Below are 57,671 nucleotides of genomic sequence, written 5' to 3' on the forward strand. Positions count from 1 at the left end.
AAATCCATGGAGGGAGCGGATCGGTTTGCCATTCTAAGATCTATCACCGATACTGCAATCAAAAATGGGCAGAATGTATTAAATTCGCTGCGATGTCTTGCTATTCAAGTAGGTGCTGATTAGTTACTTTTAATCAAATATTGATACAGCTCGACTTTTACTCCCCTACCTCAAAAACAGGCAATCGCTTATGCGTAATCTCGTAATTCTCTGAATTCACATAAATATACTCCAACTGCGCCCTCGCATTTTGGCTAAAGTCGAAATCTGCTTGTCGCTTCGCTTCAAAAGCACGCCTCAGACTTGGATTTCTTTCAAGAATCATTCGCGCCGTTTCATCATACACATAGCTCGAAAAGTATTCTTTTTGTCCGAGTGAAGAATCAAAAAATCCCCAGTTGAAAAAGCTGTCTTCAGCTTCCGGAGTGAGTACTTGAGCCAGATAGCGTCTACTTTCTTGCCCTTTTGTTTTTATGAAATAGTCGCCGGCGTAGAATTGTACTTTTTGCTTCCGCTTTATTACGCTTGTATTGTAATGCAAACAATGGCCTTCGTAAGGGTAATCAACTGTTTTAAAGCTGTCTATATAAGTTGAAGTGACTTCGATAAGCGTATCTTGCTTTAGTTTATCGACTTTTATCTGATTCATTTTTAAACGGGTAATTACATCGTCGTAAGCCTGTGGAATAAGAAAAGATTCTGGAAGCTTTGCAACGTCTTGGCCTTCGTGGGTGTGGTAGTAAGGAATATTTTTTCGGTAAGGCTCGTCACGCAGATAAACCAATTGGTAAAGCCCTGTAACTTCGCTCAAAACAGAATCTGCTTTAAAGCCGGGAAACTCAATAGAATCGGACGAAGAAGTCAATTTCCAGTTGTATTTGAATGATTTCATTTCGGCAGTTCGCGCATCAGCAACCTTTTTCATTTCTACCAGAATATCTCCGCGCGACACCAAAAAAGTGCTCATGGCATTGAGAAAATTAAGCGTTGAAGCTACCCGCTGATCAAATGGTTTGAGCATGTGCGCTTCAGTAGTAAACGAGATAGTGTTGAATAGCGATGTATAGCCCATGCTGTAACGCGGCAAGTCGGTAAAGGCCTCAATTCCACCATCGGGAGATTTTCCAAAAACATTTACATAAGGTATCATTTCGTCGCCTTTCTCTTTCATGTTGTTATAGAGAAACGGTTCAAATTCCATTTCCAGAAACTTGGCTTGCATCGGGATAAGCTTTTCTGGAAATGAAGAGATCAGAGTAATGTTTGGTTGATAATCGGCTCCATTTGAGGTGTGGGTGTCAATAAAAACTTCGGGTCTCCATTCCTGAAAAAGGGCCGTAAATGAAAGTGCATTTTTGGAATCACATTTAATAAAGTCGCGGTTTAAGTCCAGATTTTTTGCGTTTCCGCGAAAGCCATAAGATTCAGGGCCATTCTGATTGGCACGGCTGTGGCTGTTTCTATTTAATGCGCCACCAATATTGTAAACCGGAATAATGCAGTATACCACATTCTTGTCGGGATTTGCTACTTTTTCTCTCGCGAAAGCAATACTCGCATTTATGCCACAAGGCTCTCCCGGATGTATGCCATTCATAATCAGGCAAACCGGCATGTTGCGCTTATCTTTTTCGGTTGGTTTAAAATAGCCGGTGGGGTCTATCACAAACAGGTGTAGCGGTTTTCCCGAATCTGTTGCGCCACCGGTAAGCAGCTTGCAGACTTTTGGATACGCCGCAGCCAATTCCTGATAGGCGGTAATAACTTCTTTGTATTCGGGAGTAGTGTTTGACTGACCTGAAGCATACAAGCTTATCAGGCAAAGAATGAAAAAGGATAGATATGTGCGCACTTTTTTTCGTAAAGATAGCCGTCACAAATTGGAATTCTGAAATTAACGAAAACATAACATTAGCGGCCAATTGTTAATAACGAATTAATATTTAATAAATACGCCGGCCTTACTTTTGCCACCATGATAAAAACGTTGGTATTGGCTTTTTCACTTTTGGTTTCTTTAGCTGTGTTGGGCAGCGACCCTGTAAAAGGAACACCGCTTGATACGAGATGCAACTTTTCTGGAAAGGTCTTAGATAAAACCAATCTTGAAGCCCTTACCGGAGCAATCATCGAAATTAAGGAATTGGGAACATCTACTTACGCCTCTTTTGATGGTTCTTTTACTTTTCAAAATACACCGGTAGGAAGATATACCGTAGTAGTAAAGTATGTTGGATATATTGATCAAACATTTACAGATGTTGCGATATCTGGTTCCGCTATAAGCGAAAAGTTTCGACTCACTTCTTACTAATCTTTACTTTTTACCAGCCTGATTTTTTTACTTACGGGAAATTCACATTTTATTTATTGACTTCTTGAATGCTTCCAATGTTAAGTTTTGGAATAAATGGTGTTTTTTTATCGTACTAATGTTACGAAATAGTTAAGAAAAGCTTATCTTCGTATTAACAAAGACCACGATATAATTTACACATATGAAAAAGTTAATATTAATAGCCATCACAATAATATCTGCTGCTGTAGTTAATGCGCAGACAAATAGTTCGTTACAGTCTATTGACGAAATGGACTTAATCAGTATGAATGATGGTGAATCTAAGTATTACTCAAATAATGGAGATTTTTCAGTAGATGAGGCAGGAAGAGTTTCTGGTCAGGTGCTGACATTTCATGAAAATGGAAATCTTGAAGAACAAGGAGCTTTGTTGTTGGGCAAAAAGCAGGGGGGGTGGACAAAGTATTCTGCAGACGGCATTAAAATGAACGAAGCGCATTATTCCAATGGGCAAAAGGATGGCGATTGGAAAGTGTGGGACGCTAACGGAATTCTACGAATGGAGCTGAGCTATTACGATGGGAAACGCGTGGGTACATGGAAATTCTACGATGAATCAGGAAAATTACAATCATCAAAAGATTACAATTAATTAAGAACTTTAACGAGAAATAAAAAAAGACCAATCAATTGATTGGTCTTTTTTTATGAATAATAAATAGTACTCTTTCGCTTAGAAGGTATAACTGTATCCCAGAGTAAAGGACTGTCCCGGATCAAATCGTGTAAATATTTGATCGTTTGCCTCGTAAGATTTAAACACCTCTTCTCTTTCTGACCCCAGTATATTTGAGACTTTTAGAGAGATTTGCATCCGCTCATCCTTGCCAAATTTCTTGCTCGTATTCATGTTTAAGCTGTGAAACGGAACGCTGAAAATATCAGGTCTGTCAACAATACCTACGTAAATTAGGGTTGAAGATTGTACATTGTAGTATAAGCCGACTTGTAAGTTTTTTGCAAACCCTTCATCGGCACCATTGTAGGCTATTCCGGCATTCACAATAAGTGGAGCCTGACCTGCCATTGCGCGATAGTCTCCTATTGATTGTCCGGTACGGGCATTAGCATCCCTGCTTTCTTTTTCAGTAGAACTATATTTTATCCGCGATACAGTACCGGTAATATTGGTGTTGAAACTAAATTTCTCCAGCGTTTCGCTTATAAAACTTAAAGGTGAACGAAATTCCAATTCTAAACCGTAAACCTGGCCATCGCCCACATTGCGCGGTTGAAAAGCACCAGCCTGAGTTGCAAATTGTATGATTTCTATGGGGTTGATAAAGTATTTATAGAAAACTCCAAATGAAACTGTACTGGATAGCGTAGGGAAGGTTTCCCACCGAAGGTCAAGGTTATGTACGTCCGTGCTCTCTAGATTTCCATCCCAGTACTCCACGCCTTCTCCATCATTTGCTGCGTCGTTAGCATCGCGGTGGAGCCCTCCTATAAAAGTTCTTCCGGTTAGAGGGTCATATATTTCTGCGTAAGATAATTCCTTTAAGGATGGTCTGGCAATGGTTTGTGTATAGCTGAATCTAAGGTTTTGATTTTCTGTTATCGCGTAGGCCATATTTAAAGACGGGAATAGGTTTACCGACTTCAGCACTTCATCATCATCTAGCACATTGGTTCCAAGTTGATCCTGTCCTGTATAGCGTTGTACATAGTTTTCGAAACGAAGGCCGGCAGTAGCTTTAAGCACGCCAAATAGTTTGAAGTCGAGTGAAGCATATCCGGCTGAGTTAAATACTCTTGCGTTAAACAGGTTTGGATTGGTTGGGAGGAATATGGCATCAATTGTTGTACCTCTACTCACATCATCGCCGTAAGGCCAGAGGTTTTCTTCAGCAAAAAGTTCGTCTGGATCACCTGTTAGTTCCAGGTTTCTTACGTTAACGTTAAAGCTGCGAATATTATAGTCGCGCTCTTTATAGGTATAGCTTCCGCCAAAACTTATTTTTGCGTCATCACCAAAAAGTTGAATCTCTTTGCTGGCTCCCGCTTTGGAGGCGACATTTAATTCCTCTAAGTCTCGCCAAATACGTTGTGGAAAACCAGCTTCGGTGCCAATAACAAAGTCATTATTACGGAGTTCATATCGCGTAAAGCGAATATCGGGATCGTCCATTTTTGATATGGTCGGAGAAATTCCCCAATCTACACTCCACTTTGAGTCAGTAAAGTAATGCTCACCGCCTATTAGAAAGTTGGTCATGGAGCGCTGGCTGTATTCTAGATTGTGCTGATATCCATTAAAGATTGCTCCCTGATCTGAGTTGAGATAATCAAAAATACCCGCTTTTGACTCTCCGTTTTGTATGTGAAGAAGGTTAAGCTTAATTTTTGATTTGGCTGTTTTTATCGCAAAACCGGCCATTCCGCTTAGCAACACGTTATTCACTCCATAGCTACCTGTTTGGAGCTCACGCACCTCCATTTCATTAATATCGGGGTTGGCTAGCAAGCCATACCTTCCGTATTCTACATCTTCAAAATAAGACGTTTCGTTTTTATATGACAGAATGAAATTATATCCCATCGTATATTTTTCGCCTAGCTTTTTCTGATTTCCATAATTAAAGCCAAAACCATAATCCATAAAGCTTTGCTTTTGAAAAGCGGCTAGATCTGGAGTGAAGGAGGCTAGAATTTCTTTGTACCGTGTTCCTGTTGCTCCACTAGGGTTTCTTAAAGCATCTGTAAATTGGGGGATGTTATCGGTTGCAGGAATTTCCCGAAGGCCATCATCGAATCCGAGGATATCAGTGCTGCTTCCATTGTAGGTCAAATAATTATCATTGAAGTGAAAGCTCGGGTTGTAACCCAGGCTCACCGAAACATTCCCTTGCTCTTCTTCGGGAAATTCTTTCGTTGAAATGTTGATTGCCCCTCCGGTAAAGTCTGCAGGCAGCGACGCAATAAAAGTCTTATTTACCACGATGTTGTCAAGAACACTTGTAGGAAATAAATCCATTTGAATGGTATTTCTGTCCGGATCAAGACCCGGAATATCAAATCCATTCAAGAGGGTTTTCGTATATCTGTCGCTAAGACCTCGCACATAGATATATTTTCCACCTTCGACAGATACTCCCGGTACGCGTTTTACAGAAGCGGCAGCATCCGAATCGCCTATTTTTTTGAAGTTGGCAGAAGAAATAGCATCTATCATATTTGCCGATTTCTTCTTCAACGTCATCATGGCCGTTTCGTTGTCTCGTGCCATCGTGGCAGATATCACAACTTCCTGAAGCTCTTCAGAGTCAGTTTCCATCTGAACACTGCCAAGGTTCGTAACCTCTCCTGAATTTACCTCAATACCCTGTATGAGTTGTGATTCAAAAGAAATGAAAGAAAACCTAATATTATAGCTACCTGATTCCAGGCTGAGGTCGAATTTTCCGTCAAGGTCAGAAACGGTACCTATGGTGGTTCCATCAATAAAAACATTTACTCCTGGCAGGGTTTCTCCTGTCTCTCCATCTATGACGGTACCTCTTACATTCCCCGTCTGCGCTGCTGCTGCTGCTAATGATATACAAGCTACCATTAAAGTGAGTAAGTATTGAAATTTTCTCATTTGGCTTTATGAAAAGTTATAAAAATTGAAGAAACTCGCACTCCTCTTGTGAGGTGTGCGAGTTTAAAAAATATTAAATGTGTTTTTATTTATTACAATCCTAAATCTGAAAGACTACCAGATGCTGAAGCCCAAGTCCATCCTGTAAATTCGGTAGCATTAGCTCCTACAGTGTTTTGTAGTTCAGGCACATTCGTAACAAATACATGGCTTCCACCTACAAAGAAATCTGTAATATTCTGATCTACTGGGATTGTAGCTTCAATGTCAGCAAATACTCCATATCCACCTTCAGCTTCAACGGGTAGTTGATCGAAATCCTGATTTTCAGATAATCCAAAGAAATAGATATTGTTCATTGTTACTCTTGAGTTGTCGTCAAGATCTACAAGTCCGTCAGCGCCACCGGCGTATACTGTACCATTAATGATTGTGTGCTCGTCTTCAAAGGTTCCCTCAGGTCCGTCAAGCTCAAAGCATTCATCACCAGCATTTATAACGATGAAGTTATCTAGTGTACCACCCCAGCTTTGGTCAGTATCAATGGCATCGTCACCAGCATTCCATACAAGCGCGTTAGTTACATTTACGTTTCCGCCAAACCATTCGATCCCATCATCTTGATTGGCAACAATTTCGATATATTCAATGATTGTTCCGTTTCCAACACCACCAAGGGTTAAACCGTTTATCTCATTTCCTTCTCCGATGTTCGAACCTCCGTGACGGATAGAAACATAACGGAGAATACCACTATTGTCAGCCGGATTATTACCTCCATAAAGACCATTTTGGTCTGAAGGTGGAATACCTTCAATCTGCACCGCATCAGCATCAGCTGAAATTGGCGCATTTCCAAGAATAATAACACCACCCCAAAGGCCGTTTAGGTCTGGGTCAAGATTTGGACTTGCGATTTCACCGGGTTCAATTTCATCAGCAATAGTCGTAAAAATAATTGGCTGTGTTTCTGTACCTTGAGCATCAATTTTTGCTCCTCGCGCTATTAAAAGAGCAGTTGCATTTGCTCCAGTCCCAGCCTCACCTTTTATTACAACACCGGGCTGAATAATTAATGTATTACCAGATGTAACAGCAATACGGTTTGTGAGGATGTAAGTATTACCCGTTTCCCAAGTTGTATTTGTCGTGATGTTTTCTGAAACTTCAAACTGACTTGTTGGAGTTGGCGTGGGTGTTGGTGTTTCTTCATCGTCGGTACATGAAGTCAATGTAACAGCTCCAATAGCTAAGATAAAAGTCGCATTTCTAATTTTGTTGATTGTGTTCATTTTCGTGCAATGTTTTTTGTTCTTGTTCTTAAATTTTATTTTCTGAATTGCGGTGCAAAGAAATGGCCATTAAGTGATGTTGATGTAAACTTGTTTTTATGGTTGTGTTATTATGTGGTAAGGTATATGTTAAGCAATCTTGAAATTCGCTAAGCTTTGGTATATTTGACTTTATTTAGAGTTAACCGTTAAGTAACATCCCATTAGTATTTAAGGCATAATTTTGTGCCGGACAAAACAATAGATAGTTGAGAAAAGAAAAAATATTACTCGTGGATGACGAGCCGGACATTATCGATTTGATTTCGTACAATCTCGAAAAAGAAGGGTATGCCATTGAAACGGCTACAAACGGTCGCGATGCGATTGCTATTGCCAAAGAATTTTTGCCCGATTTAATCTTGCTCGACGTAATGATGCCCGAAATGGATGGGATGGAAACTTGCGTTGAAATGCGCACTACAGATTCGCTAAAGCACACAATAATCGCTTTTCTAACTGCAAGGGGCGAAGATTATTCGCAAATAGCCGGATTTGATGCGGGTGCCGATGATTATATTCCAAAACCTATTAAGCCGCGGGTACTCATTTCACGTATTCAGGCACTCCTTCGCCGTAAAGGCAATGCTGCTGCTGATGAGGCAGCCACTGAAATTAATGGGTTGAAAATCGACAAGGAAAAATATTTGGTTACACTCAATGGCAATGATATGAGCTTGCCGAAAAAGGAATTTGAATTACTTGCACTCCTATTGAGTAAACCCGGTCGTGTTTTTACCCGAGAAGAGATTTTTACCGCGGTGTGGGGCGACGATGTAGTTGGCGACAGAACCATTGATGTGCATATTAGAAAGCTTCGCGAAAAACTGGGCAATGAACATATCTCAACAATAAAAGGAGTAGGTTATAAGATTGAGACCAGATGAAGGATTTGAGTCCCCGTTATCTTACGCTGGTTACGGCATTAATCTTTACAGCAATTTCTGCGGTGGCCATTATTGGGATAAGCTTCCTTCCCGGGGTTGAGATACATGCAGAACAGATTTTTATCGGATTAATCATTATTTTCCTCGGTGCCTGGTTTGCATTGTATAAAATACTGCAAGCTTTTATTTACGATAAAATCAAATTGATTTTTAGAAATATGCACTCTTTAAAAATTGAACGCGACTCGTTAAAACCCGACATGAGTAAAGATGTGCTTGGTGAAGTGAACGAACAAGTGATAGACTGGGCAGAAGATCGCATGGCAGAAATTAAAGACCTGCGCCAAAAAGAGAATTTCAGAAAAGAATTTGTGGGTAACGTGGCGCACGAGCTCAAAACACCTATTTTCAGTATTCAGGGTTATATTCTTACCCTTTTGGAGGGAGCACTTGAAGACCCGAATTTTAACCGAAAGTTTTTAAAGAAGGCGGCAAAATCTGCAGAGCGTATGGCTATGCTTGTAGAAGATCTGGATACAATCACCCAATTTGAATCGGGAAACTTGAAACTCGAATTGGAGAGAGTAGATATTGTGGAACTTTCCCGCGAAATAATGGATGGCCGCGAAAGGGAAGCAGAGCAAAAAGAGATAGTGCTTGGTTTCAGCAAGTCGTACGATCGCCCAATTTATGTGCAAGCCGATGGATTTAGAATTAGCCAGGTTTTGACGAATTTAATTACCAATAGCATAAACTACGGTAAGAAAGGCGGTAAAACAACTATTCATTTTTACGATCTCGATGAGCAAATCTTAATAGAAGTTGAAGACGACGGCCCAGGGATTACGAAGCCACATCAAGGTCGATTATTCGAGCGTTTTTACCGCGTTGATAAAAGCCGAGCACGCCATCAGGGTGGGACCGGTCTGGGGCTCGCTATTTGCAAACACATTATTGAAGCACACAAGCAATCTATCAGCGTGCGTAGCGAACCTGGCAAGGGCGCTGTTTTTTCTTTTACCCTGGCTAAGGCGTGAGATTAATAGGCAATTTGCAATAGGAAATTGTGATGTATCATTTTGAAAGTATGAAAAATCTCATAAAGCAGAGATTAGTACAGACGTTGTGGTCATTGAGCTGAGTCGAAATGCAGGCAACGTCTCCGAACAATTTCCTAAAAAGAGCATTATATCTTTACAATATTCAAATCCCTTCAAAAAATGATCACATCAAAAATACTATCTCCAACCTTCTGCCTGCTTTTAAGCATTGTAACACTAAGCTGTAGCAGCCAGAAAATGCCGCAAGCAACCGCCGAATACGATAAAGCCACAACTGTAGAAACAGCAATCGGGCCGCTAGTTCTCCCTTCGCCGTATGCAGAAGAGTCAAAAATGAAAATCAGCAATGTTATTGGTTGGGAAGAAAGCCAAACCCCAATAGCGCCTGCAGGTTTTACGGTGAGTCGTTTTGCTTCTGACTTAAAGCACCCACGCTGGGCATATGTGGCACCAAATGGAGATGTATTCATTGCTGAAGCAGACACCAGAGGCAGCGCCAATCAAATAACATTGCTGCGCGATAATGATGGCGATGGAAATCCCGAAAAAAGAGTTGTTTTTGCCGAAGGGCTCAACAGCAATTTCGGAATGTTGGTATTAAACGGTTATTTTTATGTGGCTAATACTGATGGTTTGTATCGCTGGACTTACACCGCTGGTCAAGAAAAACTGGAGGGCAATGGAGAGAAAATTCTCGATTTACCAGCTGGCGGATACAACAACCACTGGACGCGAAATTTACTCGTAAATAAAGATAGGACAAAAATTTACGTTTCCGTAGGTTCTGCCAGCAATGTGGGCGATCACGGAATAGAAGAAGAACATCGTCGTGCAAATATTCTGGAAATCAATCCCGATGGGACTGGCGAAATAATCTATGCAACAGGCTTGCGAAATCCTGTAGGGATGGATTGGAATCCGGTAACGAATGAATTGTGGACTGCTGTGAATGAGCGTGATAAGCTGGGTGATAATCTGGTTCCTGACTACATAACCAGTGTTGAAAAAGACGGATTTTATGGCTGGCCTTTTTCCTATTACGGACAGGTTAAAGACCCGCGATGGACAGAAGATCCGCATGAAGATTTGGTTGCAAAAGCCATTGTGCCGGACGTGCCGTTGGGCAATCATACGGCATCTCTTGGATTAGCATTTTACACTGGCGATCAGTTTCCGGCTAAATACCAAAACGGAGCTTTTGTAGGTCAGCATGGCTCCTGGAATCGCTCTGAATTTACTGGTTATAAAGTTGTTTTTGTTCCTTTTGAGAATGGAAAACCCGGCCAGCCCGAAGATTTCCTTACCGGATTTCTAAAAGATGGCGATGGTTCAAAAGTGCATGGCCGTCCGGTTGGTGTTACACAAATGCCCGATGGTTCTGTGCTGGTAATGGACGATAACTCGAATATTGTTTGGCGCGTTGTGGCGGACTAATCTCACCAAATTGTGAAAAACACAATATTCCTTATTGCTTTTTTTGCGATGTCTACTGCTTTTGCTCAAAATCGCACTGTGAGCGATACCGCAAATATTCCTGAAGTTATTATCAGAGCTACGCTTGTTGCAGACAGCCTTCAAAGAATTCCGGCTTCCATAAGCGTTTTGAGCAAAGCCGAATTGACGGGAAATAATGGTGCAATTATTACTGCAGCAATGAATACCCTTCCGGGAATTTACATGCAGCAAGGCGCCTTAAATACAAATAGAATCACCATCCGCGGAATTGGCGCCCGCACCCAATACGGCACAGATCGGGTAAAGGCTTACATCGATGGAATTCCCTTTTCGTCGGCAGCGGGAAATACCGTTATTGAAGATATTGATTCCGAAATTCTCGAATCTATCGAAGTTGTAAAAGGTCCTGTTTCCAGTATGTACGGTGCGGGGTTGGGCGGAGCAATTTCCATGTACACGGCAGAGCCAAATCAAAATCGGCTTCAGCTGAACAGCACTATCGGGAGTTTTGGTTTTTTGAAAAATAGTCTAAGTCTGACTTTAGCAGGGGAGAATGCAGGTCTTCAAATTAATTATTCCCAATTAAATAGCGATGGCTACCGTGACAACAGCGACTATTCACGGAAATCGCTGACAGTAAGCGGCTACTTGGAATTATCTGAATCGACGAAAATAAAACTGTTTTCTAATATGGTGCGCCTTAATGCACAAATTCCGAGTTCGTTAAATTACACAGATTTCAAAAACAATCCCACCGCTGCAGATCGCAATTGGGCTGCCGCCGAAGGGTATGAATCGTATGATAGATTATTGGCGGGATTTTCTCTTGAACATACTTTTTCAACGCGTTTTCAAAATACAACCACTATTTTTGGACAGTACCGCGATGGGTATGAGCCGCGGCCTTTCGATATTCTCGATGAAGAGCAATTTGGGCTTGGCGCGAGAACAAAATTTAATTTCAAGTATCCCATTTTAGGGAAACCATCAGAACTGGTTTTTGGGGCAGAGTATCTTCTCGAAGATTATTCTGTTGTGCTATACGAAAATCTATACCGAAATTTTCCCGGAAACGGGAGTGTAAAAGGTGAGGAGTTTAATAGCAATAATCAGAATCGATCTTATACCAACGCTTTTATTGCTCAGCAATGGTCGGTCTCCAATCGGTTTTTACTCGATGTAGGATTGAATGTAAATTCAACGATGTACGAATTGGAAGATACTTTTTCAGCAGACAGCATAGATCAATCCGGTTCTTACCAATATGGAGTTATTGCTTCGCCCCGCATAGCTACGAGTTATCAATTCAGCGATAGTAAAACTCTCTACGCGACTATAAGCCAGGGGTTTTCAACTCCAGGCGTAGAAGAAACGCTAACACCATCGGGGCAAATCAATACGGACCTTCTTCCAGAAACGGGCATCAATCTGGAGCTGGGAATAAAATCGAGTTGGTTTCAGGAAAAGCTATATGCAGAAGCGGCTCTATTCACCATTTTCATTGATAATCTTCTTGTGGCGCAGCGCATTGCCGAAGATCAGTACATTGGCGTCAATGCCGGAAAAACGCAACATTCAGGGCTTGAAATTTCAGTGCATTACAAAGAGTTAATCGCTAAAAAGTGGCTTCTGAAACCCTATTTTACCGCGGCAATAAACAATTTCAAATTTCAGGATTTCACAGATGGCGATCAGGATTTTTCTGGCAATGAGCTCACTGGTGTACCCAAACACACCTTTAACGCCGGAGTAGAGTCCGAATTTCTGAATGGTATTTCCTTTCGTGTCAATATTTTGAATGTTGGAGAGATACCATTAAACGATGCGAACAGTATTTATTCAAGCAGTTATAGTCTGGTGAATTTAAAGGTGGGCTATAAATTTAGGATTCTTCAAAATTTCAGTCTGGAGATTTATGCAGGTGCCAATAATCTGACAGATGTAAATTATGCAGCTAGTATTTTACCAAATGCTGTAGGTTTTGGTGGCGCACAACCACGGTATTACTATCCGGGCGATGCCCGTAATTTTTATGCGGGCTTAAAAATTGGGTGGGATTATTGAGATAGTTTCGCTTATGTCTGAAAATGAAATAGTCGTTGCGCAAAATCATCAGTGAATTGTAGGCTTATTTGCATGCGGTAATCGAGGTTGCAATTTTCTCCATATCAAATGGTTTATGTGAATTGAAAAGTAAATCGAATAAATTAGTAAAAATATACAATTTGTATAACACATATTGTATAACACAAAATGTTTATTATATTTGGTGTTAAATCAATAGTTGTATGAATCCCTTTTTAATAAATAATTACAAGTCGCCAAAATATTTCTGCGATCGGAAAACTGAAACTGCAGATCTATTGAAAAATATTAAAAGCAAGACTGATACAGCTTTCTTTGCGCAAAGACGCATAGGTAAAACAGCCTTGATTAGACACGTCTTTTATTTGCTGAAAAAGGAAAAGCTGGTCTCCATTTATCTGGATATCTACGCAACTCTCGATCTGGGCGATTTCACAAACCAACTTGCTAATGCGATTTATACCGCCTTTCCGCCAAAGCAAACAGTTGGTAGGCGGTTTCTGGAAGCTATAAAATCGCTGCGACCAATAATCACATTAGACGAAATTACCGGTACGCCGCAGCTCAGTTTAGATATTACAAAAACAGCTCAGTTTGAAAGAACGATGCCTCAATTATTAAAGTTTCTGGACTCAGAAAATGTGCAGGTTATTATTGCGATTGACGAATTTCAACAGATACTAACCTATCCCGAAAAAAACGTTGAAGCCATTCTCCGAACCGTGATGCAAACTCTTAAAAATGTTCATTTTATTTTTTGCGGAAGCAATCAAAAAATGATGCACCAAATATTTAACAATGCAAAAAGACCATTTTATGCAAGTACCAAAAATGTGAATCTTCAGCGTATTGACAGAAAAGAATATTCAAAATTTATAAAAAGCCATTTCCAAAACAATAAAATTGATATTGAAGCAGATGCCATTGAGCTTATGCTTGATTTAACTGATTGTCATACGTATTATACACAGCGCTTATGTCATGAGGTGTTTGATGCTAAAGTTGAAAAAGTCGTGACGGACACGGTTTTGCAATCGTTAAACAAAATCCTCACTGATAACGAGAATATCTATTTCCAATACAGAAATTTGATCACTTCCAATCAATGGAAACTTCTAAAGGCACTTTCTATTGAAGAAAAAGTATTTCAGCCTTACAGCAAAAAATTTTTAAAAGACCACGATTTGGGATCTTCGGCAATTGTAAAGCGTAGCTTAGAGGCCTTGGTAGAAAAGGAATTGGTATATTATCATTCAGGAATTGAGGAGCCTTATTATGAAGTTTACGATAAGTTTTTGATGCGGTGGATGCAGTATAAATAGTATGCAGATAAACCTAACCCGCCAGATGCTCGAAATGAGGCACTCATCAGAGGGATGATTTTTTGATTTCCGAAAATTGTACAGGCATTTCATGCGTGATTATCGTACAGACGTTGCGTGCGTATTTATTGTACAGACGTTGCATGCAACGTCTCTACGGTGATCGGTGATTATTTATTCAAAAAATCATAAATCACCTTTTCCATCCGTTCATGAAAATCGGGAGATTGGAAATTTGATTTTTCATCAGCCTTCTTCAAATCATTCATCCCAAAATCTTTCTGGGTTACCGCGTGAAACCACCCTTTTTCTTTCATCCGTTTTGCCAAATATTTTTGCTCGGGCTGCTGGGGTGTGGGAATAAAACAGGCATTTGCATCCATCCGAACCATATCGAGAATAGATGTATAGCCCGATCTACAAATCACCATTTTGGCGCGTGCAATAAACAGCTCGAGCTGCTTTTCGTGCAGAAAGGAATGATATTCAATTTTTGTGCTCGGTGGTACTACATCGCTGTCAATACGACCACGAACGATTATATGACGTCCCGGAAGTTTCTCTAACTTTTTGGCAATTTTCCTTTCCAGAAATGTGCGCTGCGGTTCTGGGCCGCTAAGAATTACAAGGTGATCAATGTCTTTTTCAATCCCAGGCAATTTGCGGAAACGCGAAATATGTCCAAGGTAAAAAGTCTTCCCGTCAAAGAATTTATTATCGAGCATTTTCCCGGCAAGCGATAGTTCTCCCGGCTCATCGGGAATCCACACTTCATCAAATTTCTTGAGCCAAACTGCCAGATGCTTGTCAAATTGCGATTTAAAAAACGGACTCACAATGCCAATTTGATGTGTAATAATCGCGCTGGGAATCACCGGATTATTCACCCCATATAGATTATCGGAGATAATATGCGTAATGCCCAGATCTTCTGCATTTCGCGTAAGCCAGGCATACTGCTCATTGTTGATTTTCTGCTGTTGAAAGCTGCGTTTCAGCAATCCAACTGCCGCTCCCGACTTGCCGTAGTTGATTTCCTTATCGGGAATTTCGAGCACATTTATATGCTGAAACCGCTGCTCTAAAAAGGTTTTTGTAGCGCCATTGCTCGCTATTACCACATCAGCTCCGTAGCGAACAACCGCGTCAATAATCGGCACAGATCGGCTAGCATGACCCAATCCCCAATTTAAAACCGCTATTAGCACGCGCTTATTCATAATGCTGCAAATTTAGAGAGATTTATTCTTAAAATCGTACAGACGTTGTATGCAACGTCTCCATGGCCCCCGACATCTCCACATGAAGTATCTCCAAACCATGCAAAATCTTTATGTAGAAACATTCTAAATAATCAAAGCAATTTCCGTACTTTTGCACCCGAAAATAAGACCTTTCCTAATAAATTAGCCAAACGCTTCTTGAAGCCTACGGCTTATGGCTTATAGCTTAAAAAAATGGCCAAAAAAAAACTTCAGCGGTTTGCAGAAATGAAAGCGTTTGATTGCGTTTTTGAACCGGAGAATGATGTAATGACTGGTGGCGATTTCCACATGAAAGGCCGATGGCATTCAGATTATTTTGGCAATCGTAATCCAATTACTCTCGAGCTGGGCTGTGGAAAAGGAGAATACACAATTGCGCTGGCAGGCATGTATCCCAAAAGAAATTTTATTGGAATTGACATTAAAGGTGCCAGACTTTGGCGCGGCGCTAAAACCGTTGACCAGAGCGGGATGGACAATGTTGCATTTTTGCGGATGAAAGTGGAGTTCATTTCCAATTTCTTTGCACCCGGAGAAGTGCAAGATATCTGGCTAACGTTTAGCGACCCCCAAATTCTCGATCACAAAGGAACCAAGCGGTTGTCTGCTCAAAGTTTTTTGGATCGATACGCCAAGATTTTGGCACGAGACGGCAATATCCATGTGAAAACCGATAGCAACTTTTTATACGATGCAACCCTCAAAGCCATCGAAAAAGGCGCTCATAAATTGCTTACACATTCGAATGATATTTACGGATCCGGTTTTTCAGATTTCACACTTGCACAACGCGAAATTCTTGGAGTAAGAACTTTTTACGAAGGTAAATTTCTCGCCAAAAAGGAGAATATAAACTACATTCATTTTCAACTCAATGAGCAAGCCCATCAAACTTAGCGAGAAGAATAAAGACTTCTTCGAAATGGTGTATGAAGTTGTAAAACAAATACCGCATGGAAGGGTTACTAATTTCGGTGCAATTGCCCATTATTTGGGTTCCGGTCGATCTTCGCGTATGGTGGGCTGGGCAATGAACGGTGCACATAGCCAGCCCGACTTTATCCCCGCGCACCGCGTTGTAAACAGGAATGGCGTGCTAACCGGAAAACACCATTTTCAAACAGAAACGAAAATGGAGGAGCTGCTTGAGCAAGAAGGAATTAAAGTAGAAAAAGATACAGTGCTTGATTTTGAAAAACTCTTTTGGAATCCAGCCACAGAACTTGAAATTGATTGAAATGGAACAAACGAATATATTTTTCCTTGGTATTTCAGTTGCTTCGCCGTCGCTCGCGTCTAGCGAGGGACTTTTATATCGGGCGTCTCGCCCGGAATTTATGGTCTTAAACAGATTGGAAGGATTAAATTAAAAATTAGCGTGTTGATTCAATCAGCATAGCATATAATAAAATTATGAAACTCACAGAAGAAAATGTTAAGGAAGTCCTTGGGAACATTACCGAGCCTGAGGTAAAAAAAGACATTATCTCGCTTGATCTGGTTCGCAATATTGCGATAAGCGACAATAAATTAAATTTCACGCTATACGCACTCAATCCGGCCATGCATAGCCGCAAGCGCATGGAAGATGCGTGCAGATTTGCTATAGAACGCAATTTTGGAAAGGAAGTAAAAGTTGACATTGATGTGCAGCTTTTATCGCAAAATGACCGAGCGCCAGAGCAACGAAAAGTATTGCCCGGAGTGAAAAATATCATTGCCATTGCTTCAGGTAAAGGCGGTGTAGGAAAATCGACTGTAGCGGCAAATTTTGCTGCGGGTCTCGCTGCTCAAGGTTTTTCGGTTGGTCTTGTAGATGCCGATATTTACGGCCCATCTATGCCGCTTATGTTTGATGTGGAAAGTGAAAAACCGCGCACCAAAGAAATCGATGGGAAAAATTACATCCTCCCGGTAGAAAATTATGGAGTTAAAATGCTGTCTATTGGCTTTTTTGCAGACACATCCCAAGCCATTGTATGGCGCGGACCTATGGCCAGCAAAGCGCTAAATCAAATGTTTGGCGATGCATATTGGGGCCCTTTAGATTACATGATTATTGATCTTCCGCCGGGTACAGGCGATATTCACCTTAGCCTGGTGCAGGGTGTGCCGCTTACGGGAGCTATCATCGTAAGCACCCCACAAAATATAGCTCTGGCTGATGCCAAAAAGGCGGTATCGATGTTTCAGCTCGAAGCTATAAAAGTGCCAGTATTGGGTATTATTGAAAACATGGCTTATTTTACTCCGGCAGAGCTTCCAGACAAGAAATATTATATTTTCGGAAGGGAAGGAGCGCGAGATTTGGCTGTAGATCTCGGAGTGCCGTTTCTCGGCGAGATTCCAATTGTGCAATCTATACGCGAAGCGGGCGATGTAGGTCGTCCGGCAGTGCTTCAGGAGGAGACAATTGCAGGTGATGCTTTTCGCGAAATAATTCGTAATTTTGTTAACCAAATGAAGACGAAGAAAGGGGTTCTTAACACCCTCTAAATCTTAGCGTTTAATGATTCTGAAAGTATGGAAAATCTGGTAGAGAGAATTCAACACGCACTTTTGCAAATCAGACCTTTTTTGGAGGCAGATCGTGGCGATATTACACTCGTGGAAGTAACCGATGATATGGTGGCTCGCGTAAAACTTCACGGCGCTTGCAAAGATTGTAGCATGATAGCTATGACTATGAAGGCCGGCGTGGAAGAGAGTATTAAGAAAGTTGCACCGGAAATTGTATCCGTAGAAGCTATAAATCTGGTTAGAGTAAAATAGCGTTCATACTTTCTCGTTTCATTATTGAGAGTTGCATAAACTCATTCAAATTACAACACTTTACACTTAGTGGAAAATTCAGATATAAAAATGCCACAGCGCGTTAGCGAAAGCAAAAAAGAAGTTACGATTTTATTTGCCGGCGATTCGGGTGATGGAATTCAACTTACGGGTTCGCAGTTTACAAATACAAGCGCCCTTTTCGGGAATGACATTAGCACGTTTCCGAGCTATCCTGCAGAAATTAGAGCTCCGCAGGGAACTATTGCTGGGGTTTCGGGCTTCCAATTAAACTTTGGAAGTATCGAGATTTTTACTCCGGGCGATAGATGCGATGTGCTTGTAGTAATGAATGCCGCAGCGCTCAAAGCCAATCTCGATAAGTTAAAAATTGGCGGAGCAATTATTGCAAATATTGCCGGTTTTGACAAGAAAAATCTAAAACTGGCAGGTTATCTCGATCAGCGCAACCCTTTGGAAGATAATTCTTTGGGTAAGTATCGCGTTATAGAAATAGATGTTACAAAACTCACCCGCGAATCCTTAAAGGATTCAAGCCTGGGAATGAAGGAAAAGGACCGCAGCAAGAACATGTTCGTTCTCGGTTTTCTTTACTGGATGTACAACCGTGAGCTTGCGATGACCGAAAAGTTCCTGAAAGAGAAGTTTGCTAAAAGTCCGGAACTCATCGAGTCGAATATGGCCGTACTCAAAGCCGGTTATAATTATGGCGATACCAGCGAAATGTTTACTACTCGCTATGAGGTAAAACCTGCACCAATGCCGAAAGGCACTTATCGCAATATGATGGGAAATCAGGCTCTTGCGATTGGTCTTATCGCCGCAGCGCAGAAAGCAGATTTACCCCTATTTTACGGAAGTTACCCCATTACGCCGGCTTCTGACATTCTCCATGAATTATCAAGGCATAAAAATTTTAACGTCCGCTCTTTTCAGGCGGAAGATGAAATTGCTGCGATAACTTCTGCAATAGGTGCTTCCTTTGCGGGAAATATCGGTATGACGGCTTCAAGCGGTCCCGGTATTGCCTTAAAAGGCGAAGCGCTTGGGTTGGCGTGCATCCTCGAATTGCCACTTGTTGTGGTAAACGTACAGCGCGGTGGTCCATCAACAGGGCTGCCAACTAAAACAGAACAGGCAGATTTGATGCAAGCATTTTATGGACGAAATGGTGAGGCACCTATTCCAATAATTGCTGCGTCGTCGCCAAAAGATTGCTTTGACACTGCCTTTGAAGCTGTAAGAATAGCAGTTGAGCACATGACGCCCGTATTCTTACTTTCTGATGGGTACATTGGAAATGGGGCAGAGCCGTGGAGACTAAAATCTGCTGCTGACTTACCAAAAATTACTGCTCCGCTTATTCAAAAGCCAAATGCAGGAGATGCCTTCTTGCCTTATAAGCGCAACGAGAAAGGCGTGCGGCCATGGGCTGTGCCGGGCATTGCTGGTCTGGAGCACCGAATTGGAGGATTGGAAAAAGAAGACATCACGGGAAATGTTTCTTACGATCCCGAGAACCATGAGAAAATGGTGAAACTACGGGCTGAAAAGATCGATAAAATTGCACTTTCCATTCCGCTACAGGAGTTTGATAATGGATTTGCCACAGGGAAACTTTGCATATTAAGCTGGGGTTCAACTTACGGCGCAGTAAAAACTGCCGTGAAAGAAATGGTTGAAGAAGGTTACTCTGTATCGCATATTCATTTGCGTTATATCTTCCCGTTTCCGCGAAATCTTGAGCAACTACTTTCGGGTTTTGACCACGTCATGGTTCCCGAATTGAATAATGGTCAACTGGTTAAAATCGTCAGAAGTGAATTTTTGATTGATGCAAAACCACTCAATAAAATTAAAGGCCTTCCTTTTTCTTCCATAGAAATTAGAGAAGAAGCTGAAAAATACTTTGTATAATGAGCACAATAGCAGAAAAACCAAAAAGTACAGCCAAAGATTTTAGCAGCGATCAGGAAATCAGATGGTGTCCCGGTTGTGGCGATTATTCTATTTTAAAACAAGTGCAAACCATTCTTCCGGAAATAGGCGTAGAGCGCCAAAATGTGGTCTTTATTTCTGGAATCGGTTGCTCATCGCGCTTTCCGTATTACATGAACACCTACGGAATGCACAGTATACACGGGCGTGCACCTGCTTTTGCCAGCGGACTTAAAATCTCAAATCCCGATTTAAGTGTTTGGGTAATTACCGGCGATGGCGATGCGCTGTCTATCGGTGGAAACCACCTGATACACCTGCTTCGAAGAAATTTTAATCTCAATATCCTCTTGTTTAACAATGAGATATACGGATTGACCAAAGGCCAGTATTCGCCAACATCCCCGGAAGGGAAAGTAACGAAATCTACTCCTATGGGTTCGATAGATCACCCGTTTAATCCACTCGCACTTGCCGCCGGAGCCGATGGAACTTTTATTGCGCGGGCAATGGACAGAGATCCGGTACAATTGCGCGATGTATTGCGTGAAGCCAGCGAACACAAAGGAACTTCCCTAGTAGAGATTTACCAAAATTGCAACGTTTTTAACGACGGAGCATTTGAAGTTTTTACAGATAAGCACACCAAAGCCAATACCACCATATTTGTTGAACATGGAAAGCCTATGGTTTTTGGTGAAAACCAAAACCTGGGATTGAGACTCGATGGCGCAACACCTGTTGTCGTTGACTTAGAGGTCGGAGAATATGCAGTAGATGACCTTTGGGTTCACGATAAAACGGATAGGTTTAAAGCCGGAATATTAATGCGTTGTTTCGAAACTCCGGGAGCCGATGGACAAGGAATTCCTAGGCCTTTTGGTGTTTTTTATCGCGAAAACAGAGCCTGCTACGAGGATTTACTTCACAATCAAATCAAAACCGCCTATGAACGCAAAGGTGAAGGAGATCTGGACGCACTTTTACGTGGAAATAATACATGGACAATTGAGTAGGTCGCTAAGTTGGTTTTTTCAAGATTCGAAACGCCTTGCAAGCCGATATTCACTTCCCGTGCGGTATTGAAACTACGGTATCTTGCCTTACAGAATTTAATTTTCTCGATATGGATCGCTGAAATTTCACTTTGAAAACTCAATCGGCTTACTTAAACCTTTGCGCCTTGGTGGTTAAAAGAACTCGCTCGCGTGTGCAGGATTACACTTTGGGTTCCACCTTGTCTTCTTTGGTGATTTTGGAGCGATTCTTTGCAACAGCTTTTCCTTTATACTTATTTAATTCTGCATATATCGAATCACACTGTGGGTCATGCAGATAGAATTTATTCTCACCTTCAATCTTCTTTCGATTTCTGGTAAACCGAGCATCTGCAATCTTATCTCTGTCTAAATGAGTTGCAGCTGCCAAGGCATCTATCCATTGGGTTTCCGATTCATTGATTATCTCGTCGTATGAAATTGCACATCCACCATGAATATTTAATAAAATCAGACCGGTTTGATACATATCAATATAATCTTCCTTTAATTTCTTTACTGAACTCGGATTTTTAATGAGCATGCTTAAAGCAAAATCTTCAAATCTTCTGTAAGCAAGAATTACTGTAACATCATATCCTTCTTTTTTAATGTAATAAGGCAGCATATGCGATAATGGTGGAAATTTTGCAAAGCTTACTTGTTCAAATAGGTCATGAATGTTTTTGGATAGTTTTTTCTCTATTTTCCTAACGGCCGTGTCAGAAAATTTTTTGAGAAAAACAATGCGTTTTAAGTACTTATATGAGCCTACTAAAATTGGATGCTCAAAGGCGCCACCGGTGCGATTCCATGACTCTGAAGAAACCCCAAAATCAGCACCTGCATCTGATAAAACGGCACACATTAATGAAGTGCCCGTGCGCGGTGAACCAACGACAATAAAAACCTTTTTATCTGACATTCAATTTTAATTGATGTTATAATCCTATTTGGAAAATTTTAACGAAAGTAGAAATATTTTGTTACAATGATAAAACCACGCCCTTTTTGTAATACTGCTTATCGGTAAGTGATATTATTACCGTCTTATTAGTTTATTTTACGTCCTACCGCGAGTAAAAGAATTGCGAAACTATGAGTGGGAAAAATCCTACTTCAAATTCTCCGGAATGATACAAACAGGAATAGGTACCATTTTATGTTTATTCTGCTCATTTCGCTTTCGATAAATATCCAAAACTACTTTTTGACGTGGAGTCAAAACTGCCTCATCTCCGTCAAAGCCCATTGCCCATTCTAGCTCGGGATACGAAGCACCTATTTGGTCTTCGTCGGTGCGGTCGTCTCCGAATAAGCCATCAGTAGGAGCTGCAGCGATTATTTCGGGAATAATGTCAAGATAAGCGCCTAATTCGTAAACTTCAGATTTTGTAAGATCGGCAATAGGACTAAGATCTACACCACCATCGCCGTATTTGGTAAAAAAGCCAACACCAAAGTCTTCTACCTTGTTGCCGGTTCCCGCTACAAGCAAGTGATTCAAGCCGGCATAATAATAGAGGGTGGTCATTCTTAGCCTCGCGCGCGTATTGGCAAAAGCCAAACTCAAAACCGATTCATCGCTATGCTGAGGCAGACTTTCAGCCAGCGAATCATATGGTTTTGTAAGTTCTACTGTGGCTGATGACACATTGGGATACACGTTCTCAAGTGATTCAATATGCTTTCGGGCTCTACTTACCTGGGTTGGATTTTGATGTATAGGCATTTCCAGACAAATGAGTTTAAGGCTGGTGCGCGCGCACAAGGCAGAAGTAACAGCCGAGTCAATTCCACCAGAAACTCCCAATACAAAACCATTAACCCCGGCCTGTTCGGCATAGGTCTTTAGCCAGCTAATGATATGATTTGCAACTAAAGATGAATCCATAGGGCGTCGCCGCTCAAGTATAAATCACGATTGTTTTGACGGTATCTTAGAAATAGACCCCTACATTTACCATAATAGCATTAGAAGTGCCATTAATTCGTTCTAACCTTCCATTTTTCAATATCTCTGCTTTTTTGCTGAAAATATTATTCAACCCATTATTCCAAGTTACACTTACAAATAGATTTGTGGTTCCTGTAAGATTAAACTCCGCACCACCTTCTATGTGCAATCCTGCACGGTATAAAGTGCTATAGTCCGGTGAGTCCTCATCTTCTCTAGATAACACAGAACCATCTGGAAGCTGATCCTTGCTGTTGTAAACAGATTTTATTTTCAAACCGTTGTCAATACCAACTCGTGCAAAATATACAGTATAGCCTACCTCATTCGTGCGCAGCATCATAGTAAGCGGAATATTAATATAATTAAATCGATAGTCAATAGTTCGGGCTGCGATAAAACTGCCGTCGTCAGGGTTCTGATAGGTATATTTTAAAGTACCTCCTGTATTTAAAACAAAGAGACCTGTGCTGAAATAATAATTACGATTTGAACCCAATCCAAAATCAGTGTGAAGACCATAACCAATATTTAATCTTGCTCCATCGGGATCTACAAACTCGGCTCCTCCATTTGGAGTGAGCCATGAAAAAACAGTAGAAAAGGAAAGTCCCATTCTAAATCCTGGATTTTTTGTAAGTCCTTCCGGGGTTATTTCAGAGGGCTGGGCGAATGATGTGGCTGCACATAATAAAAGTGCGGGAATAAGCAGTGCTATCTTTTTCATTAGTTTTGCAAGCATTTAATTTGCGATAAAAGTACGTAATTTTTAATATGAACATCCACAAGCTCCTTTTAGTTCTAATAAGTTTGAGTTTATTTCAATCTTGTACTGATTCCAGATGGAAGGCAGACACCTCTAAGGTGGAATATAATGGCGAAATTCTAAGACTTGATAAAGCGGTTTTTTCGCTTAATAACAACTTTTCGCAAAATGAACTGGTGGCTTTAAAGCCCAAATATGGAAATTTTCTGGATATTTATTTAACCCAAATTATGCAGGTGGGGTCCCCCGACAATCCTATGACTGCCAGCCTTTTTGCCAGATTTTTAAACGATCCCGATTGGCGGGAATTACAGAGTATTATCGAAAAGAAGCATCCCAATCTCGATAAAGAATCTGCCGAGCTGGAAAATGCCCTTAAGAGATATGCAGTGCTTTTTCAGGAAACTGAACTGCCTGAAATTGTAGCCTATAATTCGGGATTTAATGTAGGAATTTATCCCGAAAAAAAATACCTGGGTATAGGGCTCGAATGGTATGCGGGTAGTGATCTTGAAATATTTAAAAGGCTTCCACCCGATCTTTTTCCGCAGTATAAACGCGATAAAATGTTGCCGGAGTTTATGACAATAAATGCCTTAAAAGGTTGGTTGTTGGTAAAGTATCAGGATAAGTTGCACGGTGAGACGCTTTTAAACAGGATGGCTTTTGCCGGAAAAATTCACTATGTGGCATCAGTGCTAATGGAAGAAGTAAGCGATAGACAATTGCTTAATTATTCGCAGCAACAAATAGAATGGAGCGAAATGCAGGAATACGACGTATGGAAACATATGCTTGAGAATGATTTGATTTTTTCTGAAGATGCAAAAGAGGTTAGTACTCTGATGAATGATGGGCCATTTACTCCCGGAATGCCACCTGAATCACCAGGAGGTGTGGGAAATTATATCGGTTACAAAATGGTAGAGGTTTATATGGAGCGAAATGAAAATGTAACACTCGTGGATTTATTGAATATGGAAAACGACCGCGAATTTTTAAATAATTACAAACCAGGAAGATGAAAGACGAAATAACAAAAGAAACTACAATAACTTTGAAAGTGGGATTGGATGAAAATCAGGTACCCGTTGATATGCACTGGAATGCAAGCGATGGTGGAGGAAACGGAAAATGCAAGGCTTTTATGCTTTCCATTTGGGATGAGGTTGATGAGAACACAATGCGTATTGACTTATGGAACAAAGAAATGAGCGTATATGATATGCAGCGTTTTTTTCACCAAACTCTTCTCACAATGAGTGATACTTTTAAAAATGCTACCGGTCAGGAGAATATTTCGAACGATATCCGGAAGTTTGCTGATGAATTTGCGAAGAAGACTGAGCTTTTGGGATAGTTTTTTAATAGGCAATAGGCAATAGGCAATGAGCAATAGGCTATGAGCAATTTGCAATGAGCAATAGGCTATGAGCAATTTGCAATGAGCAATCGCCAAATTTTTGGGCAAAGACAGGCTCTTCTGTATTTAAATCCTATGGATTCGAAAAACCGCACGTACCTATAAAGTGGAGAAATAGCATCGGCTTTGGGTACTGTTATATAATTTCCGAAAACCCTTAACGCACCTTAACTTCTCAATGGTTTATTGTTTTTGAACGATTAAGATAGTAAGGAAAATGAAAAAGTGATAATGCAACGTGAGCCCAAGGCACAGTTTGCTATTGTAATTGAATAGGGATGGGATACTGGAATGCAAATGAGGATTCAGCAATACCAAAAACAAAACACCAAGAACAAAAAACTAATTCGGGAGAACAAACAACTTATTAGTCTCATCAATAAAATTCAAAATCTCAACGCGACCCAAACCGCTTTCAGAAGAGCTCACATATTGAGTAGGCAGCTCCTCCCAAATTTCTAGCATCCTGGCGTTGTATTTTGCGATATTTTCTTCTAATGGTTTGGGTTTTAGCTTGTCGGCCTTTGTGAAAATCATTGCAAAGGGAATGCCTTTCGTTCCCAGACGTTCCATAAAATCCATATCAACTTCTTGTGGTGTATGGCGCGCATCGATTAATACAAAAACACACATCAAGCTTTCGCGTTTTTCCAGAAAGGGCATAATCAGCTTTTGAAATTCCGCTTTTAGTGTTTTTGAAACTCTGGCGTATCCGTATCCGGGTAAATCTACCAGGTACCAAGCTACTTCTTCCTTATCGCCCGCTGGAGCAATAGAGAAATGATTGATTAGTTGCGTCTTGCCCGGTCTGCCCGATGTTTTTGCCAAATCTTTGCGCCCGGTGAGCATATTTATCAGCGACGATTTGCCCACATTGCTGCGCCCCACAAAAGCGTATTCAGGAAAAGCGGGATCGGGTAATTGACTGATTTTGCTACTGCTAATCAGAAAATTGCTTGTCAAATAAGGCTCTGCAATCATTACGAAAATCTTTTTTTAAGCCATCCATCAAGAATGGTATTAAACTCTTCGGGATGCTCCATCATAGGCGCATGACCGCACTTGTCAATCCAAAATAATTCTGAATCAGGTATATGGGTGTTAAATTCTTCGGCGACTTCCGGAGGGGTAATGGTGTCGTTGCGGCCCCAAATTAGGCATGTCGGCATCTTGTAATTTGGCAAATCCTTCATCATATTATGACGGATTGCGCTTTTGGCCAAAGCTAATACCTTAATTAATTTAGATCGATCGCTTACTAATTCAAAAGTAACCTCAACAAGTTCGTCAGTTACCATTTCAGGATCATAAAACGTTACGGCAATTTTCTTCCGGATGTATTCTTTGTCTTCCCTTCGCGGAAACGAACCGCCGAAAGCATTCTCGTAAAGCCCAGAACTACCAGTAAGGACCATAGCGGTAAAAAGCTCTGGCTTAGACTTTGCTGTAACGAGTGAAACATGGCCGCCAAGCGAATTCCCCAAAAGAATTATGTCACTCAATTCCAGTTTTTTGATAAACCCCAGAATGAATTTTGACAGGCTTCCAACCCCCGTTTTTATAAGTGGCATATCGTAGAGCGGCATCATGGGTACAATAACCCGATGGGTTTTTTTAAAGTGCTGAATCAGTCCGTCAAAATTGCTTAGTGCTCCAAATAATCCGTGCAAAACCAAGATGGTTTGACCTTCGCCCTCATCAATATATTTATACTCCCCTTTTTCCTTGAGTTCTATTTCCATAAAGTCTTTGCTAAAATCCAAAGATAGTTTTTTTTAAAAACGGATGAAGAATTTGTGACAAAACTGATAGTTTTTCAGCGTGCCTTGACGCTTTCGCCAGCGCCAAGCTTTTAGCTTGGGGATTTCTTTGCCGGTGTCCCGCCGGGGTTTCAAAGAGATGTGGTTTGTTTTTATTTCATATTAGGACGACTTGATGGTTTAAGCAAGTCGGCCAAGTTAAACCTGGCGGGACGCCAGACAAAGCCACCCGTAGTTTATCAAGCCATAGGTATGACGAGACGCCACGCTAAAAAGCGTGGTAAACTGAGCCTGTGCGTGTGGACTCTACTTACCCACTTCTAAATTTGCCTATTACCAATTGCTAATTGCCTATTGAACCACTCCTTACCTACTTCTAAATTTGCCTATTGAAACCATTGCCGCCCTTGTGCATTCCTCTCGGCGAAAAGCCTCGTCGGATGCAGGAAAGGGAGTTCACATCACGGTATAGTGAGTATTACAATTTAAATGTAAAGATTTGAGTTGTAATTAATATCGTTATTGTCAATTGCAAAATGCATTGCCAATTGCTCATTGCCTCTTGAGCCACTCCTTACCCACTTCTAAATTGCTAATTGCATATTGCCGATTGCCAATTGATTGTCGATTGCCAATTGATTGCCGATTGCCAATTCTCAACATAAGCAACATTCCGTTGTGCAAAACAATCTAAAGACTCCATTTTTCAGGGTGTACAAACCCGAAATTTGACCGAAATCGCCTCCAAATCGAAAGCGTAAATCCCAAAATCTCCGAAAACTTTTCAACAAAGTGGGAAATAATGGTAGAAAGTGGGTGATAGTGGGAAACATTTTCTACTTTAGCGTTGCAGAATCTGTACCCAATGCTAAATCTACTAGGCGAATACGATTGTAAACTTGATGCCAAAGGGCGTTTGATGTTTCCGGCTGGCTTAAAAAAGCAGTTGCAAGACATTGTGCACGAAGGTTTTGTGATCAATCGTGATATGTTCGACCAATGTTTGGTGCTTTATCCGCACCGCGAGTGGCAGGCAGTGGCGTCTGAAATTGGCAAGCTGAACCGCTTCGTGGCCAAAAATGTAAAGTTTATTCGAAAATTTAATAATGGTGCTACCCGAGTGGAGTTAGACTCTGCCGGGCGGATGCTTATTCCGGCTGCATTGGGCCAATTTGCATCGCTTGAAAAGGAAGTGAAAGTAGCCGGGAATGGCGACAGGATTGAGATATGGAGCAAAGCTAATTACGAAGCCATGCTGGCTGAAGATGTAGATATGGCTGCGCTTTCTGAAGAAGTGATGGGAGGGGATGCAGGGAGTAATGAAGAAGTCTGACGAATATCATCTTCCGGTACTTCTGCAAACGAGCGTTGACGGATTAATTACGAATAAACAAGGCATCTATGTAGATGTAACCTTTGGCGGCGGAGGGCACAGTCGCGCAGTTCTTTCAAATTTGGGTAATAATGGCAAGCTGATTGGTTTTGATCAGGATGAGGATGCGCAAGCAAATATTCCCGATGATGAGCGGTTTCGGTTTGTGCAGTCAAATTTTCGATTTCTCAAAAACAGTCTTCGATTTATTGGTCTTAAGAAGGTTGATGGAGTCCTGGCAGATTTGGGAGTTTCTTCGCATCAGTTTGATGTTCCCGAACGTGGATTTTCCATCCGCAGTAATGCGCGCCTTGATATGCGCATGGGAAAAGGTATAGGCATATCGGCTTATGAAGTGGTAAACACCTATCCGGAAGAAAAACTGGCGACAATCTTTAAGGAATACGGAGAGCTAAAGGAGGCGTATAAACTCGCTAACCGAATAGTCTATCACCGCACTATGGCACCTATTGAGACGACCGAAGAATTGGTTTCTAAAATAGGATCTCTGGCTCGGAGCAATAAGCATAATCAGTTTTTAGCTCAAGTTTTTCAGGCGCTTCGCATAGAAGTTAATGGCGAAATGAAGGCATTGGAAGAACTGCTTTTGCAATGTGCCGAGGTCATTGAGCCGGGAGGTAAACTGGTAGTAATTTCCTATCACTCGCTAGAAGATAGAATGGTAAAACGGTTTATGAAAAGCGGGAATTTTGAAGGCAAAGACGAAAAGGATTTTTTCGGAAATCCAATCCGACCATTTACACCAGAAAAAGGAATGCCAATCGTGCCTGGTATTGAAGAAATTGAATTAAACAGTAGAGCAAGAAGCGCAAAATTGCGCATAGCAACAAGAAATGAGTAAGGCAAATAAAAATAAAAAAGACGAAAAGAAAAAGGGTGGATTTGCACGTGGTGTAAATGCGCTTTTGAGTGGCAAGTTCCTTACGCGGGAGTATGTTCAGTCAAATCTTCCGTTTATCTTTTTCATTGTTGCCATCATGGTTTGCTATATCGCCTATGGCTATTACGCCGAAAATAATATGAAAGAAATGGTTTCTTCGGAAGCTGAACTTCAAGAGCTCAAATCGCGCAACCTTGCTGTTCAAGCCAAACTGGGTAAGCTTCGCGCGCAATCTACAGTAGAGGAATCTATAAAAGAACTTGGACTGCATGAATCTACTACGCCGCCCACAATAATACGATTGAGTAAAGCAGAGAACCTTTCAATTTTAGGGATAGAATGAAAGGCGAAAACAACATAATCAGCAAGGCTTATATCGTCTTCATCGCTATTTGTATTTTCTCACTTCTCATCGTGGGAAAAATTCTTTTTATCCAGTTTGTAAATGGAGAAAAGTGGGAGTCGAAAGTGGCGCATATTACTACCGATTTGCGCGAAATAACTCCTGTGCGTGGAAATATATACGCCGATAACCGGAATATGCTTGCTACATCTGTCCCCATTTATGAAATCAGGATGGATATGCTGGCAGATGGTTTGAGCGATGAAGACTACTTTCAGAACATCGACTCGCTCTGCGTAGCATTGAGTAAACTTTTTGACGACAAGCCGGCGAGCGCATATAAAGCAGAATTCGCGAAAGCGCGCAAGGCAGGTAATAGATACTACCGTGTAAAATCGAATGTGGATTACGATCAGGTGCAGAAAGCTCAAGATTTTCCAATTTGGAAAAGAGGGCGATTTAAAAGTGGAGTCATATTTGAAAAGAGAACGATTCGACTTATGCCTTTCAAAGAGTTGGCTAACAGAACGGTGGGATATGAGCGCGAAGGAGTGCAGCCGGTAGGGATAGAAGGAGCCTACAATAGCGTTTTGAGTGGAAAACCCGGCGCAAGGTACGAAAAGCGGCTTGCCGGAGGTATTTGGATGCCACTTACTGACCACAACGAAGTGGAACCCGAAGATGGATGCGATGTGTACACCACACTCGATGTAAATATTCAGGATGTAGCCACAAATGCTCTGCGCAAGGAGCTTAAGAATCACAATGCCAGCCATGGCTGCGCAGTGCTCATGGAGGTAAAAACCGGATACATTAAGGCTATCGCAAACCTTACCCGCACAGCGGATAGTACGTATCGCGAAGTTTACAATTATGCCGTGGGGGAAGCAACAGAACCGGGCTCTACATTTAAGTTGGCTTCGCTTATGGCTGCTTTTGAAGATGGTCTGATTGATTTGCACGACACAATTGATACCGAAAATGGAAAGTACCGCTTTTACGATCGCATAATGCGCGACAGCAATGGAAAAGGACATGGGAAGATTGATGTGCTTGAGGTATTTCAAAAGTCTTCAAACGTAGGAGTATCACGTATTATCAATGAAAAATATGCCAGTAATCCGCAAAGATTTGTGGACAGACTTTATAAAATGGGTCTTGGAAGAAAGCTGGGATTGGAAATTTCAGGAGAAGGAAAACCGAAAATAAAAGATCCCTCAGACAATTCTTGGTCTGGGGTTACACTTCCGTGGATGAGCATTGGGTATGAAACCCTTATGACTCCCCTTCAAATTCTCACATTTTACAACGCTGTGGCGAATAATGGTGTAATGCTGAAACCGCAATTTGTAAGCGAAGTTCAGCGAAACGGAATTGTAATTAAAGAGAATAGACCGATTGTTTTAAATCAGGCTATTGCATCGCGTGAGACAATCGCAAAAGCTAGAAAAATGCTTGAAAGTGTTGTAACCGAAGAAGGTACCGCTGCCAACTTGCGTTTTGGAGCTTACCATATAGCCGGAAAAACCGGTACAGCCCAAATAGCCAATGAAAAGTACGGTTATAAATATGAGCAGGCAGTGAGCTATCAAGCCTCTTTCGTGGGATATTTTCCAGCAGAGGCTCCTGAATATACCTGTATAGTGGTAGTAAACGGGCCTAGCAACGACGTGTATTATGCCAATAGAGTAGCAGGGCCGGTGTTTAAAGAAATTGCCGATAAGGTATATGCACAGCGCTTTGACTTGTTTAAGGTAAAAGACCCTATTGAAAATGCAATCGCTTATAAGGCTCCGGTTTCTTTGAGCGGAAATGCCGAAGACCTCAAATCTATTTTCAGCGCATTTAATGTGCCTGTAGAAGATAATAGCGGCGGATATGGATGGGTGACTACCAAGACTGAACCTGAAAATGTAGAATTAGAACGACGCACCGTTAAAGACGGGTTTACGCCAAACGTTGTGGGCATGGGCTTGCGCGATGGTGTTTACTTACTCGAGTCATGCGGCTATGAGGTAAAAGTGCAGGGGAAAGGAATGATATCAAAACAAAGTATGCCTCCGGGATCGCCAGCACGGAAAGGGCAGAAAATAACTATCGAGCTATCGTAAATATGAAATTGCTACAAGACATATTGTATCAGGTAAGTATTAAAGAAGTGGTGGGCTCTACCAATATAGAGGTAGAATCTATTGTTTTTGATTCGCGGAAAGCCACCAAATCATCGCTTTTCATTGCAATCAAAGGCGCGCTCTCTAATGGGCATGAATTTATAGATCAGGCTATTGCCAATGATGCTGTAGCTGTGATTTGCGAAGAATTGCCGGAATCAAAAAGTCCTGACATTACTTATGTGCTTGTCTCCGATTCACATGAGGCGCTCGGAATAATGGCTTCAAATTTTTACGACAATCCTTCAGAAAAGCTAAAGCTTATCGGGATTACCGGCACAAACGGTAAAACCACAACTTCTACCATGCTTTACGATTTATTACGCCTTTTGGGGAATAAAGTAGGGCTAATCTCTACCGTAGAGAATAAGATTGATAATGAGATTGTTCCGGCAACGCACACTACGCCCGATGCGGTAAGCTTTAACCAATTGCTTGTGCAAATGGTAGAATCCGGATGTACTTATTGCTTTATGGAAGTGAGCTCGCACGCCTTGCACCAGCATCGTGTAACGGGAGCAAAATTTTCCGGAGCGGTTTACACCAATCTTTCGCACGATCACCTTGATTATCACAAAACATTTGATGCCTATATCGCAGCCAAGAAAATGCTTTTCGATATGCTGCCCAAAGAGGCCTTTGCGCTGGTAAATTTAGACGATCGCCAGGGCGAAACCATGCTTCAGAATTGCAAAGCTGGTATACAGCGCACCTATGCGCTTAAGTCGATGGCCGATTTTAAAGTAAAAGTTATCGAAAATCAATTTGGCGGCTTGCATGTAAATATCGATGGGCTCGACCTCTATGCTAAAATGGTTGGGCGATTTAATGCTTACAATCTTTTATCGGCTTATGCCACTGGGGTTTTACTCGGTTTCGAAAAGCTTGACGTGCTTACTGCTTTGAGCAGTATTAATCCGGTTGCAGGTCGTTTTCAATATGTGATTAGTCCAGATAAGGTTACTGCCATCATAGATTATGCCCACACACCCGATGCGCTTAAAAACGTGTTGAAAACCGTTGAGGATATTCGCACAAAAAATGAGGAAGTAATCACCGTGGTGGGTTGCGGCGGAAATCGTGATGCTACCAAGCGGCCCGAGATGGCTCGTATTGCTTGCAAATTTAGCGACCGGGTGATTTTTACATCCGACAATCCGCGAAATGAAGATCCTGAAGCGATTATTGAAGACATGATAAAAGGTGTGGAGCCACAGGATTTTCGAAAAACGAATACCATAGTAAATAGAAAGGAAGCCATTAAAATGGCATGCTCAATAGCCCGCTCTGGCGACATTATTCTTATTGCCGGGAAAGGACATGAAAAATACCAGGAAATTAAAGGCGAGCGCCTGCCATTTGACGATCTCGCCATTGTAAACGACACCTTTAAACTACTGAATCACTAATGCTGTACTACCTATTTCAATATCTCGATACGCATTACAGCCTGCCCGGAACAGGGGTGTTTCAGTACATCTCTTTCCGGGCTGCTATGGCGGTGCTTACTTCTTTGGTTATCTCGTTGCTTTTTGGAAATACGCTGGTAGGAATGCTGCGCCGCAAGCAGGTGGGCGAGACTGTTCGCGATCTGGGTCTGGATGGCCAAATTCAAAAACAAGGTACCCCAACTATGGGCGGGTTAATCATTCTTGGAGCTATTTTGGTGCCGGTTCTCCTCTTTGCCAGACTAGATAATATTTATGTGATTATCATGATTATTACCACCGTTTTTCTTGGTGCCATTGGCTTTATAGACGATTACATAAAGGTTTTTAAGAAGAATAAAAAAGGCCTTGCCGGAAAGTTTAAAGTTGTGGGTCAGGTGGCTGTTGGCGTAGTGGTTGGAAGCCTGCTCTATTTTAACGAAGCTGTAGTAAGCAAAGAAAAAGTAGCTGTTCCGCAATCAGAAAATGTGGTACGCGAAGCAGGTGAAGCACCACAGCAAACATTTGAATGGGTGGAAGAAAAATCTGTTGTTACCACCATTCCATTTATCAAAAACAATGAGTTTAATTACGCCTGGCTGCTTGGCTTTATGTCAAAAGAAAATGCGGCGCGATGGGCATGGCTGGTATTTATTCCCATAGTGGTTTTTGTAGTCACCGCCGTGAGTAATGGTGCAAATATTACCGATGGTCTCGATGGTTTGGCAACAGGTTCTTCGGCAATTATCGGAGTTGTGCTGGCTATTTTCGCTTTCGTTTCGGGTAACCTGGTATTTGCTGATTATCTGAATATTATGTTTATTCCAAACTCGGGTGAACTCACCGTTTTTATCAGTGCATTTGTTGGCGCCTGCATTGGCTTTTTATGGTATAATTCATATCCTGCTCAAGTGTTTATGGGCGATACTGGTAGCCTTGCCCTCGGTGGAATTATCGCCGTTTTTGCCCTTGCCATCAGAAAAGAATTGCTCATTCCGCTTTTCTGCGGAGTGTTTTTAATAGAAAATATTTCGGTAATGATACAGGTGGCGTACTTCAAGTACAGCAAAAAACGATTTGGCGAAGGCCGCAGAGTTTTTCTGATGGCACCACTACATCACCATTATCAAAAGCTTGGATACCACGAGTCTAAGATCGTTTCACGGTTTTGGATAGTGGGAATATTGCTCGCCGTATTGTCAATCGTAACCCTAAAACTACGCTAAAAATGAAGCTCTTGGTTTTAGGTGGAGGCGAAAGTGGAGCCGGAGCAGCAATGCTCGGTAAGAAGCTGGGGTACGATGTATTCCTGTCTGACCGGGGTGTACTGAAAGAAAAGTACAAAAACGTTCTTATCAAGGCGGGAATTAAATGGGAAGAAGGTGCACACAGCGGAGATTTTCTTCAGGGAACAGAATTGGTGATTAAAAGCCCGGGCATTCCTTCAGAAACTGCCATAGTATTGGATCTTAAAAAGGCCGGAGCCGAGGTGATTTCTGAAATTGAATTTGCTGCAAGGCATACCAAAGGAAAGATAATCGCCATAACAGGTACCAATGGCAAAACGACCACTACGCTGCTTACACATCACATGTTCGCGAAAGCGGGAAAAGACGTGATAGCTGCGGGAAATGTAGGAAAAAGCTTTGCAGGCCTGCTCGCCGAGCGCGATCGCGATATCTGGGTGCTGGAGGTGAGTAGCTTCCAACTTGATGATATTGTGAGTTTTAAGCCCGATGTTGCGATTTTACTCAACATTACTTCTGATCATTTGGATAGGTATGGCTACGAAATGCAAAACTACGCTGATGCCAAGTTTGCAATCGCACGAAACCTTACCGAGGCAGATCATTTTATCTACAGCGATGATGATGAGGTGATTCTCAAAAATCTGAAAGAGAAGAATATCAAAGCGCAACTTCACCCTATATCTACTTACCATCCCGTTGAAAACGGAGCATATATAACTGAAAATGAACTAATAATTAACCTTACTAATAATCCATATAAAATGTCCATACACGATTTAGCCCTTCAGGGCCGTCACAATGTTTACAATTCAATGGCGGCAAGTGTTTCGGCCCGCCTTTTTGATCTCCGAAAGGAAGTGGTGCGAGATAGCCTTTCAGACTACGAAAACATTGAGCACCGACTCGAATTTGTCGCCGAAATTCACGGAATTAAATTTATTAACGACTCAAAAGCTACCAATGTAAATGGGGTGTGGTACGCACTTGAAAATTATTCGGAAAAGATAGTCTGGATAGTGGGAGGAGTTGATAAAGGAAATGACTATTCCATACTGGAAGCACTTGTACGTGAAAAAGTTAAGGCCATAATTTGTCTGGGTACCGACAATAAGAAACTCATGGACTATTTCGGCCCCATGGTTGAAAATATAGCCGAAGCGCATACCGCAACCGAAGCTGTTAATCTGGGTTACGCTTTCGCGAAAAAGAATGATGTGGTGCTGCTTTCGCCTGCATGCGCCAGCTTTGATTTGTTTGAGAATTATGAAGACCGGGGCCAGCAATTTAAGCGAGCCGTTCGCGCACTTTAAACCCCTTAGCGATATGTCAGAAAACAGAATAAATAAAACAACTAGTTCTAAAGCAAACCCACTGCTTGAGTCGAGATTGCGTAGCTTGCAGGCTGCGAAACCATTTTGTCTGGAGTTTTGCGGTCGCATTAATGGAGTGACTTTTATAAATGATTCTGCCGCAACATCGATTGAAAAAGTTGCCGATGCTCTTATTAGTTTCGATGAACCCGTAATTTGGATTGCAGAAGTTTCTGCGCCAAATACCGATTTTTCAATTATCAGCGATTTGATGAAATCTAAAGTGAAAGGCGTGGTTGCGGTTGGTGAATTTGGAGATGATTTACACAAAGCATTGATGCGCCAAGCCGGAATTTTTGTTGCTGCCAATACCTGGGATGAAGCTTTGGACATGAGCCTCATTCTTGGAAAAGCAAACGATAAAGTGCTCTTTTCTCCGGGTAGTAGGGCGATTGAACCCTTTGAAAATTATAAAGAAAGAGGTGCGTATTGGAATAGATTGGTAAGCATTTTACAAAACAACAATAACTAAATAGTGAAAGGCAAAAAGTCATATACGATTCACAAGAGCAAGAAAAGCCAGACTGACAAAACCTTATCAGCCAGCGATAATTTGAGGCGCAATCTGGAGCGAACTACTTATCGTGTTGATTCAGTTGTAATAGTTAAAGATGTGGAATTTGTATGTGACTCAAGATCTGCCGATCTGCTATCAACTCGCGATTCCTTTAAGTTTTTGGAAAAACCAATAATATGGATTTCCGGAAAGGCAAAACATGAAAGAGATTACTCACTGATTGAGGCTTATCTGAATAATAAGATAAAAGGTGTTGTAATTTATGGGGTTAATGGTGAAGAGACGAGCGCTGTGCTAAACAAGTTTGTGAAGGGTGTAAAAGTGAAAGAAACATTGGTGGAAGCCGTAAACGCTGCTTATAAAATGGCCGAAAAAGGAGATGTGGTACTCTACTCGCCAAGCTGTGCGGTAAAAGACGAGTACCTGAATTATGTAGATCGCGGATTGGAATTTATACGAATAGTAAAAGACTTAAAATAAACGGTGAAACAACTGATTGCACAATATCTAAGAGGCGACAGAGTAATCTGGATGGTATGCCTTATTTTGGGACTCGTCTCAATACTGGCTGTGTATTCCAGTATTTCGTCGCTTGCGTATAAATATACGGAGGGCAATACTTTTTATTACCTCTTTAAGCATGGTATTATGCTTATTACAGGTTTTGTAATCATGTATTTTGTCCACAAAATCAATTACAGGTATTTTTCCCGCCTCTCCCAGATAGCTATTTGGCTGGCAGCCATTCTTTTAATTCTTACTTTACTTCTGGGTGTTAATTTGAATGATGCGAGTAGATGGATTAAAATCCCATTAATTAACCAGAATTTCCAGACTTCCGATTTTGCAAAAATAGCGCTCATAGCCTATGTAGCGCGTATGCTCACTCTGCGTAAAGAGTTTTTTCACAGCTTTAAAGAGGGGCTTTTGCCAATTTTAATTCCTATTGTAATTATTTGTGGTTTAATCCTTCCGGCAAATTTCTCTACTGCGGCAATGCTTTTTATGGTTTGCGTAACTCTGCTTTTTGTGGGTGGCATTCCGTTTAAGCATTTGGTCATGGTTTTTGCCATAGCCGGTGCCGGATTTGCACTGCTTTTGGTGCTCTCCACTAGTTTTCCAGATCTCTTGCCCCGTGTAGAAACATGGAAAACGAGGTTGTTGAGCTATGAAAGTGGCGATAGCGAAGCCAATTATCAGGTAGAACATGCCATGATGGCCATACAAAGTGGCGGCGTTTTTCCAACCGGTCCGGGAACAGGCGATTCAAGAAATTATTTGCCACACCCTTATTCTGACATGATTTTCGCTTTCATTATCGAAGAGTACGGCACTATAATAGGTGGATGCGGTTTGCTTTTGCTTTATCTCATCTTTCTGTACAGGGCTTTGCGGCTTGCGCGAAAATGTGAACGCAATTTTGGGTCATTGCTAGTTATTGGAATGAGTTTTCTTATTGCTTTTCAGGCATTTATAAATATGGGTGTCGCTGTAAGTCTGCTCCCTGTTACGGGTCAGCCTTTGCCCCTAGTCAGCATGGGCGGTACCTCTATTTGGTTTACCTGCATTGCAGTGGGTATGATTTTGAGTGTAAGCAGATCGGTGTATGAAGGCGAGAAAATTCCGGGGGTAAATCGAGTTAAAAAGAAGAAGGATTATGCAGTCGCTTAAGGTCATAATAAGTGGAGGAGGAACCGGAGGACATATTTTTCCGGCCATAGCCATAGCCGATGCGGTAAAGCGCAAGGTACCCAATGCCGAAATACTTTTTGTTGGTGCAAAAGGCAAAATGGAGATGGAGCGAGTGCCTCAAGCGGGTTACAAGATTGAGGGATTATGGATAAGCGGTATTCAACGCAGCCTTACACTTAAGAATCTGGCGTTTCCATTAAAACTGATTTCCAGCATGGCAAAAGCGCGTTCTATTGTACGCATGTTTAAGCCCGATGTGGCTGTGGGAGTTGGCGGATACGCTTCAGGACCTTTGCTAAGGGTGGCTTCAACCAGAAAAATTCCTTCGCTTATTCAGGAGCAAAATTCCTTTCCGGGAATTACAAATAGGTTGCTGGCGGCAAAGGTTAGCAAGGTTTGTGTGGCATATGAAGGTATGGATCGTTGGTTTTCAAAGGATAAGATTGTCATGACCGGAAATCCGGTGCGTGAGCAAGTTGTACAGCTCGAAGGTAAAAAGCCGGAGGCATGCACTTTTTTTGGACTTAAATCAGATAAGCCAACCTTGCTCGTAGTGGGAGGAAGTTTGGGCGCTAGAACCATAAATCACAGCATCAAAAAGAATTTGCAACTCTTTAAAGATGCCGGTTATCAATTGATATGGCAAACAGGTAAGCTCTATGGCGAAACGGCCTATGAGGCTGTGCGGGAAGTTGATTATGAAGGAATTAAGACATTCAAATTTATAGATAGAATGGATTTGGCTTATGCTATGGCAGATGTAGTTGTATCCCGAGCAGGCGCTATGTCTGTCTCAGAAATATGCCTCGCCGAAAAGCCTGCCATCCTCATTCCGTCGCCCAATGTGGCAGAAGATCACCAAACAAAAAATGCGCGGGCGCTGGCTGATAAAGGTGCCGCCATTTTGCTGGCTGATAAGGATGCGGAAGAAAGTCTGGGTAAAGAAATTAAAAGCCTGCTAAACGACAAGGAGAAGCAATCCACCCTTTCGAGAAATGCGGGAAAAATGGCACATAGAAACGCCGCTGAAAAAATTGCAGATGAAGTTTTAAAACTGGCTAAGAAAAATTGAATTTAGAAAAAATACATAGCGTCTATTTTGTGGGTATCGGAGGGATCGGTATGAGTGCTATTGCCCGCTATTTTAAAGCGATGGGCAAAAATGTTTTTGGCTACGATAGAGTGCATACTGCGCTTACTGCTAATCTGGAATCGGAGGGAATGCAAATCGTTTACACCGATAATCCGGAAGAACTCGCACCCGATTTTCTGAATCAACCTATTGACAATACGCTCGTAGTTTACACACCTGCTATTCCCGTTACTCATGCCGGTTTGGGGTATTTGCGTCAGCATGGGTATCGGGTAGTGAAGCGATCTGAAGTGCTTAGTGAGATCATTGAAAAACAGAAAACGATTGCCATTGCCGGTACACATGGAAAAACCACCACATCGGCTATGGTTGCTCATATTCTCAATCATTCAGGAATAAAATGCAACGCCTTCCTTGGTGGAATTGCCTTGAATTTTAATTCAAATGTTATTCTCAATCCCGATGCGGAATACGCTGTGGTTGAGGCCGATGAATACGACAGGTCTTTTTTGAAACTCAATCCATTTTTGGCCATTATCACTTCCGTAGATGCCGACCACCTCGACATTTACGATAATGCCGATGCTATGCATAATGCATTTCAAGAATTTGCCAACAAGGTGAGCGATCAAGGAGCTGTTTTTATCCACAGTGGTATTAGCCTTTCGGCGAAAGCTAAAAAAATTACCTATTCGCTTGACGACAAAAAAGCTGATTTGTACGCGAGCAGTTTACATATTGAAAATGGCACCTACGTTTTTGATGTAATATTTCAATCAAAAAACCTGGGAACAGTGCGCTCAACTTATCCCGGACATCACAATATAGAAAATGCAATTACCGCCATTGGTATCGCTCTGGAACTGGGTATTGAATGGGGTAAAATAGTTGATAGCATCGCTACTTTTGCTGGAGTAAAGCGCCGTTTTGAGTATCATATAAAAAGAAACGATCGGGTGTTTATTGATGATTATGCGCACCACCCCACAGAAATTTCGGCTTGTGTGGGGTCGGTAAAAGAACTCTACCCCGATAGTAGAATAACTGGTGTTTTCCAACCGCACCTCTACTCACGTACGCGCGATTTTGGCGATGGCTTTGCCAGAAGTCTTGAAGCCCTAAATGAAGTGGTGCTTATGGAGATTTATCCGGCACGCGAAGAGCCCATTCCGGGTATCGATAGTGAGTGGTTACTTAATAAAGTACGCACGGTGAATAAAAAGTTGGTGCAACGTGAAAACTTAGTGGATGAAATTTTAAGATTAGACCCTGAAGTTCTGCTCACTATGGGCGCAGGCGATATTGATAAAATGATTGAACCTTTAAAATCTGCACTCAATGAAAAAGATGAATAAGATTCTGAAAATCATAGGGTTTGCATTATCGGTGAGCGCCGTTATGGTATTGCTGGGCTTCGTAGGAACCAAGCGATCGGCAGCCTCATGCGAGGAGCTTATTATTCATATTTACGCTGATTCAGGAAATAATCTGGTGACCGATGCAGATGTAAAAGACCGAATTTCGAATAAAATTGGGGTTGTAATTGGCGAACCGCTCAATAAAATAGATACGCGTTCTATAGAAACAGAGCTGCGTGCTATTCCATTTGTAAGGACAGCACGCGTGTATGAAACCATTAATAAAAAGCTAATTGTAGAGCTCACGGAACGTGAGCCAATGGTTAGATTAATCGACAAAACCGGAAAAACGGCTATTCTCGATACGGAGGGATATTTAATGCCACTTTCAGACAATACTGTTTTGCGCCTTCCCGTTATCACCGGGCAATTTGAAATGAACAGCGAATTTATTAATACAAACGGGCATGTGTCTGATTCGCTGGCGCATGTGTCTCTTGCCGATGTTTATAGTTATGCATCTGCCATAGCGGCGCAACCTTTTTGGACTGCCCAAATTCAACAAACAGATTTAAACGGCTTCGGCGATTTTGTGGCCTTTCCCCAAGTGGGAAAACACACCATAAATTTCGGCTCAGCCAATGAAATTGAAGAAAAGCTTAACCGGCTTCTAATTTTCTATAAAAAGGGACTTGAAGAAACCGGATGGAATAAATACACAAGTATCAACCTGAAATACAAGGATCAAATTGTTTGCACAAAAAAATAGAATTATGGAAGAACCAGAAATAATAGTCGGCCTTGACATTGGAACTACCAAAATAGCCTGTATCGTAGGCCGCATAAATGAATACGGGAAAGTTGAGATCATCGGTATGGGTCGCTCTGAATCGTTGGGCGTGCGCAGTGGGGTAGTTAGCAATATCAATCTTACCGTTGAATCTATAGAGCGCGCCGTTTCAATTGCCACCGAAAAATCGGGAGTAGAGATTGGCGAAGTAGTGGTAGGAATTGCCGGACAGCATATTCGTAGCCTGCAGCACCGTGGTATTCTTACTAGAAAAAGTAAAGATATTGACGAAGTAATAGAACAAAAGGATATTGACAATCTGGTGGAAGACATGCATCAGCTGGTTATGAATCCTGGCGAAGAGATTATTCATGTGCTTCCGCAAGAGTATATTGTAGATAACGATCATGGAATTAAAGATCCCATTGGCCACTCCGGTATTCGCCTTGAGGCTAATTTTCACATCATTACCGGAAAAGTAAACGCTGCTAAAAACATTTACAAAAGTGTAAGCAAGGCCAATCTGGAAGTGCATGAGTTGGTGCTTGAGCCGCTTGCTTCTTCAGAAGCTGTGCTAAATGAGGAGGAGAAAGAGGCAGGAGTAGTGCTTGTTGATATCGGTGGTGGAACTACAGATATTGCAGTATTTCAAGATGGTATCATTCGTCATACCGCAGTAATCCCTTTCGGGGGAAATATTATTACTGACGATATTGCAGCCGGTTGCAGCATTTTGCGGAAGCATGCCGAGCAGCTAAAAATAAAATTTGGCTCTGCGCTGGGTTCAGACAGTATGGAAAACCAAATAGTGTGCATTCCCGGTTTTAGCGGTCGTGAGCCGAAAGAAATATCGGTTCGAAACTTGGCCAATATTATTCAGGCGCGCACTGAAGAGATTGTTGAGCAGATCATCTACGAAATCAAAAGTTCGGGATACGAGAAACGCCTCATTGCGGGTATCGTTTTAACCGGTGGTGGTGCAATGCTCAAGAATTTAACCCAATTGGTAGAATACCTATCAGGTCTTGAAACACGAATTGGTTACCCCAATGAACACCTTGGTAAAGCCAATACAGACGATCTGGGTAGCCCAATGTACGCTACCGGTATAGGCCTGGTGCTAAAAGGGCATGAGCTAAATCTGAAACGACAAAAAAGAGAGAAGCCAAAGCGAAGCCTTATCCGCTCTGGCAGTAAAGATAAACAAGGTCTTTTTGATAGATTGATATCAAAAGGACAGTCATTTTTTGATGACGACGATATTTAATAGAAACTGAATGATAATTGATTGCATAAAAAAATACTCTGGTGCAGTCGCTCCGCGTCTCGCGAGGGACGTTTATTTCGGGCTTCTCGCTCGGGATTTTCTTAGAATAAAAATAAATCCAAATCCACAAATCCAAATAAACCCAAATTATGAATTTCGATCTCCCAAAAGACCAGTCATCTATCATCAAAGTGATAGGTGTTGGCGGCGGCGGAAGTAACGCCGTAAATCACATGTATCAGCTTGGAATAAAAGGTGTTGACTTTATTGTGTGCAACACCGATTCTCAAGCTCTTGACGTAAGCCCCGTACCTGTAAAGGTGCAGTTGGGTCAAAGCCTTACAGAAGGCCGTGGCGCAGGTTCTATACCCGCAGTAGGTAAGAATGCCGCCATTGAAAATATTGATGAAATACAAGAAATACTCGCTAAGCAAACTACCATGGTATTTGTTACTGCCGGTATGGGCGGTGGCACCGGAACGGGTGCTGCGCCTGTTATTGCAAAAGCGGCAAAAGATATGGGTATCCTTACCGTAGGTATTGTTACCATTCCTTTTACGTTTGAAGGGCGCAAAAGAATGAATCAGGCGGCCGAAGGCTTGCGTGAAATGCGTGCTTGTGTAGACACTTTGCTGGTTATCAGAAACGATAAACTCCGCGAAATGCACGGAAATCTGTCCTTGCAAAATGCATTTGAGCAGGCCGATAATATCCTGGCTAATGCCGCCAAAGGTATCGCCGAACTTATCTCTGTAACCGGAGCAATAAACGTGGATATGAATGACGTAAACACGGTAATGAAAGATAGCGGTGTAGCAGTTATGGGTCAGGCTTCCGCCGAAGGTGAAGATCGCGCGATTAAAGCTGCACGCAAAGCGCTCGAATCTCCGTTGCTCAACGATAACGATATTGAAGGAGCACAGTACATTTTGCTCAATATTACGTATGGATCAAGCGAAGTAATGATGGACGAAATTTCTGACATTACAGATTATATCCAGCAAGCTGCAGGATCGTCTGCTGACGTAATCTGGGGTCACGGACTTGACGAAACCCTTGGTGAAAAATTAAGTGTAACCATTATAGCTACCGGATTTAAAACTACGCCCGATACCGGTTTTGAATTAGAAGAGCCGGTACGTATGAATCTTAACTCTGATGCTGAACCAAAAAAGAGCCGTGCAATCAATGCCGAAATGGACAGCCCTGTGGGCGATTCTGCCAGCGAGCCGTATCTAAAAGAAGTAAGCAAAGAAGAACTTGAAGAAAAGGAAAAACACACTGCCGAGCAACCGGTACAGCGCTTTGACCTTTTTGGAAATGAAGCACCTCAAACACAACAGGCCAAAGAAGAAAAAAATCAGGTAGAAAATGAGGAGGAAGAAAAAACTCCAGAAAAGCATGAGTATTACCGACTTGATGACAAAGAAGAGGTTGCTTCTAAGGCTCAATCTTCAGATGATGAAGATGATACTGCGGATATCTCTCACCGCGTAAATGTTGAAGTTGCCAATCAGTTAAACAGAGAGCGATTGAGAAATCTCCGCGAAATTTCTGAACGAATTAAAAGTCCGCAGGGATTAAACGAACTGGAGAAAGAGCCTGCTTACAAGCGCCGTAATGTACAGCTCGACCGCCTTGCGCACAGCAGCGATAGCGAAGTGTCTCGGTATACCCTTAGCGAAGAGCGCGATGAAAACGGCAAAACGAGATCTGGGTTACGTCCCAACAATCCGTATTTGCACGATAACGTTGATTAGTAGCTTATCTTTGTAAAAAACAATAAGAAGCATGACACTTGCTGATAAAATAAGCGATGGCATCAAAGATGCCATGCGCGCTAAAGAAAAGGATAAATTAGAAGCACTGCGTGCCGTTAAAGCCGCATTGCTTTTAGAAATGTCGAAAAGTTCTGATAAAGAACTCAGTGAACAGGTTGAAATGCAGGTCTTAATGCGTTTGCACAAACAGCGCAAAGAATCTGCTGCCATTTACCATGAGCAAAATCGTGAAGATTTAGCAAAAGATGAAGAATATCAGGCTTCCGTATTGGAAGAGTTTTTGCCAAAGCAAATGAGCGAATCTGAAATTGCCGCCGTTGTAGATCAAATTATTGCCCAAACCGGAGCTTCAGGAATGAAAGATATGGGAAAGGTAATGGGTCAGGCAAGCGGCAAGCTCGCAGGCAAAGCAGATGGTAAACTGATTGCTGATCTGGTGAAGCAAAAACTTGCTGCCGGTTAGTATATTATTTGGATTAATTTGGATTGTGAAAGAGGGGCTGGGAGGCCCCTTTTTTGGTTTATTTCTAATTGCTGAATTATTATTCTAAAAGAGCATAAGGATCATGTTTGTATCGGCTGTGCGGGATGTCGACCCTGCTCTATAAATGCTTCATTCTAAAATAGACAGGTGTCAAAAGACTGTCAATACTAGCAATTAGTAGTGTACCATATTGATCTTGATCTTGTTGCTCCGAAGGGTATCCACCCTTCGGCTGATACTTTACAATGAAAGATTATTTCGAACTGGATTCAGCGCACATCAATAGTTCCGCAGGTCTGTGATGCAGCTTTGCGGGGGTGGATACCACTTACACACCCACTCCCAGAGGTCGACGAAGCAGCAACCATGAGAAAATTCCTGACCACCTTGCAGTGCACCAATAATCCCGCACAACGATCAACAAATTAATTAACACTCCAATCTAAATCCAACCCCATGCACATTCGCAATGCTTACATTTTCATCTTCTGCCAGATGCTTGCGCAAACGTGTTATAAATACATCGAGACTCCTTCCTACAAAGTAGCTGTCATCGCCCCAAACCATATTGGTAATTAATTCGCGCTCAATAACTTTGTTTTTATGCTCACAGAGTAATTTAAGTACTCCCGCTTCTTTCTTAGTCAGTGATTTTTTCTCGTTGCCGCGTCTCAGCTGAAAGTTGTCAGGATTGTACGTAAATGATCCAATTTTAAAGGTGCTATTCTCAGCGTCATCCTTATCTGGATTTTTCTTATAGCGTTTTAGCACGGCTTCTATTCGCAGTACCAACTCCTCATTGCTAAAAGGTTTGGTTATGTAATCGTCCGCTCCAGTGCGCAGTCCCTCTACCTTGTCTTCTACCATAGATTTTGCTGTGAGAAAAATAATGGGCACCTCAGTATCTATTTTGCGGATGTCGCGGGCGAGCTCAAACCCATCTTTTTTGGGCATCATTACATCGAGTAAACACAAGTGGTAGTTACCCTTGTTAAATTGCATAAGCCCCTCTTTTCCATCACGGCAGAGGTGCACAGTATAGCCTTTTTCTTTAAGTGTATCCTGAATAACAAAACCCAGACCCGGGTCGTCTTCAACAAGTAGTATTTGTGCAGTTGGCATAGCTATTTCGTGTTTTTTATGGGAAATTGAAGTGTAAAAATGGTTCCCTCGCCCTCCTTACTTTTTACCGATATCTTTCCTTTATGCGCCATTACGATCTGATTTACATAATACAAGCCCAAGCCAAATCCTTTTACATCGTGCAAATTGCCCGTAGGAACCCTATAAAACTTATCAAAAATATAGTCAATTGATTTGCGGGGAATTCCTATTCCATTGTCTTCTACCTCAATGATTAAGTTATCTCGCATGTTTGATGTCTTGATGAGAATTGCCGTTTTTGCTTTGCTGTATTTTGTAGCATTATCAAGCAAGTTGTGAATGACGTTTGAAATGTGAACCGGGTCGCCTGATATGTTTTGATTTTCCGCAATCAATTCTAGATTAATAGAAATTTCGTCATTTTCGCGAACCAAAGTGATTGATTCAGCGGCATTTTTAATAATCTGATGCATATCCAATGGCTGATAGTTTATTTCAACTCCCTTTTTGTCGAGCAAGGCAAGTTGCAAAACTTTATCCACCTGTAGTCTTAGTCTTTGATTTTCATTGTAAATAAGCTGAGCGTAATTCTTGAGGCGCTCGGGCTGATCTTTAATTTTATCGCCTAACAAAATCTCGCTCGATAAGCTGATTGTAGAGATAGGCGTGCGCAGCTCATGGGTCATATTATTGATAAAATCTGATTTCATTTCCGAAAGCTTCTTTTGTCGGAGAATTAGATAAACGGCATAAGCGAAAAAGAGAAATACAATCAAACTGATAATTGCTGAAAATGCCCATGTTGAAACTTGTGGTTTTAGGGTACTTACTTCGTAAAGCGTTCTGTCAGGAAAAAATACTCCGAAATAATGCCCGTCTTTATCCCATTTTATTTGTGGAGTTGAGGCAGTATAATCTGTGATAGTGGTGTCGTCATTAAGGGCTATATAGTCGCCATACACAATGCTATCAGTAAAACAATCATAAACGCCGTATTCAAAATTCTCGCCAATATTTCTCCGTTGAAATTCTGATTTTAGCAGGCTTTCCAGCAAATAGGGGTGTACGGTGTCATTAATCGCAACAGAAAAATAATTAGGTCTTATTTGCTTTACGGCTTGAAAAAGCTCTGCCGGGTCATTATTGATCGTCAAAATCTCATTAGCCACATTGGTCAATGCCATTGTTACACGGTCATTAAATTGCTTTGATTCTGCTGTAGCCTGTTCCTTGCGCAGGTCGAGTTGTGTTTGCTGCACCTTAAAAGCCTTATCGAGCCAATAAATTTGGGTAGCAATAATACCAGCAACAGATACTGTAGCGAGTAAAATTAAAATTCCTATCAGCTTCTTTCCCATAAGGCAAAGTTACGGCAAGAAGGTAGAATAGATTTTGGATTTAACAGAATGGTAACAACACGTTTAATTCTCTTTCGGTTTTTTATTGCGGTCTTTAAGCGTAAATACTCTCGAAATGTTAAATCCAAAATGAATATCTCCATTTCCCCATTGACCAGTGGTTTCTGTCATAAAGCTCTTGTCAATCATTCCTATTGAATTTGTAAATTGCAATTGAAAAACGTGACCACCCGTTTCAATATCAATTCCTACAGAGAGCGAATTGTGATAAATATCTGCAATCTGGTCTGGTATTACATAGTAGTACTCGCCGGTAATGGCAAGTCTGTTGGTTAACTTCTGCCTTCCACCAATTCCAATAATATAAACATCATTTTTCACGGAGGTGTTCTCCACTAAATTGCGATGAACCATTGTAGGCATGAGCATAAGGCTCGTTCCTTCGCTAAACTTTCTTCCCAAAAGTACCTGATACGTGTACGTAAGACGGGAAGTGAAATAATTCTCACGTTCTGCATCAGCCCATTCAAGCATGTTAGAAGCGATGGAGGCGTAAAGCGATAGGGTAATGGGCATTACTTTTTTGCCCGAACTCTGGCGTAGCGCCTTGAACTTTACTGATCCGTCCAGTGCTTTTTGTACTGAACTGCGCCCGAAACCTATCATCAGTCGATCTGTAATTCCATAGTCAAACCCAATCCGTATTGTAGCTTGATCTAGACCATAAAGGTTATTTATTCCTGAGTTTAACGTCCCGAAACGGTGCGAAATTCTAAAGTCCAGAACCCCTTCAGAAACGTTTTCAATGCTTTGTGAATTGATAATGTGGGTGCTCTTAAAACTCGCGGAGGCGTAATTCGTGGTTTCTTCCTCTTCTATTAGATCAAGCAGACTGCTTCCTTCATCCTGTGCCAGAAGAAAGAACGGAAAGAAAAATAGAAGAAAAGCGAAGAGAATCTTTGTCATCTTTTAAGTGCTTCCAATTCTGCTGCAACAGTAACTTCTATTTCATTCGCAATCTTATCTCTTACTACTGAAGGAATTTCAATGTCGAAGTCTTCAGGACTCAATTTAAAAACTGCATTTGAGTTTATCTTCTCTCCCGATACCGTGAGCACACCTGGGGTAGTGATCTGTTTCGTTACCCCATGTAGGGTTATCTCACCACTCACCGCAACAGGATATTCTCCGTCTTTTGAAAAATCTACGTCACTAATGTTCTCTATACTTCCTTTAAATACGGATTTTGGAAACTTGCTTGACTCAACATAGTTTTCATTGAAATGCTCTTGCATCAAGGCTTTCTTGAAGTTGAACGACTTCATTAATACCGAAAATTCGAATGCCCCGGTTTTTGAATCAAGAACGGCTGTGGCATTGAAATTATCTGCTTTAATATCTTCGACCGGTGTGGATGAGAAGAAAGAGATATTTCCATTTCTGGTGAAGTATTTATCTTGGGCAAAACCACTTAAGGTTACTGCCATTAATAGTATTGTTGTTATAGTTTTCATGATATTTTATTTTTTATTGGATTATACATTGATTCAGTTCTACATCAGAATTAATTCCTGTGCAAAGTCCTTTAAGCGATACTTCGCTACCTTTAGATGGTGTTTCAACTTTATTAAATTTAGGATCTATGCGGCATTTAACGCCGAAAATAGGATGGGAAGAATTGAGAATAAGGGTGCTGCTAGAGTCAGCATTTTGCATTACATCCACCACAGTGCCAGTCACTTCAAGAATATTGCCCGTAAAGGTTTTATTTCCCGCAACTTCATCTGCAGTAAACTCATCATACAAGTCTTCGCTACTTCCTTGCCAGGTTGCTTCTTTATCGCGTAAAGACTCAACGGGTTTTTGAAACATATAGTAGCCTATAGATACGGCTACTGCCACTAGTATTAATACTGAGAATATTATCTTTTTTTTCATGGTTTCTAAATTTTACTCTGGTGCGCCATTGTTAATCCATACTTGAATCGCTTCTAAGTCACAGCTGGATAAGGGCCCTGAGGGTGGCATGTTTTGCTGAACCAATACCCTTGTACCCAGTTTCCCATCATCAGCTATTGATTTCATTTGTTGATAGGTTTCAAGGCTTATGCCGCCGGTAGGATTCACGCCTGTGTGGCAACCAGATATGGCGCAGCTTCCATTTGCAATAGCTTGTATCGAATTTGTGTATGTAATTACAGAAAGCGTATCACAATTCAAATTTCCATAGGGGTATAGTTCTTCTTCATTGTCGTAATAGCAACTAGAGACGAAAGTGCCAGATAGAAGGATAAGTATTATTCCTAAGGTTTTATGTTTATTGAGGCGCTCCATTTTCTATCCAGATTCTAATTAAATCAATTTCACATTGCGGTAATTGGCTACTTTGATAGGGCATTGGCGTAGCTGTGCCAACATGTTGGACAGCTTGTAAGAGGCTTCCATCAATTGACTGATCTCTCACATTGGCATATCCGCTCAAACTGATATCACCTTGAGGAGATGACCCCGAGTGGCAGCCAAGGCATTTGGCAGTAATAATAGGCTCTATTTTTGAAACGTAAGTAACGTTGGTTGTATCACAATCGCCATTATTGCAGCTTAAATTTAGCGCGCCTTGTTGAATCCAAGCTGCAATCAATCCTATTTGCTCTGAGGTCAAAGGGTTTCCATCTCCAGGTGGAGGCATAATATTATCAGGGTCGTTTTCGGTTATTACTTCATACAAGTCGCTACCATCTAAGTCAAAAGGACGTACATCTCCGGTATTAATAATGTTCTCGTAGTTGTTTAAGATAACTCCATCCTCGGCGGCGTCGGCGCTGTGGCAACCGGGTATTGCGCAATTACTTACCAGCAACGGAAGAATGGTTTGTGAAAAGTAGATTGTGTCAGGATCGCAAGGATAAGGGTTGGGGTTGAGGGTGTCGCCAGGTCCACCACCTGTGCCTCCTGTGCCACCATTAAGTGGAGGCAAGGGCGGCTCGTGCTTACAGCTTAAGATTACTAGCACGCCCACGAATACAAATATTATACTCGTTAAAAGGTTTTTCATTTGGGTTTAATTTCGTCACAAATATAGGTGCTTATCTCAAGGGTATATAATAAATGCTGCCGAGCAGGGATATATTGGTTCTGAACAGGGATATTGAAGAACCGACTACCTGGAATGGTGGGATACAATCCAAAATATCTTTGTGAAATCCATCTTTACTCCGCTACTTTTTGAATTTTCAATAAGTACCTTTTCAAGTATGAAGCCCAGGTCTGGTATAGCCTGCTCGTTAATGAGTTTTAAGGCAAAGTTAATTTCATTATCATGTACTATCATTGTTTCGCAATTTACTATCTCATAGAACTACGATAATAAAGGTGAACATAGATTTTAATTAGAACGAATGTTTAATCATTTAATTCTCCTTTTAGCCACTTTCGAAATTGTGGGGCACGTTCAGAACTTACAATGCAAAATTTCTCATTGTCAAACTCGGGGATGAGATTTAGCTGAACCCGACCCTTGCTGAAAGATTTCATCGATTCGATGCTTGATATATTTACAATTAAGTTGCGATTAATCCTGAAAAAGGTGAGCGGATTCAAATCGCTCTCCACCGATGAGAGGCTTTCGTCAAGAGGATATGATTTCCCTTTTGTCGACACCATAAATGTTGATTTTTGTATGGAGTGAAAATAGGCGGCTTCATTTGGGCTTACCACAAACATATTTGTTCCATATTTCACCAAATATCTTTTGGTTTGGAGTAATTCCTTTTTATCTATTGCATTTGCGATAGCTCTGAAATCAACTTTATCTCTGGTTAGACCCATGCGTTCCCGCAAGCGCTCGAAAGATTTTGCTAAATCTTTGCGATTCACTGGCTTTAAGAGGTAATCAATTGCATTGGCTTCAAAAGCCCTGATTGCATATTGATTGTAGGCCGTGGTAAAAATGATGGGAATCGCTGTATTTATTTCCATAAAAATCTCAAAACACAGACCGTCCGCGAGCTCCACATCGCTTATTATCACATCGGGAGAATTCTCCTTGAGAAATGCGGTGGCGCTCTTTATAGAATCCAATACACCGGCTATTTCGCCATCAGGCTCGATTTCTAATATTAACTTCTTTATCCGCTCACTGGCTGGAAGCTCATCTTCTAAAATTAAAATTTTCATCACGCTATGATCGGTAGTTTAATTGTGAATTCAGTACCATCATCAATAATCTCTATCGGCTTTTTGAACAGTACTTTATACCGGCTTTGAATATTTTCAATACCAGTCCCAGTGCCTACAGACGTGTTGGAAAGTGGAGCCTTAATATTCTCGACGATAATTTGCTGTTCCGTATTGTAAATTCTAATTATAAGAGGTTGTGATTGGGAAACAACATTGTGTTTTATCGCATTTTCTGCTAATAGTTGGAGGGTCAATGCCGGAATGTAAGTCTCTGCTATTTTTTGATCCAACTTATTTTCCAAAATCAGTGCCTCTCCGAATCTTTGTTTTTGAAGGTAAATATACTCCTCGAGATTCTCAATTTCGCTCTTAAGAGTTAAAACATGATCATCCTGATTTTCCAGTATTTTTCTGTAAAAATGAGAAAGCCTTTGAAGATAATCTTCCGCCACCTTTGGTTTTGTTTCTATCAAATTCATCAGCGTGTTTAAGCTGTTGAATAAGAAGTGCGGGTTCACTTGGTTTCTAAGCACCGCGAGCTCACTTTCAACCAATTTTTTCTCGCTTAGCCATTTTCGATTCACTCGGCCTAATTGCCATTTTACGCTGGCGTATATTGCTATTGCGATAAGTAGAATTACCAATGCGATGAACCACCATTCTTTATAGAAAGGTTTTGCAATTGTGAAAGTGTGTTTTATCGCAGATTCAGGATAGTATTCAGTTCCAAGTCCGGTCTCAACTTCAAAAGTGTAGGTGCCATAGTTCAAATTGGGGTAAACCGCAGTATTTCCGGAACTATAATTCCAGTCTTCGTCGATTCCTGTTAGTTTGTATCTAAACTTTACGTTATCAGGGTTTTGATACCAAATTGCTTCGAATGTGTACGCAATATGATTGATATCAAAGTCTAAATTGGAAGCTGTAAGTTTTTGGTCATTTAAATTGGTTTTGAATGACTGCAATACTACAAGAGGATAGGAATCAAAATACTCAGGGGTGAATTTATAGAGCGTTTTGCCCGAAGCGAAGAGAATATTCTTGTTTCCATCAAAGTTGATATTGTTGATGTACTCCCCAGACAAACTTTCAAATACTTGATTGTTTTCAAGGGTAATCAATCGATTTTCAACGTAATACTTTAGCCAACCGTTTCCTACAGCGAGAGCGGAATTCCCATACCCTCCGCTTGCCATTATATATCCTTCCGGATCTAAACTCAGCGAAGTGAATTGGTCTAATTCTCTATTGTATTCAAGCAAATTCTGATTTTTGGTAATAAACCACAGGTTTTTGCTACCATCCTCAGAAATGTGATAAATGGTTTCGCCAGCTAAATAGTCCGCGAAAGGAATTCTTAAAAATTTGTTACCCTTCAATTCATATAGTCCGTCACCGTCTGTACCTATCAGAATAGTAGTGTCATTTGTAAATATGCTGTAAATGTATGGAGCATCTCTTGGTGTGGAGTATTGTTTTACTTTGCCTGACGGTAAAAGGCTCGATACGCCGCTTAGCGTAGTAAACCAAAGGGTATCATTTCTCAGCGACATGCTTAAAACATTGTTATCAGGAAGTCCTTGAGCAGTATCTATTTTTGAAATCGTATTCTCTTCGAAATTGTATTTGTAAATACCGCGGTTGAAAGTTCCTACGAACAAGTCTTTATCAGATGCAGCCATGCTAACAATTACAAGACTATCTTCAAGAACGATTTTTCTTAACGGAACTCCTGAATTTATATCCCAAATCTGCACATTCCCATTTCCACCGGTAAAAACATACGTTGTGTTTTGTATTAAAGCAGTATTGTTAGATGTCGTCTCATTTATTGATTTTGAAAATCTCAAATCGGCAATAACCACATGCCCGTTTTCACACAAGGCCATCATTACTCCTTCTTTCAAAACCAGGAAATCAATAATATTTGGCCGTTTAATAATTGGGTAGGCATCGAGCGAATCAGAATTGTTTATTTCATGAACTCCATTTTCGGTTAAGGCAAATAAACGGTTTCCATATTTCTTGATCTTAGATGCCGTAATCTGTTTTAAACTACGTTTTGTCGGTGATTGATTTTGATCACTCAAGTCTAATTGCACAAGTCCATATCGATATGATGCCGCAAAAATCAATGAATCAATATAGATGACAGAAGTGGTTATGGAAATGGGAAAGTTTTCCAGATGCTTTTTATCGCGGGTATCCACTACGTCAACGCCACGATCTGTTGCAGCAATCAGATTACCGTTCTTGAGAATGACCTGATACACATAATTGTCTGATAGTGAGTTTACTTTCGAGAAGTGGGTTTTATTATTACCGTTTAGCAGATAAACCCCTTCCCCAAAGGTTGAAACGACTATTTTATCTCCATATCCATCAATGGATGATATCGCTGAAGAATCAGCCACCGCTAAAGGATTGCTGACTTCTCGGGTTACAGGATTGAATTTAAAAATAGAACCGTTTTCAGTACCTAGCCAAATTGCAGAATCTATAGCCGCACCGCAGGTTATTATTTGTGGAAAGGCGATTAGCTCGGATAGATTTTCATTTGAATATCTTAATAACCCTTGATTAGAACCAATCCAAACGACTCCTTGAAAGTCAGTTATGAGAAATTTTGAACGCAGGGAGTCGTTGAGATTACGCACCTTGAACTCATGGGTAATGGGCATCCATTGGCAATAGCCGGATAAGCTCAGGAAAAGGAGAATAAATGTTATTCGAATTTTCAATTTTTTGGCGCTAGGTCAGCTTGGATATCCACCTTGATTATTTCGGCAATTTTTTGGAATACTATTCTTGGTATTTCGATATTGTGATCTGCCAATGGTACTGTAAAAGTAGAAATTACCCTTAGTTTCTGTGGAGTAATCCATTCGCAATTGGCCTCAATTATGCGTTCTTTTTTTATTCCATGAATATTGAGCTGTCCTCGTACAATTATGTCAAAAGCGCCGGTGCGGTAATTTAGGTCATCTAAAATTCTACCTGTGAACGTAGCAGTTTGATATTTATCTATTTCCATGTAGTTCTCAAAAAAGTGCTCCTGCTGCAAGGCGCTGTTAAAGCCATTGAACTTTGAAATGGGAATGCTCAAGGCAAATTCACCCTTTGCAGTGTCTATTAGAAATTGAAAGGATTCATTTTCAGCTTTGATTAGTTCCAACGGAGCTTCAGAAACGAAATTTATGCTTCCATTTTCTAATTCAAGAAGATTTTGCGAATGAACCTCATGGCTTCCAGCACATAATATAAATCCAATAAATAGGCTTGGCAGAAATTTCATACTCTTTTTGGGGGTAGGTTTGAATCTATGAAGATAAAAAAAACCGCTTACAAATAAATGCAGCGGCTTTTTGATCTTTTTACCCGGAGTATTTCAGGACATTCTACGCATACGTATATGCGAACTCACCTTAATTACATCCAGTGCGTTTTGATAAATTGTACAATTTAGCCGGATTATTTCACCGAGCAATTCTTCTTCAGGAGTTTGCAAAAGAAGCTTAAAATGGCTTCTTTTCAAACCCTCCGGACATTTCTCTTTCATAGCAGAATGTTCTTGGATAATAGACTTAATTAAACCTGTTTATTAGGAAAAAGGTTACATGTTTAATATACAAAAAGGCAAAAAAAAACCCTTCCCGGATTGCGGGAAGGGTTCATTGATGTAAAATTAAATTTAGATATTAATTAACATCCCAATAAACTGGTAGAAGGATATTTCCTACCACAATGGCGTTTGGATTATATAAACGCTCGCTTTGAGGAGTCGGTAGTCGTTTTGGAATACCAGGATTAACAGCGTTAGGATTAGGGTTCAGTGAAGGAATGTCAGTTCGACGTTGATCAGCATAAACCTCAATTTGGATAAACATAGCAATATACTTTTGAGTCATGATTTTCTCAAGTGTTATTGACCCGGCATCCTCGCTAGCGAAAGCATCAACAAAATCTGCAGGTGCAGCTGCGCCTGTTACTTGCTCAACCGAGGCGATAACTGCCTCATTTAAAGCAGTTGCTGCATCTCCAGCGCTACCACCTCCGCGCAGCAGAGCTTCGGCCTCCAAAAATTTGGCCTCTACATAACTTACCAAGGGTAGTGGAGCAGATGGTGTTGAGTAATATGACCCAACGTAAGAAGTGCCTGTTATTGTTGGGTCATCAAAAGGTGTTCCGCTAAAACCACCGTCACCGTCTTCGGCAACAAAGAAAGGCAATCTTGGATCATCATTATCAACTAACAAGTTTACAAATGACTCGCTTACGGAATAGTAACCTTGTCTGTTAGATTGAAATGCATCCCATTGATTTGCTGCATTACCGCCGAAAAAGGCCATAAATGCATCGGTAGCAGAACTAGTCACCCCGCTACTTGTAAGGTGAGCCAAAACATCAGCAGCAGAACCGGCAGGGTCACGCTCACTTAGTCTATTGGCATATCTTGCCTTTAGTATGTAAGCTGTAACAATCCAATTGTCTACGTTTCCACCAAAGATCAAATCGTCAGCTCCAGGAACGAACGCGTTATCTGCAAGTGGCCTTTGTAGATCAGCTATAGCGTTATCTAAAAGAACTTGTATCTTACCAAGTATAACCTCCTGAGATTCAAATTGTGGCTGAAGGTCTACTTCTAGTCCAAGACCTCCTTCATCAAAAGGAACAGCTCCCCAAAGATCTGTTGCAAGACCAATGTTTAGTGCCATAATTACCTTAGCAATTCCAGCGTAATATGGACCTTCTGCACCATAGTCAGAAATTATGTTTCTGCAATCCACAACTGAACCTGCCCAAATAACTTCCCACTCATTTTCATTCGTGACTTCCGTTACATTGTACTGAGCAATTTCAGTTGATTGTGAACCTTCTTCAGTACCAGCTATTTGTTGGGCAAAAACTAAACTCTGACGTGTTAGCTGTCCAGAGTACGTTGCAAAAGTTGCAACTTGCACATTCGAAAGCAAAAGTTCTGGCGTTACTTCGGCCGGATCATTTGGCGATACGATATCATCTTCTAAGTAGCCATCACAAGAAGTTATACCCCAAGCGAAGACCACCATTATCGATAATTTAAATATTGATTTTAGAGTTTTCATAGTTTGATTGTTCTTGTGTTAAAATGAGAATGATACACCAAGTATGAACGATTTGGCACCAGGATTATTAAAATAATCAAACCCGTTAAGGTTTGAACCTGCACCTGTCAAACTTGTTTCAGGGTCAACGCCCTTATAGTCAGTAATTAGCAAAAGGTTTCTTGATGTGAAAGTGAAGTCTAAATGACTAATTTTCGCTGTCTCACCGAATCTTAAACGATACGAAAGGGAAAGATCTCGTAATCGAATCCAATCTACTGTTTCAACAAACTCTTCAGCAGCACCGCCGGCATCGCCAACTACAGCTTTGAAGTAAGTATTTGCACTTATCTCAACAGTGTTCACTTCTCCAGATTCTGTTACACCTTCTACAACGTACATTCTTTCACGATCTTCTGAATCTCCAGATCGTCCAAGGTTGTTTAGTCTGGCATAGGTACCGTTCCAGATATCACCGCCTTTGCGGAAATCAAAAAGGAAGGACAAAGTCAGATCTTTGTATGTAAAGGTATTCCTAACACCAGCAGTCCAATCTGGAATCCAGCTCCCAATATTTCCGGTTTGCGGATCCAGGATTGGAATTCCGTTCTCTCCAATGATAACATTTCCGCCACTATCTCTTTTCCATCGGGTTCCATAAAATACCCCGATTGGTTCACCAACAATGGCGAATGAACCAATTGATGCAAACGCTGCTTCCAGATTTACTTCCTCAACTCCGTCAGAAAGCTTAGTTACTTCATTTTTATTAGTTGCCCAGTTGATGTCAACACTCCAAGTGAAGTCTTGCTTTCTAATTGGGTTAATTCCTAACTGGACTTCAAATCCTTGATTTACCATTTCAGCTGCATTGGTGTATTGACTTGCGTAGCCAGAGCTTTGAGCTAGTGGTCTAAACAAGAGTACATCAGATGATTTCTGATTGTAATAGGTGAAATCTAGAGATACTAAATCATCCAAAAAGTTTAAGGTAAGACCAACTTCATTACCAGTGAGTATCTCAGGTTTTAATTCCGGATTTCCAAGATCGTCTGATATTCCATATCCATTGACATCCCCATAAGGAAACGTCAAACCATTCGTGAAT

52 protein-coding genes (1 of these 52 running past the window's edge) are annotated in these 57,671 nt (G+C 41.3%); 31 read left to right on the forward strand and 21 right to left on the reverse strand.

Annotated elements, in window-relative coordinates; translation table 11 throughout:
- Positions 1–157 precede the first annotated feature (157 nt).
- Entirely contained in the window at positions 158–1,852 is a 1,695-nt protein-coding gene (locus G3O08_RS05460) for a M14 family zinc carboxypeptidase (protein ID WP_163283684.1), read from the reverse strand.
- A 123-nt stretch (positions 1,853–1,975) separates the two neighbouring features.
- On the opposite strand from G3O08_RS05460, the gene G3O08_RS05465 reads away from it, so the two are divergent.
- Both G3O08_RS05465 and G3O08_RS05470 read left to right on the forward strand, forming a co-directional pair.
- Positions 1,976–2,314, forward strand: coding sequence for a carboxypeptidase-like regulatory domain-containing protein (locus G3O08_RS05465; protein ID WP_204336785.1), 339 nt, complete (start codon positions 1,976–1,978; stop codon positions 2,312–2,314).
- 184 nt (positions 2,315–2,498) lie between these two features.
- Positions 2,499–2,951 carry a toxin-antitoxin system YwqK family antitoxin gene (locus tag G3O08_RS05470; protein WP_163283919.1) on the forward strand — a complete coding sequence of 151 codons (453 nt, stop codon included), beginning with the start codon at positions 2,499–2,501 and terminating at the stop codon, positions 2,949–2,951.
- Positions 2,952–3,032: 81 nt separating this feature from the next.
- On the opposite strand, the gene G3O08_RS05475 is transcribed toward G3O08_RS05470, so the two are convergent.
- Together G3O08_RS05475 and G3O08_RS05480 are read right to left on the reverse strand one after the other, a co-directional pair.
- Positions 3,033–5,942 (reverse strand): TonB-dependent receptor, encoded by a 2,910-nt coding sequence (locus tag G3O08_RS05475; RefSeq protein WP_163283686.1) that lies wholly within the window; start codon positions 5,940–5,942, stop codon positions 3,033–3,035.
- Between the two features lie 92 nt (positions 5,943–6,034).
- Entirely contained in the window at positions 6,035–7,234 is a 1,200-nt protein-coding gene (locus G3O08_RS05480) for a hypothetical protein (RefSeq protein ID WP_163283687.1), read from the reverse strand.
- Between the two features lie 248 nt (positions 7,235–7,482).
- On the opposite strand from G3O08_RS05480, the gene G3O08_RS05485 reads away from it, so the two are divergent.
- The 5 genes from G3O08_RS05485 (at position 7,483) to G3O08_RS05505 (ending at position 14,083) form a co-directional block, all read left to right on the forward strand.
- Positions 7,483–8,160: a response regulator transcription factor gene (locus tag G3O08_RS05485; RefSeq protein WP_163283689.1), complete on the forward strand. Its 678-nt coding sequence runs from the start codon at positions 7,483–7,485 to the stop codon at positions 8,158–8,160.
- Positions 8,157–9,197 carry a sensor histidine kinase gene (locus G3O08_RS05490; protein ID WP_163283691.1) on the forward strand — a complete coding sequence of 347 codons (1,041 nt, stop codon included), beginning with the start codon at positions 8,157–8,159 and terminating at the stop codon, positions 9,195–9,197. Before G3O08_RS05485 ends, G3O08_RS05490 begins: the two co-directional genes overlap by 4 nt.
- A gap of 183 nt (positions 9,198–9,380) precedes the next feature.
- A complete protein-coding gene (locus G3O08_RS05495) occupies positions 9,381–10,655 on the forward strand; it encodes a PQQ-dependent sugar dehydrogenase (protein ID WP_204336786.1) in 1,275 nt (424 codons plus the stop codon).
- Positions 10,656–10,667: 12 nt separating this feature from the next.
- Positions 10,668–12,740 carry a TonB-dependent receptor family protein gene (locus tag G3O08_RS05500; RefSeq protein ID WP_163283693.1) on the forward strand — a complete coding sequence of 691 codons (2,073 nt, stop codon included), beginning with the start codon at positions 10,668–10,670 and terminating at the stop codon, positions 12,738–12,740.
- A 224-nt stretch (positions 12,741–12,964) separates the two neighbouring features.
- The gene (locus G3O08_RS05505) at positions 12,965–14,083 is read left to right on the forward strand and encodes an AAA family ATPase (RefSeq protein WP_163283695.1); all 1,119 of its coding nucleotides are present in this window, start codon (positions 12,965–12,967) and stop codon (positions 14,081–14,083) included.
- A gap of 170 nt (positions 14,084–14,253) precedes the next feature.
- Here the strand turns inward: G3O08_RS05505 and G3O08_RS05510 are convergent, their stop codons facing one another.
- Complete coding sequence (locus G3O08_RS05510; protein WP_163283697.1) at positions 14,254–15,303, reverse strand: glycosyltransferase; 1,050 nt, start codon at positions 15,301–15,303, stop codon at positions 14,254–14,256.
- Between the two features lie 237 nt (positions 15,304–15,540).
- On the opposite strand from G3O08_RS05510, the gene trmB reads away from it, so the two are divergent.
- The 6 genes from trmB to G3O08_RS05540 all read left to right on the forward strand — a co-directional run bounded on the left by trmB (position 15,541) and on the right by G3O08_RS05540 (position 21,095).
- Positions 15,541–16,245 (forward strand): tRNA (guanosine(46)-N7)-methyltransferase TrmB, encoded by a 705-nt coding sequence (gene trmB / locus G3O08_RS05515; protein WP_163283699.1) that lies wholly within the window; start codon positions 15,541–15,543, stop codon positions 16,243–16,245.
- Positions 16,223–16,585, forward strand: a complete 363-nt coding sequence (locus G3O08_RS05520) for an MGMT family protein (protein ID WP_163283701.1) — start codon at positions 16,223–16,225, stop codon at positions 16,583–16,585. Before trmB ends, G3O08_RS05520 begins: the two co-directional genes overlap by 23 nt.
- A gap of 176 nt (positions 16,586–16,761) precedes the next feature.
- Positions 16,762–17,844 carry an Mrp/NBP35 family ATP-binding protein gene (locus G3O08_RS05525; RefSeq protein ID WP_163283703.1) on the forward strand — a complete coding sequence of 361 codons (1,083 nt, stop codon included), beginning with the start codon at positions 16,762–16,764 and terminating at the stop codon, positions 17,842–17,844.
- Positions 17,845–17,871: 27 nt separating this feature from the next.
- Positions 17,872–18,120: a NifU family protein gene (locus tag G3O08_RS05530; protein WP_163283705.1), complete on the forward strand. Its 249-nt coding sequence runs from the start codon at positions 17,872–17,874 to the stop codon at positions 18,118–18,120.
- A 90-nt stretch (positions 18,121–18,210) separates the two neighbouring features.
- Positions 18,211–20,058 (forward strand): 2-oxoacid:acceptor oxidoreductase subunit alpha, encoded by a 1,848-nt coding sequence (locus G3O08_RS05535; protein ID WP_163283707.1) that lies wholly within the window; start codon positions 18,211–18,213, stop codon positions 20,056–20,058.
- Positions 20,058–21,095 (forward strand): 2-oxoacid:ferredoxin oxidoreductase subunit beta, encoded by a 1,038-nt coding sequence (locus G3O08_RS05540; RefSeq protein WP_163283709.1) that lies wholly within the window; start codon positions 20,058–20,060, stop codon positions 21,093–21,095. The genes G3O08_RS05535 and G3O08_RS05540 overlap by 1 nt, the downstream gene beginning before the upstream one ends.
- 202 nt (positions 21,096–21,297) lie before the next feature.
- On the opposite strand, the gene G3O08_RS05545 is transcribed toward G3O08_RS05540, so the two are convergent.
- The 3 genes from G3O08_RS05545 to G3O08_RS05555 all read right to left on the reverse strand — a co-directional run bounded on the left by G3O08_RS05545 (position 21,298) and on the right by G3O08_RS05555 (position 23,800).
- Positions 21,298–22,041, reverse strand: coding sequence for a hypothetical protein (locus G3O08_RS05545; protein ID WP_163283711.1), 744 nt, complete (start codon positions 22,039–22,041; stop codon positions 21,298–21,300).
- A 189-nt stretch (positions 22,042–22,230) separates the two neighbouring features.
- Entirely contained in the window at positions 22,231–23,010 is a 780-nt protein-coding gene (nadE, locus tag G3O08_RS05550; RefSeq protein WP_163283713.1) for an NAD(+) synthase, read from the reverse strand.
- A gap of 46 nt (positions 23,011–23,056) precedes the next feature.
- On the reverse strand, positions 23,057–23,800 hold the full coding sequence (locus tag G3O08_RS05555) for an outer membrane beta-barrel protein (protein WP_163283715.1): 744 nt from the start codon (positions 23,798–23,800) through the stop codon (positions 23,057–23,059).
- Between the two features lie 83 nt (positions 23,801–23,883).
- Here G3O08_RS05555 and G3O08_RS05560 point away from each other — a divergent pair, with 83 nt between their 5' ends.
- Both G3O08_RS05560 and gldC read left to right on the forward strand, forming a co-directional pair.
- Positions 23,884–24,864, forward strand: coding sequence for a gliding motility protein GldB-related protein (locus G3O08_RS05560; protein ID WP_204336787.1), 981 nt, complete (start codon positions 23,884–23,886; stop codon positions 24,862–24,864).
- Positions 24,861–25,199, forward strand: a complete 339-nt coding sequence (gene gldC / locus G3O08_RS05565; RefSeq protein WP_163283719.1) for a gliding motility protein GldC — start codon at positions 24,861–24,863, stop codon at positions 25,197–25,199. The genes G3O08_RS05560 and gldC overlap by 4 nt, the downstream gene beginning before the upstream one ends.
- Positions 25,200–25,604: 405 nt before the next feature.
- On the opposite strand, the gene yihA is transcribed toward gldC, so the two are convergent.
- Entirely contained in the window at positions 25,605–26,243 is a 639-nt protein-coding gene (gene yihA / locus G3O08_RS05570; protein ID WP_163283721.1) for a ribosome biogenesis GTP-binding protein YihA/YsxC, read from the reverse strand.
- On the reverse strand, positions 26,243–27,025 hold the full coding sequence (locus tag G3O08_RS05575) for an alpha/beta fold hydrolase (RefSeq protein WP_317164039.1): 783 nt from the start codon (positions 27,023–27,025) through the stop codon (positions 26,243–26,245). The genes yihA and G3O08_RS05575 overlap by 1 nt, the downstream gene beginning before the upstream one ends.
- Before the next feature lie 862 nt (positions 27,026–27,887).
- On the opposite strand from G3O08_RS05575, the gene mraZ reads away from it, so the two are divergent.
- From mraZ to G3O08_RS05655, 16 genes are all read left to right on the forward strand, one after another.
- Positions 27,888–28,355, forward strand: a complete 468-nt coding sequence (gene mraZ, locus G3O08_RS05580) for a division/cell wall cluster transcriptional repressor MraZ (protein WP_163283723.1) — start codon at positions 27,888–27,890, stop codon at positions 28,353–28,355.
- Positions 28,342–29,256 (forward strand): 16S rRNA (cytosine(1402)-N(4))-methyltransferase RsmH, encoded by a 915-nt coding sequence (rsmH, locus tag G3O08_RS05585; protein ID WP_163283725.1) that lies wholly within the window; start codon positions 28,342–28,344, stop codon positions 29,254–29,256. The genes mraZ and rsmH overlap by 14 nt, the downstream gene beginning before the upstream one ends.
- Entirely contained in the window at positions 29,249–29,638 is a 390-nt protein-coding gene (locus tag G3O08_RS05590; protein WP_163283727.1) for an FtsL-like putative cell division protein, read from the forward strand. Before rsmH ends, G3O08_RS05590 begins: the two co-directional genes overlap by 8 nt.
- Positions 29,635–31,749 carry a penicillin-binding protein gene (locus tag G3O08_RS05595; RefSeq protein WP_163283729.1) on the forward strand — a complete coding sequence of 705 codons (2,115 nt, stop codon included), beginning with the start codon at positions 29,635–29,637 and terminating at the stop codon, positions 31,747–31,749. The genes G3O08_RS05590 and G3O08_RS05595 overlap by 4 nt, the downstream gene beginning before the upstream one ends.
- Before the next feature lie 2 nt (positions 31,750–31,751).
- On the forward strand, positions 31,752–33,218 hold the full coding sequence (locus tag G3O08_RS05600) for a UDP-N-acetylmuramoyl-L-alanyl-D-glutamate--2,6-diaminopimelate ligase (RefSeq protein ID WP_163283731.1): 1,467 nt from the start codon (positions 31,752–31,754) through the stop codon (positions 33,216–33,218).
- Positions 33,218–34,462, forward strand: a complete 1,245-nt coding sequence (mraY, locus tag G3O08_RS05605) for a phospho-N-acetylmuramoyl-pentapeptide-transferase (protein WP_163283733.1) — start codon at positions 33,218–33,220, stop codon at positions 34,460–34,462. The genes G3O08_RS05600 and mraY overlap by 1 nt, the downstream gene beginning before the upstream one ends.
- 2 nt (positions 34,463–34,464) lie before the next feature.
- Positions 34,465–35,796: a UDP-N-acetylmuramoyl-L-alanine--D-glutamate ligase gene (murD, locus tag G3O08_RS05610; RefSeq protein ID WP_163283735.1), complete on the forward strand. Its 1,332-nt coding sequence runs from the start codon at positions 34,465–34,467 to the stop codon at positions 35,794–35,796.
- A gap of 13 nt (positions 35,797–35,809) precedes the next feature.
- A complete protein-coding gene (locus G3O08_RS05615) occupies positions 35,810–36,328 on the forward strand; it encodes a Mur ligase family protein (protein ID WP_163283737.1) in 519 nt (172 codons plus the stop codon).
- 3 nt (positions 36,329–36,331) lie between these two features.
- A complete protein-coding gene (locus G3O08_RS05620; RefSeq protein ID WP_163283739.1) occupies positions 36,332–36,853 on the forward strand; it encodes a glutamate ligase domain-containing protein in 522 nt (173 codons plus the stop codon).
- 3 nt (positions 36,854–36,856) lie between these two features.
- On the forward strand, positions 36,857–38,044 hold the full coding sequence (locus tag G3O08_RS05625) for an FtsW/RodA/SpoVE family cell cycle protein (protein WP_317164040.1): 1,188 nt from the start codon (positions 36,857–36,859) through the stop codon (positions 38,042–38,044).
- Positions 38,031–39,137: an undecaprenyldiphospho-muramoylpentapeptide beta-N-acetylglucosaminyltransferase gene (murG, locus tag G3O08_RS05630; RefSeq protein ID WP_163283741.1), complete on the forward strand. Its 1,107-nt coding sequence runs from the start codon at positions 38,031–38,033 to the stop codon at positions 39,135–39,137. The genes G3O08_RS05625 and murG overlap by 14 nt, the downstream gene beginning before the upstream one ends.
- Positions 39,134–40,513, forward strand: coding sequence for a UDP-N-acetylmuramate--L-alanine ligase (murC, locus tag G3O08_RS05635; protein WP_163283742.1), 1,380 nt, complete (start codon positions 39,134–39,136; stop codon positions 40,511–40,513). Before murG ends, murC begins: the two co-directional genes overlap by 4 nt.
- Positions 40,497–41,285, forward strand: coding sequence for a cell division protein FtsQ/DivIB (locus G3O08_RS05640; RefSeq protein WP_163283744.1), 789 nt, complete (start codon positions 40,497–40,499; stop codon positions 41,283–41,285). Before murC ends, G3O08_RS05640 begins: the two co-directional genes overlap by 17 nt.
- Positions 41,286–41,289: 4 nt before the next feature.
- Positions 41,290–42,573: a cell division protein FtsA gene (ftsA, locus tag G3O08_RS05645; RefSeq protein ID WP_163283746.1), complete on the forward strand. Its 1,284-nt coding sequence runs from the start codon at positions 41,290–41,292 to the stop codon at positions 42,571–42,573.
- Between the two features lie 149 nt (positions 42,574–42,722).
- Positions 42,723–44,333 carry a cell division protein FtsZ gene (gene ftsZ, locus G3O08_RS05650; RefSeq protein ID WP_163283748.1) on the forward strand — a complete coding sequence of 537 codons (1,611 nt, stop codon included), beginning with the start codon at positions 42,723–42,725 and terminating at the stop codon, positions 44,331–44,333.
- A 31-nt stretch (positions 44,334–44,364) separates the two neighbouring features.
- On the forward strand, positions 44,365–44,817 hold the full coding sequence (locus G3O08_RS05655; protein ID WP_163283750.1) for a GatB/YqeY domain-containing protein: 453 nt from the start codon (positions 44,365–44,367) through the stop codon (positions 44,815–44,817).
- Between the two features lie 450 nt (positions 44,818–45,267).
- On the opposite strand, the gene G3O08_RS05660 is transcribed toward G3O08_RS05655, so the two are convergent.
- From G3O08_RS05660 to G3O08_RS05715, 12 genes are all read right to left on the reverse strand, one after another.
- Entirely contained in the window at positions 45,268–45,960 is a 693-nt protein-coding gene (locus G3O08_RS05660; RefSeq protein WP_163283752.1) for a response regulator transcription factor, read from the reverse strand.
- Between the two features lie 2 nt (positions 45,961–45,962).
- Positions 45,963–47,300, reverse strand: a complete 1,338-nt coding sequence (locus tag G3O08_RS05665; RefSeq protein ID WP_163283754.1) for a sensor histidine kinase — start codon at positions 47,298–47,300, stop codon at positions 45,963–45,965.
- Positions 47,301–47,363: 63 nt separating this feature from the next.
- Positions 47,364–48,266, reverse strand: coding sequence for a DUF5777 family beta-barrel protein (locus G3O08_RS05670; RefSeq protein WP_163283756.1), 903 nt, complete (start codon positions 48,264–48,266; stop codon positions 47,364–47,366).
- Complete coding sequence (locus G3O08_RS05675) at positions 48,263–48,814, reverse strand: YceI family protein (RefSeq protein ID WP_163283757.1); 552 nt, start codon at positions 48,812–48,814, stop codon at positions 48,263–48,265. The genes G3O08_RS05670 and G3O08_RS05675 overlap by 4 nt, the downstream gene beginning before the upstream one ends.
- A gap of 13 nt (positions 48,815–48,827) precedes the next feature.
- Positions 48,828–49,238: an OB-fold protein gene (locus G3O08_RS05680; RefSeq protein ID WP_163283759.1), complete on the reverse strand. Its 411-nt coding sequence runs from the start codon at positions 49,236–49,238 to the stop codon at positions 48,828–48,830.
- A gap of 12 nt (positions 49,239–49,250) precedes the next feature.
- Positions 49,251–49,634 carry a hypothetical protein gene (locus G3O08_RS05685; protein WP_163283762.1) on the reverse strand — a complete coding sequence of 128 codons (384 nt, stop codon included), beginning with the start codon at positions 49,632–49,634 and terminating at the stop codon, positions 49,251–49,253.
- The gene (locus tag G3O08_RS05690; protein WP_163283764.1) at positions 49,618–50,355 is read right to left on the reverse strand and encodes a c-type cytochrome domain-containing protein; all 738 of its coding nucleotides are present in this window, start codon (positions 50,353–50,355) and stop codon (positions 49,618–49,620) included. The genes G3O08_RS05685 and G3O08_RS05690 overlap by 17 nt, the downstream gene beginning before the upstream one ends.
- 347 nt (positions 50,356–50,702) lie before the next feature.
- Positions 50,703–51,476: a LytR/AlgR family response regulator transcription factor gene (locus G3O08_RS05695; RefSeq protein ID WP_204336788.1), complete on the reverse strand. Its 774-nt coding sequence runs from the start codon at positions 51,474–51,476 to the stop codon at positions 50,703–50,705.
- A complete protein-coding gene (locus G3O08_RS05700; RefSeq protein ID WP_163283767.1) occupies positions 51,476–54,220 on the reverse strand; it encodes a sensor histidine kinase in 2,745 nt (914 codons plus the stop codon). The genes G3O08_RS05695 and G3O08_RS05700 overlap by 1 nt, the downstream gene beginning before the upstream one ends.
- Positions 54,217–54,774, reverse strand: coding sequence for a YceI family protein (locus G3O08_RS05705; RefSeq protein ID WP_163283768.1), 558 nt, complete (start codon positions 54,772–54,774; stop codon positions 54,217–54,219). The genes G3O08_RS05700 and G3O08_RS05705 overlap by 4 nt, the downstream gene beginning before the upstream one ends.
- Positions 54,775–55,177: 403 nt before the next feature.
- Positions 55,178–56,584 (reverse strand): SusD/RagB family nutrient-binding outer membrane lipoprotein, encoded by a 1,407-nt coding sequence (locus G3O08_RS05710; protein WP_163283770.1) that lies wholly within the window; start codon positions 56,582–56,584, stop codon positions 55,178–55,180.
- Positions 56,585–56,602: 18 nt separating this feature from the next.
- Positions 56,603–57,671: the 3' portion of a SusC/RagA family TonB-linked outer membrane protein gene (locus G3O08_RS05715; protein WP_163283772.1), read on the reverse strand. Its footprint extends 2,060 nt past the window's final position; 1,069 of the gene's 3,129 nt are visible here — the last part of the coding sequence; its start codon lies beyond the right edge, outside the window; its stop codon occupies positions 56,603–56,605.

It is taken from the genome of Cryomorpha ignava, from assembly GCF_010686655.1.
Classification (GTDB): Bacteria; Bacteroidota; Bacteroidia; order Flavobacteriales_D; family Cryomorphaceae; genus Cryomorpha; species Cryomorpha ignava.

Bases quoted from the DNA above. Each gene is read 5' to 3' on its own strand.
- G3O08_RS05465 (WP_204336785.1), top strand. From the start codon at position 1,976: ATGATAAAAACGTTGGTATTGGCTTTTTCACTTTTGGTTTCTTTAGCT.
- G3O08_RS05470 (WP_163283919.1), top strand. From the start codon at position 2,499: ATGAAAAAGTTAATATTAATAGCCATCACAATAATATCTGCTGCTGTA.
- G3O08_RS05475 (WP_163283686.1), bottom strand. From the start codon at position 5,942: ATGAGAAAATTTCAATACTTACTCACTTTAATGGTAGCTTGTATATCA.
- G3O08_RS05480 (WP_163283687.1), bottom strand. From the start codon at position 7,234: ATGAACACAATCAACAAAATTAGAAATGCGACTTTTATCTTAGCTATT.
- G3O08_RS05490 (WP_163283691.1), top strand. From the start codon at position 8,157: ATGAAGGATTTGAGTCCCCGTTATCTTACGCTGGTTACGGCATTAATC.
- G3O08_RS05495 (WP_204336786.1), top strand. From the start codon at position 9,381: ATGATCACATCAAAAATACTATCTCCAACCTTCTGCCTGCTTTTAAGC.
- G3O08_RS05505 (WP_163283695.1), top strand. From the start codon at position 12,965: ATGAATCCCTTTTTAATAAATAATTACAAGTCGCCAAAATATTTCTGC.
- G3O08_RS05510 (WP_163283697.1), bottom strand. From the start codon at position 15,303: ATGAATAAGCGCGTGCTAATAGCGGTTTTAAATTGGGGATTGGGTCAT.
- trmB (WP_163283699.1), top strand. From the start codon at position 15,541: ATGGCCAAAAAAAAACTTCAGCGGTTTGCAGAAATGAAAGCGTTTGAT.
- G3O08_RS05520 (WP_163283701.1), top strand. From the start codon at position 16,223: ATGAGCAAGCCCATCAAACTTAGCGAGAAGAATAAAGACTTCTTCGAA.
- G3O08_RS05525 (WP_163283703.1), top strand. From the start codon at position 16,762: ATGAAACTCACAGAAGAAAATGTTAAGGAAGTCCTTGGGAACATTACC.
- G3O08_RS05530 (WP_163283705.1), top strand. From the start codon at position 17,872: ATGGAAAATCTGGTAGAGAGAATTCAACACGCACTTTTGCAAATCAGA.
- G3O08_RS05535 (WP_163283707.1), top strand. From the start codon at position 18,211: ATGCCACAGCGCGTTAGCGAAAGCAAAAAAGAAGTTACGATTTTATTT.
- G3O08_RS05540 (WP_163283709.1), top strand. From the start codon at position 20,058: ATGAGCACAATAGCAGAAAAACCAAAAAGTACAGCCAAAGATTTTAGC.
- G3O08_RS05545 (WP_163283711.1), bottom strand. From the start codon at position 22,041: ATGTCAGATAAAAAGGTTTTTATTGTCGTTGGTTCACCGCGCACGGGC.
- nadE (WP_163283713.1), bottom strand. From the start codon at position 23,010: ATGGATTCATCTTTAGTTGCAAATCATATCATTAGCTGGCTAAAGACC.
- G3O08_RS05555 (WP_163283715.1), bottom strand. From the start codon at position 23,800: ATGAAAAAGATAGCACTGCTTATTCCCGCACTTTTATTATGTGCAGCC.
- gldC (WP_163283719.1), top strand. From the start codon at position 24,861: ATGAAAGACGAAATAACAAAAGAAACTACAATAACTTTGAAAGTGGGA.
- yihA (WP_163283721.1), bottom strand. From the start codon at position 26,243: ATGATTGCAGAGCCTTATTTGACAAGCAATTTTCTGATTAGCAGTAGC.
- mraZ (WP_163283723.1), top strand. From the start codon at position 27,888: ATGCTAAATCTACTAGGCGAATACGATTGTAAACTTGATGCCAAAGGG.
- rsmH (WP_163283725.1), top strand. From the start codon at position 28,342: ATGAAGAAGTCTGACGAATATCATCTTCCGGTACTTCTGCAAACGAGC.
- G3O08_RS05590 (WP_163283727.1), top strand. From the start codon at position 29,249: ATGAGTAAGGCAAATAAAAATAAAAAAGACGAAAAGAAAAAGGGTGGA.
- G3O08_RS05595 (WP_163283729.1), top strand. From the start codon at position 29,635: ATGAAAGGCGAAAACAACATAATCAGCAAGGCTTATATCGTCTTCATC.
- G3O08_RS05600 (WP_163283731.1), top strand. From the start codon at position 31,752: ATGAAATTGCTACAAGACATATTGTATCAGGTAAGTATTAAAGAAGTG.
- mraY (WP_163283733.1), top strand. From the start codon at position 33,218: ATGCTGTACTACCTATTTCAATATCTCGATACGCATTACAGCCTGCCC.
- murD (WP_163283735.1), top strand. From the start codon at position 34,465: ATGAAGCTCTTGGTTTTAGGTGGAGGCGAAAGTGGAGCCGGAGCAGCA.
- G3O08_RS05615 (WP_163283737.1), top strand. From the start codon at position 35,810: ATGTCAGAAAACAGAATAAATAAAACAACTAGTTCTAAAGCAAACCCA.
- murG (WP_163283741.1), top strand. From the start codon at position 38,031: ATGCAGTCGCTTAAGGTCATAATAAGTGGAGGAGGAACCGGAGGACAT.
- G3O08_RS05640 (WP_163283744.1), top strand. From the start codon at position 40,497: ATGAAAAAGATGAATAAGATTCTGAAAATCATAGGGTTTGCATTATCG.
- ftsA (WP_163283746.1), top strand. From the start codon at position 41,290: ATGGAAGAACCAGAAATAATAGTCGGCCTTGACATTGGAACTACCAAA.
- ftsZ (WP_163283748.1), top strand. From the start codon at position 42,723: ATGAATTTCGATCTCCCAAAAGACCAGTCATCTATCATCAAAGTGATA.
- G3O08_RS05655 (WP_163283750.1), top strand. From the start codon at position 44,365: ATGACACTTGCTGATAAAATAAGCGATGGCATCAAAGATGCCATGCGC.
- G3O08_RS05660 (WP_163283752.1), bottom strand. From the start codon at position 45,960: ATGCCAACTGCACAAATACTACTTGTTGAAGACGACCCGGGTCTGGGT.
- G3O08_RS05665 (WP_163283754.1), bottom strand. From the start codon at position 47,300: ATGGGAAAGAAGCTGATAGGAATTTTAATTTTACTCGCTACAGTATCT.
- G3O08_RS05670 (WP_163283756.1), bottom strand. From the start codon at position 48,266: ATGACAAAGATTCTCTTCGCTTTTCTTCTATTTTTCTTTCCGTTCTTT.
- G3O08_RS05675 (WP_163283757.1), bottom strand. From the start codon at position 48,814: ATGAAAACTATAACAACAATACTATTAATGGCAGTAACCTTAAGTGGT.
- G3O08_RS05680 (WP_163283759.1), bottom strand. From the start codon at position 49,238: ATGAAAAAAAAGATAATATTCTCAGTATTAATACTAGTGGCAGTAGCC.
- G3O08_RS05685 (WP_163283762.1), bottom strand. From the start codon at position 49,634: ATGGAGCGCCTCAATAAACATAAAACCTTAGGAATAATACTTATCCTT.
- G3O08_RS05690 (WP_163283764.1), bottom strand. From the start codon at position 50,355: ATGAAAAACCTTTTAACGAGTATAATATTTGTATTCGTGGGCGTGCTA.
- G3O08_RS05695 (WP_204336788.1), bottom strand. From the start codon at position 51,476: ATGAAAATTTTAATTTTAGAAGATGAGCTTCCAGCCAGTGAGCGGATA.
- G3O08_RS05705 (WP_163283768.1), bottom strand. From the start codon at position 54,774: ATGAAATTTCTGCCAAGCCTATTTATTGGATTTATATTATGTGCTGGA.
- G3O08_RS05710 (WP_163283770.1), bottom strand. From the start codon at position 56,584: ATGAAAACTCTAAAATCAATATTTAAATTATCGATAATGGTGGTCTTC.